This window comes from Pelotomaculum sp. FP (genome assembly GCF_004369245.1).
Lineage (GTDB): Bacteria > Bacillota > Desulfotomaculia > Desulfotomaculales > Pelotomaculaceae > Pelotomaculum_C > Pelotomaculum_C schinkii.
In genome coordinates, this window is the sequence record NZ_QFGB01000029.1 from 1 (window position 1) to 51,602 (window position 51,602).

Genomic DNA, 51,602 nt, shown 5'->3' on the forward strand with positions numbered 1-51,602 from the left:
GGAACGGTTAATTGATCCCTGGACAACATATGAACCGAAGTAAACCTCAGTTTCCACTATTGGTTAGTATAACCATATAATTATTATGACTTGTTAATTACATATTATGGTAAACCGATCACGGATGCATTATTATTGGGTGTATTTAAGCAATTTATTACTGCATGTATTATTTATGCGATACTTAGAGTTCCGTCAGGGGGAAGACATTGCTCAGCTTATTATAAATGTCTTATTGCTTCATTTTCAATATTTACTGCTATTGCATTTATTGCAAAATATTTCTCATTCGCTTTCATTTTAAGTAAAACACTGTTTTGGTTTTCTATAGGCACTATATTTATCATATTTTTGCTTAAAGCTCCAGTTGATGTCCCACAAAAACCTATTCTAAACACTTCAAAAAGAAATACTCTTAAAATTGTTTCATGTTCTATAGCCGTTCTTATCTCAGTATTATTCATTTGCCTAAAACCTAGTGACGATTTATTGCTGGCGTCTAGCCTGACAATCTTATTCCACGCTTTCACATTAACAAAACCAGGTAATAATTTTCTTTGTTGGCTTGATAATAAAATTTGAATATGAAGGGAGGGAAAATAGTGAAAAAGCATATCTTGGGTTTGATTGTATCGTTAGCAAGTATAGTGACTTTTATCGGTATCTATCCAACAAGCTGGGGACATTTATACCAGCCAGAATTCCCCAAAGAACTATTAAAATAGGTTTCTCAAGAAAAGACAGGGTACCGCTAAGGTACTCTGTTGAACTAAAGGGAGAGGGTTGTATGCGAGTAATAATAGCCGAAGACAATCCTGTCGAATTGAGGTATATTAAAAATCTACTATCTAAAGATAGCGATATTGCACTTGTTGGTGAAGCAAACAATGGAATTGAAGCAATAAATCTAATTTCAAAAACAAAGCCTGATGTAGCTTTTCTTGATATTTCCATGCCTGTTAAATCGGGATTGGAAGTTGCGAAAGAGTTAAATGAAAATATATCTGTCGTATTTATAACTGCTCACAATGACTTTGCTTTAGAAGCATTTAGTGTTGGTTCAATAGATTACATTCTAAAGCCTATAGATCCAGAAAGAATAAAAAAAACAATAACCAGGATAAAGAGGATTACATATAATAAAAATACAACTCAAAAAATCGCTGTTAATATAAAGAGACAAATATTATTTCTTGATGTTAATAAAATAATATATCTTGAAAAATTACCTCTGGTAAAAAAGATATTATTTGCATTGGAAAACAACCAAGAAATCAATGTTTCGGGAACCTTGGAAGGATTTGATGAACAACTAAAATATTATGGGTTTGTTCGATCTCATAAAAGTTATATTATAAATTTAAATAAAATAAGTAGAATTATTCCATGGGGGGATAATACTTATTTAGTAAAGTTCAATGGTACAGAAAAGGAAGTTATGATTAGTAGATCTTACTTACCAGCTATAAAATCGATATTAAGAATTCGCAAATAACTTTTATTGAAAAGAAGCCACAGAAGCCATGGACAGTTGGTCGACTTAAAATGAAATTAGTGGGCGGCGATTCCGATGGAATATGCAATCAGATCACTCAGAAGGGCATCAATAGTTGTTGGACGATTTGTCAAATGCGGATCGATTTTTAGAAAACTGCCGTAGCATTTATATCTTAACCGGCCGCGATTATCCCTGGTCTACCTTTGAGGCTGCCTTTTATATACGCGCTTGTGACGCTCTCCAGAAAAAAATAACAGCAGGCTTCGATTAAGTTATAAGGATACATTAAAAGCCTGTAGGCTCAATTGTTCTGTTTTTCGCAACCCTAATCAGTTGTCGCTATCATCTTGCACCGGTAAGTCCGCAAGCAGCCGAGTATAATTCGCTCTGCCGTCCACGATATGATAAACAAAAACAGTTTTGCCCAACAATCGATAGATGCACAGATAATGGCTGCAAATGAGTATCCGATAGCCTTCCAGTCCAAGTATTTTATCCACGCACGCCACACCCATATTCGGATGGCTTCGCAAATGATCCAGCGCGCCATAGATGTGGTCAGTGATTTTGCGTGCCGATTCTACGCCCACGATTCCCTATGTACGAGAGCAATTTCCTCCAGTTCACGCTGGGCGGGTGTTAGAAGCGCCAGTCTATACTTTGGCTTGCTCATAGATTGCTTCTAACCGCTGTTTTGATTGCTTCAATGTAAAAGTCGGCTCGCCGGCAAGACGGGATTGTTCTGCCAGTTCCAGCTTTGCCCGCAGCCTTATGATTTCTTCGCGCTTTTCAAACGCCTCAATGCTCATAACCACGAGATCGCCCTCGCCGTTTTTAGTAATGTAGATAGGCTCTTGTTTTTCATGCGCAAGGTTTGAAATGCTGCCGTAATCGTTGCGCAAGCTGGTAGAAGATTTGATAATCATAAACTCGCCCCCTGCAAAGAATTATTCTGCCATTATTATACGATAATTCTACGAGGTTTTCAATCTGTTTAAGTTTGGTCAGTTGATGAGGGGTCCCCAGTTCCTGGCTTACCTGATCCAGGTGGACACCTGGCTTAGAAAGGTTATTTGCTGATTGTTTAGGATACCCGTATTACTCTTAATTAAGGTAATGACAAAAACCACCCATAAGGTGGTTTTAATACATATGAAAAACATACTATATGAAACCAAGACTACTTTTTATCTATAAGGCTTTGGAGCATCATCTTTAATTCTTCTACCATGTTTTCCAGGATAACCAGCTTCTGTACAGCCTGGCTTGGGCTGCAGGTTCCAAATTGATCGCATTCTGAACAGGGGTCGGTATAGGCCAGCGGACATTGCGTCATGGTTTTTCTCCCCTCTTTTCTTAATTTTAGCTATCCGTAATAGGATAGCGTTTACACTATCCCTTGGGCCATCATGGCGTCGGCCACCTTGAGGAAGCCGGCGATGTTTGCTCCCGCCACCAGGTTGTCTTCACAACCGTATTCCCTGGCTACCCGGCTGGTCTCGCGGTAAATATTGATCATAATGCCCTTTAATTTGGCGTCCACCTCTTCAAAGGTCCAAGAACATCTCATGCTGTTCTGGGACATTTCCAGTGCCGAGGTAGCTACGCCCCCGGCGTTCGAGGCTTTTGCCGGACCGAAAGGAATACGGTTGTCCTGGAACACTTTTATCGCTTCCGGGGTGGAGGGCATATTGGCGCCCTCGGCGACAAATTTAACTCCGTTGGCTACCAACTGCGAGGCTGATTCTTCGTCGATTTCATTTTGGGTAGCGCAGGGAAGGGCTATATCACACTTGATTGACCAGATGCCCTTTGGCCCTTCGTGATACTCGGCTGATGGATGGCGCTCAACATAAGCTTTAATTCTTTGTCTTTCAATTTCTTTTAACTGCTTGATAGTTGCCAGGTTAATCCCATCGGCATCGAAAATATAACCGTTGGAGTCGCTCATGGCTACCACGCGGGCGCCAAGCTGCCGGGCCTTTTCCGCAGCGTAAATGGCCACATTGCCGGAACCGGACACGACCACCGTCTTGTTGGCCAGGTCCTGGCCGTTTTCCTTTAGCATTTCTTCAAGAAAGTAGACCAGCCCATAGCCGGTAGCCTCGGTTCTGGTCAAGCTTCCGCCGTAGGACAGCCCCTTGCCGGTAAGCACGCCATGGTACACTCCTGTAAGCCTTTTGTACTGGCCGTATAAATATCCGATTTCCCGGCCACCAACCCCTATATCACCGGCCGGGACATCGACATCAGCCCCGATGTGCCGGAAAAGCTCTGTCATAAAACTCTGGCAGAAACGCATGACCTCAGCGTCTGATTTGCCTTTGGGATCAAAATCACTCCCGCCTTTGCCGCCGCCAATGGGCAAACCGGTCAGGGAGTTTTTAAATATTTGTTCAAATCCCAGGAATTTGATAATGCCGACGTTTACGGAAGGATGAAAACGCAAGCCCCCCTTGTAAGGTCCAATGGCGCTGTTGAACTGGACCCGGAACCCCCGGTTGACCTGGAGCCTACCGTTGTCATCAACCCACGGCACCCGGAAAATAATCTGCCGTTCCGGTTCTACTATTCTGTGTAGAATATCCGCATATTCAGGGTGTTTTTCAATTACCGGTTCTAAAGATTCAAGTACTTCCATAACTGCCTGGTGAAACGTTGGTTCGCCGGGGTTTCTTTTCGTCACCCCGTCCATTATTTCGCTGATTACCTGTTGAGAAAAACTCACTTAAAAAGCCCCCTTAATCCAATGTGTCAATTTATTTATTGAAAATTTTGCTCTATCGCTTTATTGATTTAAATGTATTGATTAGCCAATCACCCCCCCATCAAAAGTAAGAACAATTGCTAGTAGTTAGTGAGATATTCTTCCAGTTCCCAGGGGTGCACAAATAACTGAAAACGTTCCCATTCCTCACCCTTGGTCCTGGCGAATGTCCGGTAAATATATTCACCCAGGGTGGACCTGGCCAAGGGATCAGAGGCCAGTTCCCGCAGCGCTTCTTCCAGGGTGAAGGGCAGGCGGGCAATTCGCAGCTCAGGATTTTGTTGCGCAAGTATTTGAGATGTGTTTTCTAAAAGAGGGGCAGGAAGTGGGAGCTGCTGCCGGATGCCATTTAAACCTGCTTTAAGGATTAAGGCTAAAGCCAGGTATGGGTTGCAAGCCGGATCGGGGTTGCGTACTTCCACCATGGAGCCCGGCCCGTCGTGCGCGACGATGCGGAGCACTGAATTGCGGCTTTCTTCCGACCAGGCTACATAAGTAGGGGTGCGTTCGCTGGGTACCAGCCGTTTATAAGAGTTAATCAGTGGATTGGTAATGGCGGTATTGGCACGGGTATGAGCCAGGATACCCCCGATAAAGTGCCCGACCTCCTGGTCCAGTTGTAAATTTTGCCCCGGTTCCAAAAAAGTCCCGGACTCTTTGCGGCGCAGCAAAATGTGAAAGTATAGCGCCGAACCAGGCATGCCGTTCAGTGGTTTAGGCATCAGGGAAGCGTGCAAACCGTGCCGCTGGGCAATGGTACGTACGATAAACTTGAAAGTTACCAGCTTATCAGCTATAGACAGGGCGTTATCAAGTTTTAAAGCGATACCATGCTGGCCCGGCCCCATTTCATGATGGCTGAAGCCGATGTCCAGTCCCATTTCCTCCATGGTCAGCACCATGTCACGCCTGGCGTTTTCACCCAGGTCGACCGGGGTTAAGTCGCAAAAACCGGCACGATCATGGGTATTGGTGGTTGGGTTGCCGTTGTCGTCTATATTTAATAGATAGAACTCCACCTCTGCGCCAACCCAAATTTCAAGACCCATCCGGGCGGCTTCATCCAGTACCTGTTTCAAGACGCTACGTGAGCAGCCAGGGTAGGGAGTCCCGTTTGGATTCTCCACATCACAAATGAAGCGGGCCACAGCTTCATTCCGGGGCCGCCAGGGGAACACTACGAAAGTGGAAATATCTGGACGGAATATGATATCCTGTTCATGGTTGCTGACCACTCCATCCACCACAGAGCTGTCAAAGGTGATTTTGCCGGCCATGGCCCGTTCCATATCCTCGGTCGTCACAGCGATGTTTTTCAATGTGCCGAAAGTATCGGTAAACTGCAAACGAAGAAATTTTACATGCTCTTCCTTAGCCTTTTCCAGAACTTCTTCCCGTGTAAGCATTGGCGCCTCCAAATGACTCAGGGCATTCGTAATTATTGTTACAAACGCGCTGATGATTAACTAACAACTATAATCTAGTTGATATTCCATAAATAAATCATAATAAAGAGTGCTATAAATATAAGAATTTCATAAAAAAAAATACTCTGCCTTGCTTGGCAGAGTATCAAAAGGACTATTATTTTATAATTCAGTTGCCAGCTGGTAGCCTATTCCGTGTTTACCAAGAATATATTTCGGATTGCCCGGGTCATCCTCAATTTTTTTTCGTAAACTGCTGATATAATTTCTCAGGTAGTGCAGCTCATTACGGTATTCTGATCCCCACACCCGGGTCAGCAGATCCTCATGCGTAATTACTTTTCCAGCATGACTGCCCAGCTGGTAAAGGATCTGATATTCTGTAGCGGTTAACCTCACTTCTCTCCCCCTGAGATAGACCCGCTTTTGGGCAAAATTAATTACCAGGTCGCCAAATGAATAAGCAGGGCAATTTAGATAATCCTCTGATGGCTGTGTTCTCCGTAAGACTGCTTTTACGCGACGCAGTAATTCCTCAACGCTAAAAGGCTTGGTTAAATAATCGTCGGCGCCCGCGTCAAAACCACGTATCCGGTCCTGCTCACGAGTCCGTCCCGTTAACATGATAATGGGGATATCGGAGAATTCACGGATCCTTTTACATGCTTCAAAGCCGTTGAAAGGGCCGGGAAGCATAATATCGAGGATCAGTAAATCATAGTTGGAGGATTCTAATAAATTTATTGCAGTTTTTCCATCAGCGGCTGTCGCCACCTCGTAACCGCTGGCCAATAAGTTAACTTTAACCAGTCTTACCAGGCGAGGTTCGTCATCCACTATTAAGATCGTTTTACGCCTCATATCAAGCACCTCTAGTTGCCTCTCGTGGATGGCAATTCACTGTTTGCGGATCCGGTAGGCAGCGAGAAGAAAAGGGTCGTTCCCTGGTTTAACTTGCTTTTGGCCCAGATCCGGCCACCGTGATTGATTATGATTTGACGGGCCAGAGGTAATCCCAGCCCCATTCCCTTTTGATGCTCCTGCAGGTTGCTGTTTACCCGGAAAAATTTTTCGAACAACTGGTTTAAATGCTCGTCACCAATACCGATGCCCTGATCAGCTACCGAAACAATTACTTCCTCAGGGGCCAGTTCGCCTTTGATAACGATTTGGGTGTTTTCGTTTGAATACTTTACCGCGTTGTCTACAAGGTTTCGAAGCACCTGCTCAATCCTGGTCAGGTCTGCTTTCACAATTGGAAAATCTTCCGGAAACATTACAATAAACTCATGGTTCTTTTTGCGGTACGACTGGTCCCGGAGGACTTTTTGGGCTATCTGAAGGAGCGATATGGGTTCTTTTTTGAGCTCGATTTCACCTTTCCAGCTCAAGGTGGAAGAATCCAGCAAATTGTTGATCAGGCTTTCAATATAATCTGTTTCTTCTACAATAATGTTTAAGAATTCTTTTTGGGTTTGCGGATCCCAGGCCACGTCATCCCGCAGCAAGGTGGTGACGTATCCCTTGATACAGGCCAGAGGGGTCCTCAAATCATGGGACAAGCCTGCCAGCATTTCCGACCACATCTGCGCCATATCTTCGGATGGAAGGAAGCAGGTGGGGTCTTTCCCCGTGCCTTTAATGGTATCCAGGCTGCATTCGATCACGTGCGTTACCGCTCTTAAGAGTTCCGTAACGGGGAAAGAATTCAACAGCAGGCCTTCTCCGCAAGACATTAAAAAGCCGTTCCTGCAGGCCATGGGGAAACAGGTTACCTCGTAATCCGGTTGACCGCACCTTTCTATAACCTTTTGTCTTACCGGACAGTCTAAAATAGGGCAGGGAATGTTCCTATTGGCACAAGCATTCTGTTGAAAACACTGCAGGACGTCCAGATCTACTTCCGTATAGTCCGCAGTGCTTTTTTGGGCATTAAAATAGACAATACACCGCTTGGTCATATTAATGCCGACAGCGCACCCGTTAATACCCAGGGTGCTGACGAGCCAGCCCGGAACCCAGTCCAAATTGCAATGCTCTTTTAATAACCTGCCGGAAAAATATAGAATTTTAATTGATATATCAAACAGATAATCAATTTTCAGGCGGTTCTTTGCGCTCATGGGCTTAACTCCTTAAGGAATATAAGTCATCCTTCCGGGGGAAAACTTTCTCATTTCAATTCCCCGTCCGGTTATAAAAATTACACCGTAAAAGGTTCTAGCAATTATCTTGATTTCCTCCCTTTTTCTGTGTAAATGTAAATATTAGAAAATAGGGCCGAATTCCGAATAATCTGTTTTATGTTAAGATTTCATGGTTTTGTTCCGGGTTTTACCGGTCAATATGTTTTTATCTGCCAAACAATAAGAAGCCGCCCGTGAGTAGTTAGTTACACCCGGAGGCTTCTTCAAAGGCAATTATGTTTTTGTTACGGCGATAGGCTTGATTCTGGTTTCAATCGCGGGCCGTGCCGGCGCTGCCCTCAAGCAGTTCCAGAATACGCTGCAGGGTCTTTTCTCTCATGGCATTGACACCGTCAAAGTTCATATAAGGAACATAGTACTTCTCCATCTCGTCATGCTTCTTTTTCGCCCGGCTGATAAACGACACAGCCTGTTCCATGCACTGCCGGTACAGCCCCCGCGCCGTATCCCTCTCGGCTAAATAGTCTTCATTCGTTACAGGCGCCACGCAGGTCATGGTATTGATAACTGTGTCACCGTCTTTAGGCTGGTAAAAATGCGGTTCGACGCTATTGATAACGGCCAGGCTCAGGTCGTGAATAACCAAATGCTCAATTTTGTTGGGGTTTAGTGCACAATGGAAGGCGGTTACATTGTAGCCCCTGGTTAAAGCTGTATCCATTATACGTTGAACCAGGACGGTTTTCCCTGTTCCATCATCACCGTTAATGATATAACGTTTGTTCAGGCGTCCTACAACAGTTTCCAGATGGCTGACCGGACCGTCCGGGGTATTGGCGGTTGCGAAAAGGTGGCGGGCTTTGGGATTGTCGGTTAACCTGGGTTTGCCTTCGAAAATTTCGAGGGTCAGGTCCAGGACCAGTTTATCGAAAGCGCCTGCATTGAAAGCGCCGCTTTCAAGGTAGAAGGATTCAACCTCATCCAGAAAGGTTTTAGCGCCGGCAAGGTAGGTGTAAGCATGTTTAAACAGACGGCCGACTTCCTTGTTAACGGCTAGTATTTGCTCCCTGTTTTCACGGATTCCTTTCTCGTTCCAGTATTCTCCCAAATTTATTATTTCATCGACCGCTCCCGGGTTCTTCGGGTCAACAATATGTGGACTGGTACCGTCCAGAAGGGCTACCTGGATTGCGGGAATAACCAAGCCGTCTAACGAACCGTTATCCGAAGAGCAGCAATGGAATTCAATATCGTAACCCATATCCAGTACGGTTTCGCCGATTTTACGCATGAAGGTTGATTTGCCTACGCCGGGACCTCCCTTTAAAATATAGATTCGGTTTGCGTCTGTTTTAATAATATTGTCGTAAAATGAATGAAAACCAAAGGCCGTATTGCCACCCGGAAAAACTTTCACCAGTTGCCCCTTCATTTTTCAAAAACCCCCTTGTTTTTGAGATATTTGGTTTTTAAGGTCTATAAAAATAACCCGTCTAATTACAATATGTTAAACTTTTGAGATTAATGAGATAAAAAAAGCAGGACTCAAAACACCATATAATGCTATTGTGGATAATACCCGGCCAGCATTATGCTTGATTATACCGGGCGATGTCCGACACTTTAAGCGGCTTCTATCATTTTTGAAGTGATCATGTTAAAATACTCCTACATACGGACCGAGCAGGAGTGGTCCGTAGCATGGAAGCAAGAGAAGATTTCACCGGTATTATGTTGGGAATTTTTCTTGGAAAGGTGCGCCATATGTTTGGAACCCGGGTAGTTATCGCTGACGGCGATCCCGAAAATCGACAAAAATTCAAGGAAATTCTTACTCATGCCGGCTACATGGTGGTAGGTCTTGTTGAAGATGGGAGAAGCGCCCTTAAAGTGATTTTTCAGAACGAACCGGATGTTGTCATCATGGATGCCAGGCTGCCCGGCGCGGAAGGTTTGGAAATCGCCCGGATTATTGAGGAACACCGGGCCGCGCCGGTGATTTTACTAACCGAGGCTCATGAGCAGGAGCTGGTGTCGGAAGCGGCCACCACCTGGATTTTTGGTTACCTGATTAAACCCGTTGAAGAAAAACAACTGTTTATGGCTATAGAAATAGCCATAGCCAGCTATAAAAAGATTATTAAGCTGGAAGAGGAAAACAAAAGGCTCAGGCAAACGCTGGAGGAAAGAAAGCTGGTTGAAAGGGCGAAAGGCCTTTTGATGGAAGCCAAAAACATGTCTGAAAGGGAAGCCTACAAATATATGCAAAGAAAAAGCATGGATAACTGTGTGCCGATAGCAAGGATTGCCCGCCGGATTATCATATCTTTAAAAAAATAGATTTAAGCCTATGCAATAATTGTATACAATATTCTTGCAATGAGGCCATTGATTTTCAGATCTATTATGCTATACTAATGAGCAATAAGGATTTTGAGGGCAAAGACGTCCTTAAAAGACCAGTTTCCAATATGGTCTTTTGGGGCGTTTTTTATTTTTCTTTGGGGGGATGCATCCTGGACATATTGGGTAAAGAAGGGGTTTTGGAAAAAGCCAGGGAGTATAATGTAAAATTTATTCGCCTGCAGTTTACCGATGTATTCGGTGTTTTCAAAAACATCGCTGTCACGGTTGAAGAGTTGGATAGAGCGCTGAATGGGCAGGTCATGTTTGACAGTTCTGCAGTCGAGGGCTTTGTACGCAACAGGGAGAACGATATTTACCTGTATCCCGACCCAACCACCTTTGAAGTATTTCCCTGGCGTCCCCGGGATGGAGCGGTAGCCCGGCTGATATGCGATGCCACATCCCCCGGAGGCGGAGCATACCCGGCCTGTTCGCGATCTGCATTGAAAAAGGTACTGCAAAAAGCATCTGAATCAGGATTTCAGTTCCGAGTGGGCGCACAAATAGAGTTTTTCCTGTTTCACACTGACAGTCAGGGCAAGCCCACGACCGCTACCCATGACCAGGCTGGGTTCTGCGACCTGTCTCCGGTGGATCTGGGGGAAAATGCCAGGCGGGATATGGTGCTGACACTGGAAGAAATGGGTTTTGAAATATCCTCTTCCCACCACGAAAACGCTCCCGGCCAACATGAGATCTTTATTAAAGAAGATGTGGCCCCTGCCATTGCCGATAAAATAGCTACCTTCAAGTTTGTAGTCCGCAACATAGCCCAGCGGCACGGTCTGCATGCCTCTTTTATGCCGAAACCAATGCGTCAGGTGAACGGTTCGGGAATGCATCTGCATCTTTCCCTCTGGTGTGACGGCGAAAATATTTTTGATGATCCAACCGGTGATTTGGGCTTAAGTAAAAACGCGCAGCACTTTATTGGAGGTATCTTGCAGCATGCCCGTTCGATTACCGCCCTGGCCAATCCCTTGGTGAACTCTTATAAGCGCATCTTGCCGAACCGGCTTTACCCGGCCCGGGTGGCCTGGTCGGAACGCAACCGCAATACCATGATCCGTGTACCGGTCCAGCGTGGTGATGATACCAGGATTATCTTACGCAGCCCTGATCCAACCTGCAATCCATACCTGGCCCTTGCTGCTGTTTTGCAGGCAGGATTGCATGGTATTACAGATAAAATAGCGCCTGTTCCATTTTTGCCGGAAGATAGCCCTGATCCCAACGGGTTTGTTGAAATCGCCAAGGAAGATTGGCTGCCGCGCAGCTTGGGAGATGCGTTGCGAGCTTTGGCTGCGGATAAAATCATTCATGAGGCATTGGGTGAACATATTTTACGGCGTTTCTTGGAGGTGAAAGGCAGCGAATGGGACCGGTTCCAGTCTGAAGTGCACCCGTGGGAAGTAGAGCAGTATTTAGCTAACTATTGAGATTAGCGTTTCATCAAATTTAAATAGGATATTAACTGACTAAAGAGGTGAGGAGCCGGAAATTATTGAGAAGCCCTGGAGTAGGGATTTGATTGGGAGCAGATGATTTAAGCGGTATGTATAACAAAGCTAATTAAATGAAGCAATAATATATTCTAAGAAGGGTGTGTTTATTTATGAGTATCGGTCAGCAGAGGTCTAATGATGTTTTGGGTACGGTGAATCGCGGCAACCCGGCCGAATCCGGGTTGTGTACATTATGCCGGGCAGATTGCCAGGGGAAATGTGAAACCTTCATGTCCTGTATGCAAGGACGTAAAATGCTTTATCCCCGAAATTTCGGAGCCGTCACTGCGGGAAGTGACAATATCACTCACGTGGGAGTTTCCTATAATTCCCTTCGCATTCAAGGTTATAACTATGGCGCCTATGGTCTCCCGCAAGGTCTTTCCAGCGATGCGGATGATTGTATCTTCCCCAATGTTAAAATTGAAACAGAGTTTGGAAATGAGATTAAGACAAAATCCAGGATCCCCATCCTGTCCGGCGCATTGGGCTCCACCTTCGTTGCCGCAAAGTACTGGGAGTCTTTTGCGGTCGGCGCAGCTCTCGTCGGTTATCCGATTGTCATCGGTGAAAACGTCGTAGGGGTTGACAAGGAGTCGGTTATCGAAAACGGTAAGATTCTGAAATCGCCTGAACTCGACCGCAGAATCGAAACCTATCTTCGTTATCATGATGGTTACGGAGCCATCATTGTTCAGATGAACGTTGAGGATACCCGCAACGGCGTTGCTGATTATGTCCTCGAAAAATACGGTGACAAGGTGATCATCGAACTGAAGTGGGGGCAAGGCGCTAAAGATATTGGCGGCGAAATCCAGGTAAGAGATCTTGATTACGCTATTTTTTTGAAAAACAGAGGTTATATCGTAGATCCGGATCCGACCCTGTCTGAAGTGCAGCAAGCTTTTAAATCCGGCGCCATCCGTTCTTTCGCCCGTCATAGCCGCCTGGGCTATACGGATCTTGCAAATTATGATCAGGTCAGAGATTCTTTCATGACGGCAATTGCTGATTTAAGGAGCAAAGGGTATAAAAGAATTACCTTGAAGACCGGTTCCTATGGTATGGAAGCGCTGGCAATGGCAATCAAATTTGCCACGGACGCCAAATTGGACCTTTTGACAATTGACGGCTCCGGTGGTGGTACCGGAATGAGCCCGTGGAATATGATGGAGAGCTGGGGCGTACCTTCGCTGCTGCTCCATGCCAAGTCCTATGAATATGCAAGTATCCTGGCTCAAAAAGGTCAAAGAGTTGTCGACCTGGCTTTTGGCGGCGGAATTGCCAGAGAAGATCAGATCTTTAAGGCCTTGGCCCTGGGCGCTCCATTTACAAAAATGATTTGTATCGGCAGAGCGACTATGATTCCCGGTTTCCTGGGAGCAAATATTGAAGGCATACTCAAGCCTGAGCGAAAAGCGGCTGTGCATGGAAACTGGAGTGAATTGCCGAAGTCTGTATCAGACGTTGGTACGAGGGCTGACGAAATCTTTGCGGGCTACTATGATGTTCAGAAAAAAGTGGGCGCTGACGCAATGAAGGATATTCCGCTGGGAGCAATTGCTGTTTGGACGCTCGCTGATAAATTGGCTGCCGGCTTGCAGCAGCTTCTTGCTGGAGCGCGTAAGTTCTCCGTCCCGGAAATATCCAGATATGATCTGGCGTCCGGCAACAGGGAGACTGAGAAAGAAACAGGCATTCCTTTCATTACGGAAATCCAGGATGAAGCCGCAAAGAGAATGTTAAATAGCTAGGCGTAAAGAAGTGGAACAAATTTTAGACCAAATTATTTAAAACAAGGTTGCCTTCCTGGAAGGGATCAGATATAATGACACTGTAATGTTGATATTTTAGGTACGAGGAAGTGCCTATAACATTCTGGCAATGATGCCCTTATCAGGTCTTGATTTACCTGTAGAGGGCATTTTTTCTCTTCCCGGTTTAATTTTACAGGTATGACCACATGATATATGGTATGGCAGAGTGCTTGAGACAGGAGGCATATACCGTGGGTGAACAAAGAGTTATCGTAATTGAAAACGATGCCACCTGGAGAAAAAACATCAAGGGTATTCTGGCAAAAATGGGTTATTGGGTAATCGGGGAGGCCGAGGACGGCCAATCCGGCTTGAAGATGGTTAGATCCAGACAACCCGACCTGGTGATTATCGAAGCTTTTTTACCTGGCCTGGACGGGCATGAAGTTGCCCAGATCATTAACGAGGATAAGCTGGCGCCGGTTATTATGGTATCTTCATCCACAAAGCAAAATATTATAGAAAAAGCCAAGGCAGCCAAGGTATTTGCTTTCCTCATGAAACCGGAGCTTGAATCCAACCTCATCCCGGCGGTTGAGCTGGCTTTGACCAACTATCAGGAAATCATCAGGCTGGAAAATGAGGTCAAAGAATTGAAAGAAACCCTGGAAACCAGGAAGGTAATTGAAAGGGCTAAAGGCATTTTAATGGAGACCATGGGTATCACTGAAACCGACGCTTTTAAACGTATCCAGAAACAGAGCATGAACAAGCGAATTTCTATGAGGGCTGTGGCTGAAGCGATTATACTCGCTCATAACTTATAGACCGGCGCCAACCATAACAGCGTGCCATGTCAGAATAGGCTGCGGGTATGCCGGGTGTAGTTATAATAATACACAGTACAGACGCTGTAATTCAAAAGCATAAAAGTGGTACACTGTTGTATCACACGGGCAAGGGCGCCCTTAAAAGTTGGCATTGCATTTTAATGCCGCTTTTAAGGGTTTTCTTTTTGTCCTGGGGAGGGGTGAATTTGGATAATCAGGTTTAGCGGATACTCTGCCACTGAGCTTAGCATAAGAGTATTAATTGTGTGCGGTGTGATCAGATAATATTTTTTTGAAAGGTGGTTTACCATGGGAACTTCTGAAAAAACACAGCTTATTGAAAAAGCCAGAAACCTTGGAGTTAAGTTTATCCGTCTCCAGTTCACCGACATTTTCGGCGTGATGAAAAATGTTGCCATTACTGTTGAACAATTAGATAAGGCGCTTGATAATGAATTGATGTTTGACGGATCCTCCATTCATGGTTTTGCCAGAATTGAAGAATCGGATATGTACCTGCGTCCCGATATTAAGAGTTTCTCGGTGTTTCCCTGGCGGCCGCGGGAGGGCGGCGTAGCCCGGTTAATCTGTGATGTGTATAACCCTGATGGGTCGCCATTTGAAGGAGATCCCCGCTATGTCTTGAAAAAGGTGCTGACCGAAGCTGCGGAAATGGGTTACACCATGCAGGTCGGTCCGGAAATGGAATTCTTTTTGTTCAACGTGGATAAAGACGGCAGGCCAACCCTGGAAACTCATGACAGCGCCGGTTATTTCGACCTTGCCCCGGTAGACCTGGGCGAAAATGCCCGCCGCGCCATGGTGCTGACCCTGGAAGAAATGGGTTTTGAAATCGAGGCTTCCCACCACGAGGTGGCGCCCGGCCAACACGAGATCGACTTCAAGTATTCTGAAGCTCTGGATGTCGCCGACAAGATCATGACCTTCAAAATGGTTGTACGTACTACCGCCCAGCGCCATGGATTGCACGCTACCTTTATGCCAAAACCTATTTTCGGGATCAACGGCTCCGGTATGCATATGAACCAGTCGTTGTTTAAGGATGGGAAAAATGCCTTCTATGACCCCTCAACTCCTGATCAGTTAAGTGAAACGGCAAAATACTATATTGGCGGTCTGGTAAAACACGCCCGTGCTATTGCGGCTTTAACCAACCCCACGATTAACTCATATAAGCGATTGGTACCAGGATATGAGGCGCCGGTATACGTCGCCTGGTCCGGACGCAATAGAAGTCCGTTGATCCGTATCCCCGCCAAACGTGGCAGTTCAACCCGGATAGAGCTGAGGAACCCGGATCCGGCCTGCAACCCGTACCTGGCAATCGCCGCTGCTTTAAAAGCCGGCCTTGACGGGATTAAGAACAAAATTCAGGCGCCGCCGCCGACCAACCAGAATATTTATCATATGACTGCGGCAGAGCGCAAAGAGTTGAATATTGACAGCCTGCCGGGCAGTCTGGCGGAAGCCTTGCAGGAACTGGCCAAGGATGACGTTATTAAGAGCGCCCTGGGCGACCACGTTTATGAGAAATTTGTTGAAGCTAAAACGCTTGAGTGGGATAATTACCGCGTCCAGATTCACACGTGGGAAGTTGATGAGTACCTGACAAAGTTCTAGAATTATTTTAGTATAAGTCCCCTGCTCTGACCGGGTAGGGGACTTTTTTAGGCTTAGGATGAGTGCCCGGCGAGTTTACGTTAGTCGGGAACTCACCTCCAGCATAGTGGAGTACAATCCGGATCTCTAAACGGAGGCTTCTCGAATCTTTTGAAAGGGCAGGGAAGCACAACGGCAACAGGGCGAATTTGTTTCGTCAAAAGTGTCAAAAAACTATGGTTATTTTTAAATTTTATGATATACTAATGGTTAATTAAAAAAGAAACGGGTACAGCGTGGTACTCCGACTATGGGCAATGAGGCCGGTTTATGGGTATGATTAATTATGCCTTTAATGCGGCTTTTTTTACTTATCGCCCATGGCAACATCGTTTAAGAAGGGTGCTGATAGTAATTGGCTAAGCTTACTAACGAAGATGTACGTAAACTTGCCAAGGAATTAGGGGTTAAGTTTGTACGACTGCAGTTCACGGACATTTTTGGAGTTTTGAAAAATGTCGCCATTACTGTGGAACAGCTGGAGAAAGCCCTGGCTGGAGAGTTGATGTTTGATGGTTCATCTATCGAGGGCTTTGTACGGATCGAAGAATCGGATATGTACCTGAGGCCGGATCCTTCAACGTTTGCGGTGTTTCCCTGGCGGCCCATGGACGGAGCCGTTGCCAGGCTGATATGCGATATTTACAATTCGGATGGCACTCCCTTCCTGGGTGACCCGCGCAACGTTTTACGCAGGGCGATTAAGGAAGCAGAAGAAATGGGTTATAGCATGAATGCGGGACCCGAACTGGAGTTTTTCCTTTTCCACCTGGATAATGAAGGTCGCCCCACTACCGTTACCCAGGACAAGGCGGGGTATTTTGATCTCGCTCCAGTAGATTTAGGGGAGAACGCCCGGCGTGATATGGTTTTAATTATGGAGGATATGGGCTTTGAAATAGAGGCTTCACATCACGAGGTGGCTCCGGGGCAGCACGAAATAGACTTTAAATATTCGGATGCTTTAAGTACGGCAGACAAGATTGTAACCTTTAAGTTTATAGTGCGAACCACGGCACAGCGGCATGGCCTGCACGCCAGCTTTATGCCCAAACCTGTTTTTGGCATTGCCGGTTCCGGGATGCATATGAACCAATCACTCACCCGTAACGGGGAAAATGCCTTTTATGACCCTTCATCCAGTGATGGTTTAAGCGAGGTGTGTCTCTACTATGTTGGAGGTCTGCTCAAACATGCCGGCGCCATTACGGCTGTTGCCAACCAGAGTGTGAATTCTTATAAACGGCTTGTTTCAGGCTATGAGGCCCCCGTGTATGTCGCCTGGTCCGCGCAAAACCGGAGCCCGCTGATCCGGATTCCCGCCAAGCGCGGTTCGTCGACCCGGCTTGAGTTGCGCAGCCCCGATCCTGCCTGCAACCCTTACCTGGCTCTGGCGGTAAGCCTTAAAGCAGGTTTGGACGGCATCAAAAATAAGATTACGCCACCCGCTCCCTGTAACCGGAATATTTATGAAATGACCCCGGGTGAAAGAGCAGCGCTTGGTATCGGCAGCCTGCCGGAAAATCTTTATCAGGCCCTGCAGGAGCTGGAAAAAGATACAGTTATCCGTGAAGCTCTAGGGGAACACGTGTTTAACCGGTATATGGAAGCCAAGCGGATTGAATGGGACCGCTACCGGATCCAGGTTCACCCCTGGGAGTTGGAGGAATACCTGACCAAATTTTAAACTTTAATATACTGATGCTCCCAGAAAACAGCAATTTAATACCCGGGTACACCGTTGTATCCATATAAGGTTTGGCAATGAAGCCTATACTACAGTCGCAGTGTTTTGACACGCCTGTAGTTAGGCTTTTTTCTTTTTATACTTAAATTTATAGTTTTATGCAAGCGACACAGGAGGGGAAAATTTTGCAACAAAATGGAAGCCATGGACTACCCCCGAAACAGGGTCTTTACGACCCGCAATTTGAGCATGACGCATGTGGTATGGGGTTTGTCGCCGATATCAAAGGAAGAAAGTCACACAAAATTATCAAAATGGCGATACAAGTCCTGATCAACCTGGACCACCGGGGGGCTAGGGGCGCTGAGCTCAACTCCGGCGACGGCGCCGGTATCCTGATGCAAATCCCGCATGGCTTCTTCGCAAAGGAATGCGCCAAGCAGGGAATCAGCCTGCCCCCTGCGGGCAGTTATGGTATCGGCATGCTTTTCCTGTCCCACGACCAGGGTAAAAGGGAAAAAAGCCAGCAGTTTCTTGAAAATATAATTGGTCAAGAGGGGCAGACCCTTTTAGGTTGGCGGCATGTTCCAACCGACGACTCTGCGCTTGGTAAGACGGCGCGGCTGGCCCAACCATACATTTGCCAGGCGATAGTTGCCGGGAACCCGGCAATAAATGATCAGCTGGCCTTTGAACGCAAGCTGTACGTGATTCGCAAAAGGGCCGAAAAAGAGGTGCGTTTAAACTGCCTGGAGGAAGGGGATACCTTCTACTTCGCCAGCTTCTCTTGCAGGACGGTTGTCTACAAAGGTATGCTTGTTCCGGATCAGGTTACCGGGTATTACCTTGACCTCAATGATCCATCCATGGAAACAGCCCTGGCTCTGATCCACTCCCGGTTTAGCACGAATACCTTCCCGAGCTGGGAACGTGCCCACCCTTATCGCTATATCATCCACAACGGAGAGATCAACACCCTGCGCGGCAACATCAACTGGATGCACACCCGTCAGTCCATGTGCGAGTCGGAGCTTTTCGGCGAGGATATGGCCAAGATTTTTCCGGTTATTGATACCGACGGCAGTGACTCGGCCATGTTTGACAACTGCCTGGAATTTCTGTCTCTTTCCGGGCGGACACTGCCCCATGCCGTCATGATGATGATCCCGGAGCCATGGAGCAATCATGAAAGCATGAGTGATGAGAAAAAGGCTTTCTATGAATACCACAGCTGTATGATGGAGCCATGGGACGGTCCGGCTTCCATCGGCTTCACAGACGGTACTATTATTGGCGCGGTCCTTGACCGTAACGGCCTGAGACCGTCCCGCTACTATGTCACCAGGGACGACTTGATTGTACTGTCCTCGGAAGTAGGGGTGCTGGATATCCCGCCTGAAGACGTGGTGCTCAAGGAGCGTCTTCGCCCCGGCCGTATGCTGCTGGTGGATACCGGTGAAGGACGCATTATCAGCGACAACGAACTGAAGCAGCGCATGGTGACGGAACATCCTTACCGCCAGTGGCTGGACCAATACTTAGTCGGCCTGGAGGACCTGCCGGAGGCAGCAGTGCCTGAATCTGAGCCCGAAACATTACTGCAGAGGCAGCAGGCTTTTGGTTATACCTTTGAGGATCTGGTTAAAATTTTGGAGCGTATGGCCCGGGATGAGGTAGAACCGGTAGGCTCCATGGGTAACGACGCTTCGCTGGCGGTGCTGTCGGAAAAACCCCAGCTTTTATACCATTATTTTAAACAGCTCTTCGCCCAGGTGACCAACCCGCCCATCGACTCTATCCGTGAAGAAATTATTTTCGCGGTTGAAACCACCATAGGTTCAGAAAAGAACCTGGTCAAACCTGAACCGGATAACTGTCATAAAATCAGGTTAAAGAAACCCATCCTGACCAACGGTGAACTGGCAAAAATCCGGCATCTCAAGCTCGACGGCTTTAAAACGGTAACTCTGCCGATCCTGTTCAAAGTGGGAGAAGAGGGCCGCAATTTGGAAAAGGCCATGGATGAGCTGTGTTCGGCAGCCGACCGGGCTATTGAAGACGGCGCCAACTTACTTGTTTTATCTGACCGCGGCGTAGATGCGCAGCACGTTCCCATACCGGCCCTGCTGGCGGTGTCGGGCCTGCACCATCACCTGATCCGGGAAAAAACCCGTACCAGGGTCAGCCTTCTTTTAGAATCCGGTGAACCGCGTGAAGTTCACCACCTCGCAGTTTTGTTAGGCTTTGGCGCCAGCGCCGTCAATCCCTACCTGGCTTTTGAAACCCTGGAAAACATGACCGAGCAGGGGTTGCTAGAGGGTCTTACCGCCCGGGAAGCCATCAAAAATTACATCAAAGCTGCCGTCAAAGGCGTAGTCAAAGTAGCATCCAAGATGGGTATATCCACTATTCAAAGCTACTGCGGCGCCCAGGTCTTTGAGGCGGTCGGCATTCATCAGTCAGTTATTGGCAAGTACTTTACCTGGACTGCATCAAGGGTAGGAGGGGTTGGTACGGCTGAGATTGCCCGGGAGGCTGAACTGCGCCACCAGAGGGCCTTTGCAAACAATATCGATCCTACTCTCGATTCCGGTTCCAATTATCAGTGGCGTCATGACGGGGAGGAGCACCTGTTTAACCCGCAGACCATTACAACCCTGCAGCAGGCCTGCCGCAGAGGCGACTATGCTCTGTTTAAAAAGTACTCAAGCCAGGTCAATTCCCTGGACACCAATTTGAGAAGATACCTGGAATTTAAAACAGACCGGACACCGGTCCCGCTGGATGAGGTGGAACCTGTAGAAGCAATCGTCCGGCGTTTTAAAACCGGAGCTATGTCCTTTGGCGCCCTCAGCAAGGAAGCCAGTGAAACCCTGGCTATCGCTATGAACCGCATCGGCGGTAAAAGCAATACCGGTGAGGGCGGGGAAGACCCGGCTCGTTATAAGCCCCTGCCCAATCGAGATTCCGCCTGCAGCGCAATCAAGCAGGTGGCTTCCGGCAGGTTTGGCGTGACCAGCGAGTACCTGACCAACGCCAAAGAAATCCAGATCAAGATGGCGCAGGGAGCCAAGCCTGGCGATGGCGGCCAACTGCCGGGACAAAAAGTCTATCCCTGGGTAGCCAAAGTCAGAGGCACTACGGCCGGGGTAGGGTTAATTTCGCCCCCGCCGCACCACGATATATATTCTATTGAGGACCTGGCCGAATTAATCCACGACCTGAAAAATTCCAATCCCGGCGCCAGGATTAACGTCAAGCTCGTTTCTGAGGTCGGTGTCGGTACTATCGCCGCCGGAGTAGCCAAGGGAAGAGCCGACGTCGTTTTAATAAGCGGCTATGACGGTGGTACGGGAGCGTCACCCCGCACCAGCACCAACCATGCCGGTCTTCCCTGGGAGCTGGGTGTGGCGGAAACCCACCAGACCCTGGTGATGAACAACCTGCGCGACAGGATTGTAATAGAGACGGACAGCAAGTTGATGACCGGGCGTGATGTGGCTATGGCCGCGCTTTTGGGCGCGGAAGAATACGGTTTTGGAACAGCAGCTCTGGTCGTGCTGGGTTGTGTGATGATGCGCGTGTGTTCCCTGGATACCTGCCCGGTCGGAGTCTGTACCCAGAACCCGGAACTGCGCAAGAATTTTAAGGGTAAGCCGGAGCATTTGATAAACTATATGCATTTTATTGCCCAGGAGCTGCGGGAAATAATGGCCCAGTTGGGTTTCCGCACCGTCAACGAAATGATCGGACGTACCGACGTACTGGAGCAGAGAGCAGGCATCGAGCACTGGAAGGCGAAAGGGTTGGATCTGTCAAGCCTGCTTTACCAGCCCGATGTTCCCGATAGTGTCGGCAGGTACTGCCGTACCGAGCAGTATCATGCGCTGGAAAAATCCCTGGACAGACAGTTTCTCCTGGAACTGTGCCGGGATGCTTTAAAACTTGGTAAGCCGGTGGAAGCCAAATTCCCGATCAAAAATACCAATCGAGTGGTCGGCACCATCCTGGGTCATGAGGTCACCAAACGCTACGGCGGCGAAGGATTGCCGGAAGACACAATCCGGTTATCTTTTGAGGGTTCGGCCGGTCAGAGCTTTGGTGCTTTTATCCCCCGGGGGATCACTATGACCGTAGAGGGTGACACCAACGACTATTTTGGTAAAGGCCTTTCCGGCGGCAAGCTGATTGTCTTTCCGCCGGCAAGCGCGGCGTTTGTGCCTGAGGAAAATATTATTACCGGCAACGTGGCTTTATACGGCGCCACTTCCGGTGAGGCTTACATTCGCGGTGTGGCAGGAGAACGCTTCTGTGTCCGTAACAGCGGCGCCAACGCGGTGGTGGAAGGGGTCGGCGATCACGGCTGCGAATACATGACCGGCGGCCGTGTGGTTGTGCTGGGTACTACCGGCCGTAACTTCGCCGCCGGCATGTCCGGTGGGATTGCCTATGTTCTGGATGAGGATGGTACGTTCCCCGGACGCTGCAACTTGGGGATGGTTGATTTAGAAAAGCTTGATGATGCCGGCGAGAGCGAGGAAGTATGGAATATGATTCACCGGCACTGGAAATATACCGGGAGCCAAAAAGCCGAGTCGGTCCTTGACAACTGGCAGAAGATGGCGCCAAAATTTGTCAAGGTGATCCCCTTGGATTACAGGCGTATGCTTGGGGCCATCAAGCGAGCTTATCAGAAGGGCTTAAGTGGAGAAGAAGCGATTATGGTTGCCTTTGAAGAAAACGCCAAAGACGAGTCCAGAGTCAGCGGTAATTAGCTACGATACAGGGTTAGGGGGAAACGTCATGGGTAAATTGAACGGATTTTTAGAATATGACCGGATACTTCCGGAGGACCGCGCTCCCTTGGAACGCGTCAACGACTGGAACGAGTTCCATTATAAAATGTCTGAAGAAACCCTTCAGGAACAGGGTGCGCGCTGTATGAACTGCGGCACACCGTTTTGTCACAGCGGGATCATGATCAACGGGATGGTTTCCGGGTGTCCCAACCACAACCTCAATCCGGAATGGAACGACCTGGTCTACCGTGGGTTGTGGCAGGAAGCGCTGAAACGACTTTTAAAGACCAATAATTTCCCTGAGTTCACCGGGCGGGTCTGCCCTGCCCCCTGCGAGGGAGCCTGCGCCGCCGGACTGGCCGTTAAACCCGTGGCATCAAAAACAATCGAATGCGCCATTATCGACAGGGCTTTCGAAGAAGGCTGGATTGTACCCAAACCGCCCGCCAGGCGAACCGGCAAAAAAGTCGCCGTGATTGGTTCCGGTCCCTCAGGCCTGGCCTGTGCGGACCAGCTCAATAAAGCCGGCCACTGGGTAACAGTTTTTGAGCGTGCCGACCGCGCGGGCGGACTCCTGATGTACGGCATCCCCAATATGAAACTGGATAAGAGGGTGGTACAGCGGCGGGTTGACCTGATGGCCGAAGAGGGCGTAATGTTTATAACCGGCACGGAAGTTGGCAAGGACTACCCTGTTTCAAAGCTAAAAGAAGACTTCGATGCGGTTGTCCTGTGCGGAGGCGCCACCAAACCACGGGATTTACCATTGGAAGGGAGAAACCTGAAGGGTATACACTTTGCGGTGGAGTTTCTTAAAGCCAATACCAAAAGTTTACTGGACTCCAACCACACCGACGGCAACTTTATATCTGCGGCAGGTAAGGACGTGATTGTTATCGGCGGTGGTGATACCGGCACTGACTGCGTGGGCACGGCTATACGCCATAAGTGCCGCAGTATCAACCAGTTGGAAATCATGCCCATGTTGCCTGTGGAACGTGCCGACAATAACCCCTGGCCTGAATTCCCCAGAGTGTACAAAGTGGACTACGGTCAGGAAGAGGCAGTGGGCCTGTATGGGGAGGATCCCCGGCATTACTGCATTACCTCCAAAAAATTTGTTGGGGATGAAAACGGTCGGGTCAAAGAATTGCACACTGTCGAAGTGGAGTGGGTTAAAGATGACCTTGGCCGCATCATTCCCCGTGATATTCCAGGCACCGAAAAGGTATGGCCGGCTCAATTGGTGCTGTTGGCCATGGGCTTTACCGGTCCGGAAGACAGTCTTTTAAGCCGGCTTGGCGTGGAGCGTGACGGGCGCTCCAACGCCAGTGCCGAATACGGCAAATTCACTACCAACGTGGAAGGAGTCTTTGCCGCCGGTGACATGCGCCGTGGTCAGAGCCTGGTGGCCTGGAGCATAAACGAAGGACGCGGGGCGGCCAGGGAATGCGACCGCTTCCTGATGGGTACGACCGGCCTGGCCTGAAATTAGTTTGCCTAGAAGAAAATTTGAGCCGGCAAAATGACTTTTACCGGCTCAAAGCCGCAATAGCGGCGCCACCGGACTTGCGGCGGTTAATTTAACATTTTTGCGAATGAATCCGCACCTGCATTTTTGGGGATTCGCTCTGTGAGCTGGGTAGTTGTACAATTATTTAAGGAAGCAAAAGAACCGTCCCCCTGCTTCCTTTGTTTTCACGGAGTTGCTTACGGGTAGGCGGGGTGCGAAATTTATGGTAGAATTTAAAAAAGTTCGCCCCTGCCGGGGCGTTAGCGGGGGGTTTGATTTTGAAGAGCACACTTGCCGTTCTTGTTGTCAACAAACCGGGTGTACTGGCACGCATATCCGGTCTCCTCAGCAGGAGGGTCTTTAATATTGAAAGCATTACCGCCGGTTATACCGAACAGCCGGATGTAACACGTATAACCCTGGATGTTAACGGTGACACGCAAATCCTGGACCAGGTCATGAAGCAATTGTCCAAGCTGATTGATGTGATCAAAATCGTTGAAATCAAGTCGGAGGTTTCGGTAGACCGCGAACTGGCTCTGATTAAGGTAAGGGCGGAGTCAAACCGCCGCTCCGAAATCGTCAACCTGGTCTCCGTTTTCAGGGCCAACATTATAGATGTCAGCAGGGAAACCATGGTTATTGAGATCCTTGGGGACGAAAAGAAAATCAACGCTTTCTGTGAAGTGCTGCAGGATTTTGGCGTTGTAGAAATCGTCCGGACCGGCAAAGTCGTTCTCTCGCGGGGTCCGGGCGCGGTAAAGGATTAGCTTGTGATATTGACATAATTGAAGCCATAGTGTATATAATATGGTATACATGTTCTATGCAGCTTCGTGGGGGAGGACCGCCTGTGTCCCAGGTAAAGAGAGTCATGATTAGCTTGCCCGACTCACTTCTGGAAGAAGTTGACGGGATTGCTGCCGCTGAGCAATTAAACCGCAGTGAATTTATCCGTGAGGCCATGAAGCTTTATATTTCGGAGCGCAAAAGGCGACTTTTAAGGGAACAGATGAAAAGAGGATACCTGGAAATGGCAAAAATTAACCTGGCCCTGGCGCTGGAGCACTACCGCCTTGAAGCAGAGGTATCACGTATTTACGAACTCCCTTTTCCGGGGGTAAAATAAACATGCTGATCCGGAGGGGAGATATTTATTTCGCGGATTTAAGCCCGGTTGTAGGCTCCGAACAAGGAGGGACCAGGCCGGTGCTTATTATTCAGAATGATATTGGTAATCAGTACAGCCCCACTACAATTGTGGCGGCCATAACCTCCAGTATAGAAAAGCCCAAACTGCCGACTCACGTCGAGATGCCGGCAGGGCCAGGGGGGCTTGAAAAGAATTCAGTCATTCTCCTCGAGCAAATCAGGACCATCGACAAAAGCAGGTTGATGGAGAAGGTGAGCGCTCTGGATGGTGAGATGATGGCCAGGGTCAACCAAGCCGTTGAAATCAGTCTCGGGCTGGTTGACTTATAAGCCTAAAGCGCCGTATGGGGATGACATCAATAAAACCTTTGCCGGACCCGGCAAGGGTGTTTTAGTTTTTTGGCCGGGCTGTCCACGGCTTATATATTATGGAAGGGAAGTAGATAAAGTGCTGGCCCTAGTAGGCGGAAGAGTTATAACGATGGCGGGGCCTGTCATTGACAGGGGCACAGTCCTGATCGACGGGGATAAAATAACCGCTGTGATGGAAGGAGTGATTGTTCCTTCCGGCGCTGAGCCCGTAGATGTTTCAGGCAAGGTTGTTATGCCGGGTTTAATTGACGCCCACAACCACGTGGGCATCGTGGAGGAGATCTACCGGGAGGAAGGCGATGACTGCAATGAAAACACAGATCCGGTGACCCCCCACCTGAGGGCTATAGACGCCGTTAATCCCTCCGATCTGGGTTTTCGTGACGCCTTGGCGGGTGGTGTCACCACTGTAGTTACGGGGCCGGGCAGCGCTAATATCATCGGCGGGGAAATGGTGGCTATGAAAACACACGGGACTGTGATAGATGAGATGATAGTCCGCTTCCCGGCCGGACTGAAAGCGGCGCTGGGGGAGAACCCCAAGCGCAGCTACGGGCCTGATAAAAAAATGCCCGCCACCCGTATGGCCTCAGCAGCTCTCTTAAGGGAGGCGCTGACCAAGGGCCAAAATTATTTAAAAAAAGAGAACCCCGAAAAGGACCTGAAAATGGAGTCGCTGTCCAGGGTGCTGAAAAGGGAGGCGCCGCTGCGCGTGCACGCTCACCGGGCTGATGATATCATGACCGCTGTCCGGATTGCTGGTGAGTTCGGGGTCAAGCTGGTGATTGAGCACTGCACGGAAGGTCATCTGGTGGCTAAGCAGTTAGCTGCCAAAGGGATACCTGCAGTGGTTGGACCGCTCATTACCAACAGGGTGAAGGTGGAAATGCAGGGTATTACCCTGAAGACGGCAGCGGTCCTGGCCGGCGCGGGAGTTACCTTCGCCATTATGACCGACCACCCGGCGGTCCCTATTCAGTACCTGGCAGCTTCAGCCGCCCTGGCCAAAAAGGGGGGCTTGTCCGATGAGCAGGCGCTGCAGGCTGTAACTATTAACGCTGCCGTCATCCTCGGACTGGAAGGTCGCCTGGGGAGTATCGAGCCGGGCAAAGACGCGGATATTGTTATCTGGGACGGCTATCCCCTGGATATTTCATCACGGGTTGAGCAAGTTTTTATCAATGGTCAAAGGTGTTTTCCGTTTGATGGAGAAATATAGAATTAAAAGATTTTAATGGATTTATAAAAGGAATTTGCAAACGCATGTCGTATAATAATGTTGGTATTATTATACTGTAATGTTATTAGATGTAACGCAGTGTTGAGAGGTGATGTAATAATGTCAGAACCCCTAAAAATTTTGATTGTTGATGACCAGCCCGGGGTGCGTTACCTTCTCGATATTGTAATCAGGGAAGTGGGGCACCAAGTATATACCGCCAGGAACGGGCTGGAAGCTGTAGATATTGCTAAAGCCAGCCATCCTGACCTGGTTTTTATGGATGTACGGATGCCCCTGATGGGAGGCCTTGAAGCGCTTGGTAAAATTAAAGCGATGCTCCCCGAAACCGAGGTGATTATCATGACAGCATACGGTTCAGAGGAAACCGTCACCAGGGCCATGGAAGGGGGGGCGCTGTGTTGCATTGCCAAGCCCTTTGACGTAGAGAAAATCAAGGAACTCCTGGAGAACCTGGAATGGAAGCATTCATGCTATAAAAAAACTTTAATTAGAGATTATGCTTAAGCGGTCCCCAGGTTCGACCATACTTTCTCCCTCCCGGTGGAGGGTTTTGTTTTTTCATGGTGAATTATAGTAATTGGGGGGATTGCCCCATGGCGGCAAAGGTTATAATATTAATACTATCATGCAAAAGGCGTCATATACTGGAGTGAAAAGATTGTTTTACACAAACACGAAGTCGCCGGAAGAAACGGCCCGGATCGGAATGATGCTGGGATCGTTTCTAACAGCCGGCGACATAGTCTGCCTGCAAGGGGAGCTTGGCGCCGGAAAAACCTGTTTTGCCCAAGGGGTGGCCCGCGGTATGGGTATTGAAGACCCGGTGACCAGTCCCACTTTTAACCTGGTTAATGAATACCACGGGGAGCTGACGCTTTATCACCTGGATGTCTACCGGCTTAACGGCCCCGGTGATTTGGATGACCTTGGTTATGAAGATATTTTTTACGGAGATGGCGTAACTCTGATAGAATGGGCGGAACGGGTGCGGGAAGCTCTTCCTGCGGAAAGGTTGGAAATTCTTATAAACAGGGGTACCCAAGACGAATTCAGGGAGATCAGGATGCTCCCGCGGGGTGATAGGTACCGGCTGGTGGTTGAGGGGTTGATGTCTGTTGTTTGTTCTGGGAGTTGAGTCCGCCACACCGGTGGCCTCGGTCGCGGTAGCCGGCCAGGGGGGGATCTTGGCTGAACGCATGGTGTTGAACCGGCGGACACATTCCGTAAACCTCCTTCCAATGCTCAAGGCTGTGCTGGAGGAGTCGGAGATAGACCGCCGTAAGCTGACCGGTATAGCGGTTTCAGGTGGCCCTGGTTCTTTCACCGGCCTGCGTATCGGCATGAGCACCGCCAAGGCGCTGGCCTGGGTCTGGGGACTTCCGGTGGTGGGTATTTCAACCCTGACGGCGCTGGCGCATCCCCTGGCCGGGAGCGGCGGCCTGGTTTGCCCCATACTGAACGCCCGCAAGAACGAGGTTTATACCGCCATCTATGATTGCCAGGGTGAGGTTGCTAATTGTATACAGGGTCCTGCGGCCGTTGGCCCGTCGCGGCTGGCTGAAATTATTTTGGAATTCAAGCGGCCGGTGACCCTTTTGGGTGACGGGGTCCCTGTTTATGGAGCCCAGCTGCGGGATGCCCTTGGCAGCATGGCAAGACTCGCGCCTCAGGCCGCGAGCTTTCCCAGGGGGGCGGCCGTAGCTGAACTGGGTCTGGCAGCTTTGCGGGAAGGCCGTGGTATTGCCCCGTCTGCCCTGCAGCCTGAGTACATCAGGCCTTCCGAGGCAGAGTTGACCTGGCTGCGAAAAAATTGTCCGGGGGGGTAGAATGTTTGAAGCTCGTTTTTACAAGTATGCGCCTGGAGCACTTAAACCAGGTACTGGATATAGAAGAAGTTTCCTATCCTGCGCCCTGGTCCTACTATGCTTTTGCTTACGAGCTTCTGCAGAATAACCTGGCCCATTACATCGTGGCCTTGAGCGGGCATAAGGTGGTGGGTTACAGCGGGATGTGGCTGATTCTGGACGAGGCTCATATAACCAACGTGGCGGTCCACCCGGACTACCGGCAGAGAAATATCGGCAAGTCGTTGATGCTGGAAATGATCAGACTGGCGATAGAAAAAGGCTCCACCGGAATGACCCTGGAGGTCCGCCCCACCAATACAGCAGCCAGGCGGCTTTACGAGGCGCTGGGTTTTGTGGAAAAAGGCCGCCGCAAGAAATACTATACGGATAACAACGAGGACGCCATCATCATGTGGAAAAGCAACCTGTCCGGTAAAGGAGAATGTTCAACCGGCCAATAGTAAAAAATCATCTGTCATCCGGCTTAACAGCCGGTTATTTATTTTATGATATAATTTATAAGGCTAACCTGTCACAAATAGCCCTTTGTCTCTGTTTAATAAATGAAAGCCAAAACACCAGGGGGTACCGGGGAATGGCCCTGCAGTCGACAGCCGACAAGCCCATAAGCAGCCATAACGGCTTTAGAGAGCTTTTTGACCGCCACTACCCGGCCATTTGCCGCCATCTCACCTGCCTTCTGGGTAATCGCGCCGCCGCGGAGGACATTGCCCAGGAAACGTTTATTCGGCTTTACCAGGCGCCTCCCCCTGAACCGTCAAATATGGGCGGTTGGCTGGCCAGAGTTGCGACCAACCTCGCTTACAACCACCTGCGCAGTGAGAATAGCAGGTCTCGTCGCGAGGTGAGCGCCGGTCTGGCTGAGGTACTGGCCGGGGACGGACCGGAGGAATTACTGGTGCGGGGAGAAGAAATTGCCTTGACCAGACAGGTCTTGGAGCAGCTCCCGGAAAGGGACCGGGCCTGCCTTCTACTCAGGTTTTCCGGGATGGATTATGCCGGGATCGCCCGCGCCACCGGTATCAAACAATCCTCTGTAGGTACTGTGTTGGCCCGTGCTCGCGCCAAATTCAGGGTAGAATACACCAAGTTCAAGGGAAGTGATTGAGGTGCGCTGTTATGATATCGGTACCCTGCAGGCTTACCTGGACGGGGAATTAAATGAATCTGACAGGAAGCGGCTGGAAGAACACCTGTTGGGCTGCGATGCATGTTGCGCTGCAGCGGAGCGTCTAAAGGATAATCAAAACTATACCAACGCCAAGCTAACCGGTTATTACCACGCGCTGACCAGTGACTCTGTTGACACAGGCCTGGCCTGGAGCAGGTTCAACAGGGGCAAGTTACAGGACCGGATCGCCTCGCGCCGTGGGAAAGGAGTGTTTAGCATGTTTGCAAAATATCGTTCAGCTGCCGTTTCGGCAGTGGTTGTACTGGCCATAGCTACAATCTTCAGTTTTGGTTCCGTCCGTTCAGCGGCAAGTGAACTACTGAGCATTTTCCGAGTTGAGAAGGTAACAACCATAAGTATTACGCCTGAGGATATGGCTAATATTGAAAGAAGTATACGCGAGGGCGCCGGGCAGGTAAATATTGAAAATTTCGGTAAGCTTGAGTTCAGCGGCAAGATAGAGTCTTTCAGGGTAACGCAGGCTGAAGCGGGTGAAGCCCTGGATTTTCAGCTCAAGTTGCCCGCTGTTATACCCGAGGGTTTTGAGGTTCAGGAATTTAATAAAACTACCGGTGGCACCATGGACCTCACTCTGGATACCGTGAGAACCAACGAGGTGCTAAAATCACTTGGCAGCAGCAAGTTATTGCCTGACGAGCTCAACGGCAAGATGTTCACGGTCAAATTTCCGGTCACCGTACAGGCTTTATATGCCGGGGCCAACGATAACCGGGTCATGGTGCTGCAGGGGCGGAGTCCCGAACTTGTGGCCCCGGGTTCGGATGTGGCGGCTATAAGGGACGCGCTTTTAGCCCTGCCTTTTCTGCCGGAAAACCTGCGCAGGCAGTTGGCCGCAGTTGACGACTGGCAGCACACCATCCTGGTGCCTGATATAGATGGTTCTTCGCAAGAAGTCAGCGTGGCCGGACAGCAGGGTGTATTTGTAACGCCAAGCGCCGCCGGGAATCACAATGGGCGTGGCAACATCAACAGCCTGATCTGGCAGGAAAATGGCGTTGTTTATGCCATAGCCGGCAACCTGGACCTGGAGCAGGCTCAACAAATGGCCGCCTCAATGAAGTAGTGCGGCAGACCGGAAAACAATCCTTGCATATGTCCGGGGAGTGGCTTCAAGTTTTCAATGGCCATTCCCCGGCTTTATGGTGTTCTGGATAGCCTTTTCGAAAACATTTTTAGAGACAGGAGACGGTTCTCATTGCTAACCTAAATGTCATTTTGAAAGGAGTGTTGGCCATTTGATCCTGGAGACTAGCAACTTGACCAAGATGTACGGCAGTAAAACCGGTTGTAGCGATATCTGCCTGGCGATTGATAAGGGACAAATCTTTGGTTTTCTGGGTCCCAACGGAGCGGGTAAAAGCACTCTGGTCAAGATGCTGGTGGGGCTTCTTTTCCCCACCTCCGGTACAGCCTCGGTCCTGGGGCGGCCTCTGGGAGACCTGGAGGCCAGGCGCAAGACGGGCTTTTTGCCGGAGAATTTCCGCTACCAGGAGTGGCTGACCGGTGAAGAGCTGCTTTCCTTCCATGCCTCCCTCTACAAGCTGACCGGCGAGGAAAAGATGAGGCGCATACCGGCTGTCCTGGATCAGGTGGGGCTGGGCGGCAAGGGAAAGCAAAAAATAGGCTCCTACAGCAAAGGCATGCAGCAGCGGGTCGGCTTGGCCTGCGCCCTGCTGCCCGACCCCGACCTGGTATTCCTGGACGAGCCCACATCAGCCCTGGATCCTCTGGGAAGGCGCGAGGTGCGCGAAATTATGATGGAACTGCGCAGTCGCGGTAAAACGGTATTCTTAAACAGTCACCTGCTCAGCGAGGTAGAAATGGTCTGCGACCAAGTGGCTATTATCAACCAGGGCAGAATCATGGCCGCGGGTACCATGAAAGAGCTGCTGGTGGAGACAGTGGAGGTGGAAATGCAGGTAGAAGGCCTAACCCCACAGCTGGTTAACGAACTTGCCACCTTGGGCAGGTCATGCTTTGTCAACGAAAGTCTGGTCAGGTTAAGGCTGGGCTCACGGGAACAGATACCATCTCTCGCCGCAGCAGTGGTCCGGTCAGGCGCTAACCTGTTCAGTCTGCAGACAAGGCACAATTCTCTGGAGGAACTGTTTGTTAATTTAATTCAGGGAGGTGGTGAAGGGTATGCCGGCAGTGGCCCTGCTAACTGTTAAAGAAGTGATACGGCGGCGCATACTCCTGGTAACCCTTGTTTTAGCGGTGGTCTTCCTGGCCCTTTACGCCACCGGGGTCCACTATGGCTACCGGGATATGGCGGCTCACGCCGGACCGCTGCAAGGGCTGATGGCTGCCCAGTTTCTAGCTCTGGGCCTTTATTTCGGCAGCTTCATTATCGCCTTTCTGGCTGTAATGGCGGCCGTGGGGGCGATATCGGGGGATATTGAAAACGGCGCCATTTTCGCTATAGTGCCCAGGCCGGTCAGACGCTCCGAAATTATACTGGGCAAGTTTCTGGGCTACGGGCTAGTCCTGTCGGCTTTTGCCATCCTTTTTTATATTGCGGTGCTGGTTATCATACGCGTAAATACCGGTATGAGCGTGCCGGTCCGGCCGGGCGCGTTGGGGCTTTTTTGTCTCCAGCCGCTGGTCCTGCTGGCGGTTACCCTGCTCGGGACCACCTTTCTGTCCACCCTGGCCAACGGGGTGGCAGCCTTCATGCTTTACAGCGTCGGATTTGTGGGCGGGATGCTGGAGCAAATCGGCCACCTGGCGGGGAGCCAGGTGCTTGTTAAAATCGGCATATTTTCCAGCCTGGTGATGCCGGTCGACGCCATTTACAGAAAAATCGTCTATAGCTTGTTGTCGGCGTCCGGGGCGTCTTACTCCGCTTACATGTTGGGTCCCTTTGGGGCCGGTTCCGAACCAAGTGTATGGATGCTGGTCTATACCGGGCTTTATATGCTGTTTTTTCTAGCTATGGCCGTACGCGTGTTTTCCCGGAGAGACATCTAGTCAAGATAATTTATTAAAAAAATTTCATGATTAACAAAGCACAAACGAGGTAGCAAAGCAACTGCTCCACATGAGCATTCGTTCGGCCCTATTCGCAATTGGAGGTTGGATATTACAAACATATCCTCTGGCAAGATACATCCTCGCGTAGTACAATTTAAATATTGTTACAGTGAAATGACCCGGAAGAAAAGATTACTTGCGGGTATTTTTACGCCTTAATTCCCATCTGAATCCCTGCCGACGCCCATCCTGATAGCTTCCAAGCGCTGCAATAATACAGATTTGATTTCATTGATACAAACATGAATCAATTTTACCCGGATCGTTAATCCGGCTCCCGGCGGCTTCCTACGTCAGATCCCCGGAATACCTGGTTTATTCCCGCTTTGAGATTTGATTTCCCACTGTATTCATTTTTAAAGACCCCGGCACAGCTGTTGCATATTTAGATAATAGCAAAATTTCTGTAGTTTTATTTGGGACAGGCATAAGAAACAGTAACATTTCGCCATGCTTTTAAAAGGAAGGAAGCGAAGTGTTCTTGGCATGATATTTTGGAGTATGGTGGCGGCAGATATAAATTTTTTTTATGGCAATTGTTCTATTTTAAGGGGGGATGCCTGATTCATTGCCGCATTGTTAAAAAAAGGAGGGAGGATCTGCAAGTAACGGTAAAATGAAATTTGTAGCAAATCAAAAGGAGGGGATTTGTAACAAATGAGTTCAAATTTAGCAGCCCTGGATGTTGATGCAGCAACACCTGCCAAGCCAGCCTCTAATTATCGCTATATGGCGATTTTTCTAATCGCTATGGCAATTACGGTCAATTATATTGACCGCGTTAATATCGCTGTGGCAACACCAACCCTAATGACAGTTCTTGGTCTGTCAGCTTCTCAGATGGGTGTGTTGATGTCGGCATTCTTCTGGTCCTACACTTTAATGATGATACCTGTCGGCGCTCTTTTAAATAAGTTTGGTCCCAAAATGTTGATGTTCTACTCCTGCCTGGGTTGGGGCCTGGTGACGGTAATGACCTCCCTGGTAAATAGTTTCGGTTCTTTTTTGGCGGTCCGGATCGGGCTTGGCATCACGGAAGCTCCCAGTTATCCTGCCGCTCCCCGGGTGGTGTCGGTATGGGTGCCGAAACGTGAGCGCACCATGGCTTCCGCCTGCTTTGACTGCTGTGCCAGGGTGGGGAACGCCTTTGCGCCGCCTCTGGTGGCCTTTATCATTGTTGCCTGGGGCTGGAAGGCATCATTTGTTGTATCCGGCATGATCGCGGTAGTTTACAGCTTCGTCTGGCTATACTTATATAAGGACCCCGACGAGCATCCGAAAGTTACTGATTCCGAGCTGGCCTACATCCGCCAGGACGAGGTCTTAACAGAGGAAGGCCAGGTTGTGGTGAAACCGATCCCGCTTGCAAAGCTGTTTACTTACCGGGTGATCCTCCAACTCTGCGGCGGCTACGCTCTTTATATGTACTTCTGGACAACCTTTAATTCCTGGATACCTGCGTACATGATGAAAGTATGCGGGCTTAGCCTGAAATCAATGGGGTTTGCAGCAATGTTTCCCTATATCGCCGGTGTGTCGATGGAGTTGCTCGGAGGTTTTGTTTTCGACCGTTGGTTCAGAAGGGGCGCAACGATTACTGCCATCCGGCGTACCGGGATGGGCGTGGGAATGATCGGCGGAGCCATAGCCCTCTATTTGGCGACACACGCTGCCGCCAGCTCGCCGGCAATGGCCATATTCTGGTTGACCTGCTCTATGGGTATTTTCTCCTTCGGCGCCTCCAACGTCTGGGCGATTCCTACCGACGTGGCTCCTTACGGCCAGGCCGGGGGTGTCGGTGGAGTCTACAGTTTTGTCGGCAACTTTGGTTCCTTGCTGGGTCCGATAGTGACCGGAATCATTGTCGATACCGCTTTTGGCTACAACGGGGCCTTGATTGTTATGTGCATTCTTTCAGCATTGGGCGCCCTTCTCTATATGACCTGCAAATACGAAAGATTGGAACCAAAATATTAGGTCTTGATATTGCTTACACCTCTTAAGGAACTGGGGGTGAGCCCGAAGGCTTTCCCCAGTCCCTTTTCTCATGTTAATCATGCTGGGAGGGGCGTAAATGAAAGTGATACTGATCGGAGCTGCGGTACTGGTATTGTTGACCATCAGCTACCTAAAGGGACGCTCTAAGATGAGAGAGGCGGAGCGTATGGACCAGCTTGTCACCGAGAAATATCAGATCGGAGAACTGCTGGGAACTGTCTCCTACCACGGTGGGTTCCCCCCGATTCCCCGGCCGGAGCCCCTCAAAGTTGGATTGGCCGGCGGCTCTCTGGTGCTTTATTCCCTAAAGGGGGAGGCCGGTACCATACCCTTTCAGCGCATCAAGAAGATTGAGCATTTTACAACACGCACCAAGGCTAACTTGAAGAATAAAAGCGTGGTCTTGTGGGGGCCTATCGCCCCGATGGTCTTTAAAGACAAATACAGACATTTTACCTTGATTAAATACACCGATATCAATAATGATGAGAACAATCTCCTGCTGGAATTAAAAGACAGCGGGGCATGCCGGGAGTTTTCCGGCCAGCTTAGCGGCAGTTGGCGCAGTTTTAAAAAGAATTCACAGTAAGGAACAGCAAGAGGTTAAGTTGCAGCCCGGAAATCTGCTGCTATTGATACAGCAATGAATCATGTTGATTCATTGCTGTATCAAAACCTGGCATGATTACGATCCTATGAGAGCTATTTGGCTTGAGGTAATTGAGGTTAGTTTCCATAAACCGTGCTGTTAACCGGGTTTCAACGAAAACTAATCAGTTTTTTAAATTTTAATGTCACACTGGTATGCTTCTTGCTCTTATCCATGAGTAAGCAATTAATATGGAGGGATTGGGGGAGTAATAAGTCTATCAGCTTCACGGAATTACCCAATAACAAATCAAAAGGGGGATTTTCTAAATGGGTGTCATCAATGATTTTACTTACCAACATCCTATCAAAACGATCTTGGAGACTGGAGGCCTCAAAAACAGACTGGCTGATGAAGTTAAAGCCCTTGGTACGGACAGGATTTTACTGGTAACAGACCCTGGCGTACTGAATGCCGGTCTGCTGAATGATGCGGAAGCTGCTCTGAAAAACGCAGGCATCACTTACAAGATCTTTTCCGGAGTAGAGCCCAACCCGAGAACCGAAAGCTGTTACAAGGGCTACGAGATGGCTCAAGGAATTGAAGCAGGCGCAGTTGTCGCTGTTGGCGGTGGCAGTCCGATAGATGTTTCCAAAGCTATAGCATTGCTGATGACCAACGGCGGGGACCTGGAGAGCTATGAAGGTCCTGAAAAGTATAAAAATGCTCCCCTGCCAACCATTTGCGTGCCGACTACGGCAGGTACCGGCAGTGAAACCACAGCCATGACCGTTATTACTGTTAAATCCAGGAATTATAAGATGACCATCCTGGGCAAGAGCATGCTCCCGAACGTAGCACTGCTTGACCCGTCGATTTTCTCCAAAATGCCTCCGTTTATCGCGGCTTCCACAGGTATGGACGCCCTTACCCATGCGATCGAGTCATATATCAACCGTGCTGCTAACCCCTTTACTAATTCCTTTGCAGTAGAAGCGATCAGGTTGATCGGCAAATACCTCAGGCATTTTGTAGGCCAACCGGCTGATTTGGAAGCGGCGACCGGAATGTTGGTAGCCAGCAACCTGGCCGGTATTGCCTTTAACATCTCCAGACTTGGCGACTGCCATGCCATGGCTCACCCGCTGGGCGGTTTCTTCGACGTCCCCCACGGTGTCGCCAACTCCGTTCTGCTCCCGATCACTATGGATTTCAATTTGCTTGCTGACCACGGAAAATATAAGATCATCGCTGAATTATTAGGCGAAGATGTCAGCAGGATGACAGATCTGGAAGCAGCTCCCTACGCAGTTGAAGCTGTGAAAAAATTATCCAAGGATGTAGGGATCCCGGAAAACCTTGTAGCGTATGGTGTCACTGAAGATAAAATTCCTCAGATGTCAAAAGACGCCATGCTCAGCGGCAACATCGCGGTTAACCCCAGGGTAACGAAACTTGCTGATATAGAAAATATGTACAGGTTAGCGCTGAAATAAAAATATTGAGGTTACGGAAGTTGTCATTAAAAACAGACTTTGGCGAGGCGCAGTTCGTGGACTGAAAGCCTGAACTGCCCTCCCGCTCCAATAAAACATGGGTTTCGTTAAGAAGAGGAGGTTTTTGTTTATGGCGCTTATGCTGCCGACCGCCAGAAGAAAAGATGGCGACGAGGTACCATATATTCCGCTTAAGATTTTCAATTTCAAACTGAGGTTACCGTTTGTTCACTGGGGGATTGAAGGCTCTGAGATCCTTCAGGCGATGGTTATGTTTGTCACCGCCATGGGGATCATCCAGGTGATGAAGGACGTCTTTGACATGCCCTTCGAACTGGCCATGACCATTGTTGTCTTCCACGAGTTGATGTACTGTTTGCACCAGTTGCTGGGCGATCCCATTGTTCCCGGCTGGATCACGCCGGCGCTGCCGCTGGTTATCGCCTATTTGAACAAGATTACCGTTGGTACCGACCGTATTGAAGGATTGATTGCACTGCAGGTAATGCTGGGCCTTATCTATTTCGTCCTAGGTGTCACCGGACTGGCCAAGAAACTGATCGAATACACGCCCAAGGCGATTCAATCAGGTATTTTGCTGGGAGCGGGTGTCTCGGGGCTTATTGGAACATATGTATTCGCCCCGACCGGAACCGGTCTCATGAAATATCCATTAAGCATCACTGTCGGCGGGATATTCGCGCTCTACCTGATATATTCCAAAGGCTTTACTGAAAAAGTTCGCAGCGGTCAAATGGACGGCAAAAAATTCCTGATGACAGTTGCCAATCTAGGTATTGCGCCTGGTATTGCTGCCGGGATTATCGTCGGTTGGATTTCAGGCGAGCTTCCCTTGCCGGTTATGCAACCGGGGCTGTTCTTTATCCCTCAATTTAGCGAAGTATTAAATAATTATTCAGTTGTCGGATTAGGCATGCCGCCAGCCCAGGTTTGGCTCGCTGCCATACCGATGGCCCTGGTTGCCTATATCATCGCTTTCGGCAACATGATCCTTGGTGAAACGGTCATGAGAACTGCCAACGAACAATACAGGCCCGACGAAAAGGTCGATTCGGACCCCAACCGTATGAACGTAGTTTGCGCGATCAGAAACTTCGCTGAAGGTTTCTTCTTCCCGCATGCCGGTCTGGGCGGCCCGACATGGACGGCGATGCAGGTTACTATCTGCGAGCGTTACAAGGGCGGCCGCAAGGCTATGGACTCCATCTTCTCTGGTATGGGCACCTTCAACTATATGAAATTTGCCAGTTGCTTGATCCTGCCGCTGGTGTTGATCTTCCAGCCGGCGCTCCCCATCGCGCTCTCGTTGACCATGATGATCCAGGGTTTTGCCTGTGTCTACATTGCCATGAACATGGTTTCAAATAACACCGAGCGTGGTATTGCCGGTATCTGCGGCGCTGCTCTGGCGGTTCAGGGCGCAGCCTGGGGACTGGGAGTCGGCATCTTGCTTTGCGCATTATTACTCGGCAAAGAGGCCTTTATTCAAAAAACTGAGGAGAAAAAGCCTGCAGAGCCAGCAACTGCTCCAGTATCATAAAAAACTTGATAGGAGTGGTGGGTGTAAAAAATGGCAAAATTATTACAGGTTAATCTTGCAAAGGGTCAAGTCCATTACGAGGATGTGCCCGAAAAGTATCGGTTGCTGGCTGGTCGCAGTTTAACATCTCAAATCGTTTTGGACGAGGTGGAACCTATCTGCGAGCCCTTGGGGGAACTCAATAAACTGGTTATCGCTCCCGGTCTTTTCGCAGGTACACGCTGCCCTAACAGCAACAGGATCTTTATAGGGGCGAAAAGTCCGCTTACCGGAACGATCAAGGAGAGTAACGCCGGCGGCACTGTTGCTCGTAAACTGGCCAAACTGGGTATAAAGGGTATCATTATTGAAGGTAAGCCTGCTTCAGATGCCTGGAATGTCCTGGTGATCAAGAAGGATGAAGCCATACTGGTACCGTCACAGGAACTGGTGGGCTTAGGCAACTACAAGACCATGGAGAGCCTGCATGAATCCTATGGCGCTAAAGTCGGGATCATGTCTATTGGTCAAGCGGGTGAAATGATGCTTTCTGCTGCTTCAGTAGCGGTCAGCGACCCGGACGGGCTTCCTAACAGGCACTGCGGACGGGGTGGAATGGGCGCCGTGTTGGGTTCCAAGAGGATTAAGGCGATTGTGGTGGATGACACCGGCGCCGACGATGCCATAGCCGAGATCGCCGATCCGGAAGGTTTCAATGAAGTCTGCAAGGAATGGACCAAGACACTGGCCGCAAACACCGTTGGTCTGAAGAATTTCGGAACCACCAACCTGGTCAACCCGATTAATGCGGTGGGCGGACTACCTGTCAAAAACTTTAGCCAGGGCTCCTATGACAGGTTTGAAAAAATCAATGGACAGGCTCTAGCTGCGGCATGTATAGCAAACGGCGGTAGAGTGGGACATGCCTGCTCCCCTGGTTGTGTCGTCAGGTGTTCCAATGTTTACCATGATAAAGACGGCAAGTACGTTGTTTCGGCGATTGAGTTCGAGACCGTTGCACTATTTGGATCCAATCTTGATATCGATAACCTGGAAACTATTGCCAGGTTGAATAGGCTTTGCAACGACTACGGTGTCGACACGATGGACGTCGGCGGGGCTGTGGGCGTTGCTATGGAAGCAGGAATTGCCAGTTTTGGCGATGAAGAAGCAGCCTTGGATATGGTGGAACAGATTGGTAAAGGCACTATTCTCGGCAGGCTTCTCGGTAATGGTTCTACCATTACCGGCAAGGTCCTGGGCGTAACCCGTGTACCGGCCTCCAAGGGACAGAATATGTCGGCATATGACCCGAGAGCCTTGAAAGGGACCGGCGTTACCTACGCTACCGGGACGCAGGGTGCCGACCACACTCTAGGCAACGGCTTGCCGGGACGCTTCGGTGTTGATACCAACAGTAAGGATCAACAGGTGGAAATCTCCCGCAAACTGCAGATCATGACCGCCGTTGTGGACGGACTTGGGTTGTGCCTCTTTATAGGACCGATGCCGCCGACCATGGATACACTGGTCAAGGTGTTTTCAAAGTATGTGGGTAAGGATATCACTCTAGATGAGCTTCTGGAAAGGGGCAAAGATCTCCTCAGGGTAGAAATGTCCTTTAATAAGCTAGCAGGCTTCACCAATGCTGATAACAGGCTGCCTGAATTTTTCAGCAATGAACCGCTTGAACCAAAGGGAGTCGTTTTCGATATAACACCTGAAGAGCTTGATGCTGTTCTCAATTTCTAATTCGTTAGTAGAAACACTATTCAAAGGAGGCGTTAGTCATGGCGCTTCCTTTGAATTTTTTTTTTAGTAGAAGGGAGTATGAAATATTAGTCGAATAATTATATAAACTCACTTTATGTCGTTTGATGTCATAATTTCTTTAACCATAAACAGAATTTGTAAATAAAATACAAAACACTTACTAACAATATAATTAATTTTCCATTAGCGCGTAATTATCACTTAATTATCATATTGCTGTCCTATGTTGGCACAATTCTCCGGTCACAGGCCCATTTTTAGTTGCATCAGTGGTCATTATAGGGGGTGTAAAATTGAGCAAAATCAATTACAGCCGGGACAAGATGCTCAAGCTGATGTTATCCAGGATGCTAAAGGCCAGTAATGACATGGTACTTATCATCGACAGCAGAGGAATAGTTACCCTGGTCAATCAGAAAGCTGCCAAATGGCTGGGGCGCAAAAAGAATGAGCTTGCTGGTTCCAGGATAGAAGAATTGATCAACGATATTGATGAAATTGTGGATGCTTTGGCCGGTAAACGAAGCCTGGAAAAAGAGATAATAGTAGATAAAACCCACTATCTGGTTAAGTTCGAACCCATCATACTGGGGAGAAAAAGAAACCTCGGTGGAATATTGGTTTGCCGGGATATCTCTGTCCGGAAAAAGATGGAAGAAGCTTACAAGGAACTTGATGCAGTTCTTGACACCTCTTCTGACAGTATGTATATCACAGACGGCGAAGGTAAAACCTTGCGGATCAATGCTGCTTGCAACAGGACCACCGGCCTTGAGAAAGATGTAGTGGTCGGATTGAATGTTAAGGATATTGTTGCCAAGGGGTTATTTAATAAATCGAGCACCCTGGAGGTATTGAAAACGAAATCAAAGGTTACGATCCTGCAGAATGTTACAGATCGAGTCGTGATCGTAACCGGGACGCCACTTTTCGACGAGCAAGGCAATATCTGGCGGGTGGTGAGTAGCGCCAGGGATATCACTGAACTGAACCGGTGGAAAAATCAGACCGAAGAGGAGCGTCGCTTAAAGGACCAGTACTATTCGGAACTGGTAGAGATGCGGGTTAGACAGATGACCCGTGGAGAGGGTGATTTCATAGCCAGCTCGGCGGCGATGCAGCAGGTAGTAGAACTGGCCATGAGAGTGGCCCGTACCGATTCCACCGTACTTGTGAGGGGCGAATCGGGGGTCGGCAAGGAAGTGGTAACCAAGTTCATCCACCGGAACAGCACCAGAAAAAAGAGTGCTTTCATGAAGATCAACTGTGCCGCCATCCCTGAAAATCTGCTGGAATCCGAACTTTTCGGCTACGAGCCGGGGGCCTTTACCGGGGCCATGAAAAAGGGCAAGGTCGGCTTGATCGAACTGGCCAACCACGGGACACTTTTCCTGGATGAGATTGGAGAGATGCCGCTAGCATTACAGGCCAAGCTGCTTCAGGTGATCCAGGAGAGGACCTTCTACCGGGTGGGCGGCACCAAAGCCATTGAGGTCGATATCAGGATCATCGCCGCCACCAATAGAGATCTGGAGAAGCTGGTGGAGGAGAAGAAGTTCCGGGAGGACCTTTTCTACCGGCTCAATGTTATTCCGATTACGATACCGCCGCTGCGGGAACGTAAAGACGATATCGTGCCCTTGTTGGGATGTTTCCTTGACAAGTTCAACAAGAAACACCAGATGGATAAGAAGATCAGCAACGACGCTTTTAGTTATCTGCTCAGGTATCGTTGGCCGGGGAACATCAGGGAATTGGAAAACATGGTTGAGCAGCTGGTAGTGATTACTCCGGCCGATCTGATTGAGCCACAACATCTCCCGGGTTATATTCATAATCTGCCTAACCCGCTGAACAAGCAGGATAAAGTTACCGTGCCAGGCGTGGTCTCATTGCCGGAGGCGATAGAGGAGGTCGAGAAACAGCTCTTCCTCTCGGCTTACGAGAACTGCAAGAACACCTACCAGACCGCCAAAATGCTCGGTGTAAGCCAGCCTACGGTGGTCAGGAAATTGAAAAAATATAAGCAGAACATCGGTTAGAGGTGAGGTTCGATGAGAGTAAGGATCCAGGTTTTCGGAGAACTGGTTGAATACCTTAAGAGCCCTGCCGGCGGCAAGATGGTTTTGGATGTTCCCGAAGGAACTGATATCGAAAAAATGCTGGCAAAGCTGGGTCTCTCTTCCGGGTATGTGGGCGTGGTGCTGGTGAACGGAAAGTTCAGCAGTAGGAATGCTATGCTGAACCACGATGATCAGGTCCAGATCATACCGCAGCTGGAGGGGGGCTAAGAAAAGGGAGTGCAATTTAACAATCATGCCGCTATGGGCGCCGGCAGAAGTTGGAAACTTGACAATGCGGGTGCGATTTCAACCGCATACGGCGCGCCGGCGCCGGACTTGTAGGCGGTAACGCTTTTATTAGAACGAGAAGCAGTATAAGGAAGTCTACAGACACTGTTGCTGCATTTCTATGGGGCCATGTGCAAATGAGAAGTGCTCTTAAGGATTAGAAATACTCTCATAAGCGATCAAAAAAACCTGCCGCTTTCGTCCTGTTACGGAAGCGGCAGGTTTTTTTAGATTTTTTTGATACTTTCATTAATATCCGTAAGAAATATCGGGACGACTATTTATTTTTCAAACGTTCCGCCTGCCGTCTGGCAGCTCTGTTTTCATTTTCCTGGATCGCCTTTTGGCGGTCTTTATTTCTTAAATGGATTATCTTATAGTTTGCATAGGTAAAAACAGCATAATCCAGAATAGCCAGCCAGAGTCTATATTTGTCCGGTACCAATTGTGATGTAAGAATAAATGCGCCTAAGGCGATGGTGGCTATTATCAGCAACAACCACTTGATAATCTCAGGATTCTTATACCATTTAGTCAATATTTTATCACCTGCCGTCTATTTGTGTCCACGAGGACTGATAACCGTGCACAATAATACATATAAGACTATAGATCCAGATAGTTTTTGTCAAGGTATTTTGCCGGTCTGGAATAATCAATCTGTTATCGGGATAATATAGCTGATATTATACGGACGGGGCTGATGGCATTGAGTATCAAAAACCGTAAAATAGCCGTGGTGGGGGTGGGGGCAGTGGGGGCTTCGACTGCTTTTGCCCTGGCCGTGAGCGGGTTGGCCACAGAACTGGCGCTGGTGGACGTTCACAAGGCCAAGGCTGAGGGAGAGGCCATGGACCTTGCCCATGCCGCGGCTTTTATCAAACCAATTCAGATTTATGCCGGGAACTTTGAGGACTGCCGCGACGCGGGCATTATTATCTTTACCGCCGGGGCGGGCCAAAAACCCGGCGAAACCAGAATGGACCTTTTAAAAACAAATTATCGCATTTTAAAGGATTGTCTAACCCAAATGGCCCTGACAGATGAAAATATTCTTATCATCGCCAGCAACCCGTTGGATGTACTGACTTACGCCGCCCTGAAAGCAACAGGCCTGTCCCCCGAGAGAGTCTTCGGGTCGGGGACGGTGCTGGACAGTTCACGCTTCAGGCATATCTTAAGCGAACATTGCGGTGTCGCGCCCAGGAACGTCCACGCCACTGTGGTCGGGGAGCACGGCGACAGTGAGGTAATGCTCTGGAGCCTGGCTGACATTGCCGGGACCCGCATAGACCATTTCTGTGAGCTGGTGGGTGTTCCACCCATCAAACGTGAGGAAGTGGACAAACAGGTGAGGAACGCAGGCTACGAGATTATATCCAGAAAGGGCGCCACTTACTATGCCGTCAGCCTGGCCATAAAGCGAATTTGTGAAAGCGTCATCCGTGATGAAAACACCATCCTTTCTGTTTCCGGCCTGGCCGACGGCCATTATGGTATTGATGGCTGCTGTCTCAGCCTCCCCTCAATAGTCAACTCCAGGGGGCGGGGTTACCCTCTGGAGCTGCCGTTAGCAGCAGAAGAAGAGGCCGCTCTGCGTCGCTCGGCGGAAGTATTAAGGAAAGCAATTGCCAGTCTGAATCTATAATAAGAGCTTGATAGCAGCAACTGTTTGCTTTCCACGACGGAACGGTGATTTATTGCCATTTAGCAGACACTTGCAATTAAACTGAAATAAGATATAATATATAGGTGACCTTGAATAAGGTTTAAGCATATGCGCCTGTAGCTCAGGGGATAGAGCGCCGGCCTCCGGAGCCGGGTGCGCAGGTTCGATTCCTGCCAGGCGCACCAGTATTAACAACAAAACCCTTGATATCAAGGGTTTTTTCTTTTTGAAATCAAGAAAGCCAGGCAGATAGTTCCGAAGGAACCCTTCATTTTTATTTAGCCATCTTTTCTAGTCTAGCAACCCTGGAAACGAGATAGCCTGTGTCTATCTCAATACTATCAAGCCGTTGAGCAAGGTGTTTTTGTAGATTTTCAATCTGGTCACCCTTTAAGCTGTACCGTCAAACAGGGCGCCGATCTTGTTAAAGGCTTCGTTTTCCAGGCGGGTTTCAAGCCGGCGTTGGCCTTTTTCAAGTGAATCCATACGAAACCATAGGTGCTGCGCCAGCGAAATATACATGGGATAATTTGGACGGTGGGTTCAATCCCCCCCCGCCTCCACCATCAATTTAGGTGAAAATAGATGCCATGCGGTCAAAGCCGCATGGCATCAGCCTTTTCGGGGGTTTTTACCCTCGTTTTTTTACTCCTCAATTTTATAGATGACATCGGGCTTTTTCGGCAAACTGGAGGGAATCGAACCAACGTTTAATCCTACGGCAATATAATTGATATGTTTCTATGCATACCCCACGTTGAGACAGTCACGGTGATAGAGCGAAAATAGCCTGAAATCAAGCGGTTTCGGCGATTTTAATTAAATATTTGAGTGTGTTGTATGTTCCCGTGGATGAGAGTTTCATGGGAATTTTTACTTAGGGGGGCCTAACTTTTACGCGAATCCAAACAAAAGCGCGAATTGGAGAGGGATTTTGCGATTTGTATAAGGAAAATGTATTGACAGAGAATATAAGATATTTTAGAATTAAGTAAACAGATAGTTTACTTGATAACACGCAAGTGAAATGAAAGCGGTGGATCTTTTGGGAATCAATGAGCGCAAGGAAAAAGAAAAGGAAATCCGCAGAAATGATATTATTGATGCTGCGGAAAGAATCTTTTTTACAAAAGGATATGATAATGCCACGATGGATGATGTGGCGAAAGAGGCGGAGTTCAGCAAAAGAACGGTATATGTCTATTTCAATAGCAAGGAGCAGATCTATTTTGAAATTATGATCAGGGGATACAAGCTGTTAATCGGTATACTGAAGGATGATTTACAAAAGGAAAAAGCCTGTAATGCGATAGAGGAAATAAGACAGATTGCTTTGACACTCTACCGGTTCAGCAAGGATTATCCGGAATATTTTAAAGCAATTATGGAGTATGAAAATGGTGAACTTGATTTTCAAAAAGGGGTTCCGGATCAAGCAAGAGAGGAGTGCTATGCCCTTGGAGAGGAAATACTGGGGCATCTGATCGGTGTGTTGGAAAAGGGCATGAAAGAAGATTCCATCCGCAGTGATTTGGATGTTGTAAAAACAGCTCTTGTTTTATGGGCCTGTATGATAGGTGTGTTTAATATCGCCAAGAGAAAAGCAAATTATCTTAAAAACTATCACATGACGACACCGGAGGAATTGATATCAGCAGCTTTTCAACTTATCTTCAGATCAATGCAAACTGAAAATAGAGGAAATGAAAGATGAGCAAGAGGACGGTGAAAAAAACTATGACCATTATTCTTTCAAGCATTGGCGCAGTATTCATCATAGCTTTGGCATCCCTATTGGTCATAAGCGGGATTTTTGAGTCGGCAAAGTATTTGGAACCTTGGCAAAAAACGTATTCGCAAAAATTTGATGATCCAAGAATCCAACTCGCGGCTCACGGACTGTTGGCTGCAAACGGCCATAACATGCAGCCTTGGAAAATCCGGCTCGACAAAGATGATCCCATGGTATTTTACTTATACGCCGATAATGACCGACTGCCCAATGAGGTAGACCCATTCGCTCGGCAAATGATAATTACGCAAGGTACATTTTTGGAGTATGTCAAAATTGCCGGAGATGAACTAGGGTATAAAGCTGCAGTGGAGTTATTTCCAAATGGCGGCTATGATGAACAAATACTGCAGGCGAGCATGAAAATCAAACCGGTGGCCAAAATCAGGCTTACAAAAGACCAACCTCAAAACAACCCTCTCTATGATTCCCTGTTTTTGCCTGATACTAACAGGGCGGCATATCAGTCAGACAAGTTAACCTCTGAACAGATAGATCAGTTGGAAGCCACCAATACTGATGTCAATATGTCGATAAAGATTTTTCAGGACAAAGAAAACATAGAAAAACAGGGAAGTTATGCAATGAAGAGCGCAACCATCGAAGCAGGCGTGAGCCGAGTGATGCAGGAAACGGATACTATTTTTCGTGCCAACGAGTACCAAAAAAACAAATATCGTTACGGTTTTTCTGTTGAAGGACAGGGTACTTCAGGCATCATGCAGCATATCTTGCAGGGCTTGGTCACGGTCTTTCCTTCGCTGAACAGCGGGAAAGCAGCATCGGAGATGTTTATTCAGTCTACCCGGACATCGGTGGACAATACACCGGCCTATGCCATGATTATAACGAATGATAATAGTCGTTCAAGCCAGGTTAAAAGCGGTATGCTTTACAGCAGATTGGTACTGACAGCGCATCGTTTGGGTTTAGTTATGCAGCCCCTTAGCCAGGTTTTGGAAGAATACCCCGAAATGAAAGAGCCATACAGCGGCATTCACCGCGACTACGCTTCAGACGGAGGTACCATTCAAATGCTCGTTCGTTTGGGGAAGCCCACAAAAGAAGTCCCACAGAGCATGCGAGGCGATGTGATGGATTTGATAATCAGAGAATAAAAATCAAGAAATAAGTCTTGCTTGTAATCTCAGCACTATCCGATTAGCGACCTAAGCTTATCTACTTTCCTATAATCCATTATGATACTACATATATTATACAGATCGGAATGTAACATTCATATCCATGAAAGCCAATAATCGCAATGCAAGGCTATAAGCTGCTTAAAATGTTGACAGATCTTTAAAGTATTAAATGCTATTATAGACTGTTGTTAAAATAGTGATAAAACAATAGGGGAATTTAGGATTAAGAATTATCCGAATCATCGCAACAACGCACGTTGAGACGGTGGTGCGGCTGGAGAAAGTGACCAGAAAAGAACGTCAATATTGATATAATGTTGACTCACGAAAGAGCCCAGTATTGCTGGGCTCTTTCGCATCTTATATGAAAAAACTGGCCGCAGGGGTGTAAAACATAACGCGACTCTATTCTGGGAACACGAAAATATCCTCAATCGGTGCTTTTACAGCTCGTGAGATGTCTACCGCCAATTTCAAAGATGGGTTGTACTTTGCGGACTCAAGCCTGATAATTGTTTCACGCCTGACCCCGACCCTATTTGCCAATTCTTCTTGAGTTAGTTCGGCAAGCTGACGGTACTTTTTCAAATGGCTGATGTATTGTTCCATATTCGACCTCCGTCAGTGCTTCTCGTAATACCAGAATGCAACGGCGTAGGTGATGAACGTCGCCGCCCACCCGATCGCCGCTATTAAAACTGCGCCCGTGAGTCCGATAATTCCGGTCGTCAAACCGATACCGACCGCAAAGAGCACGGTGGCGGGTACAAACATCGTCGCGGCTTTCGCCTTAAGCCGATTTTCCTCATAACGTTCGTCAGGCATTTCGGCGGCGAGCTTTGACGTGAAAAAATAGCTGAAAAACGCGAAAAAACTGAACATAAAAAGGCTAGCGGGGTCGTGGTCTACAAAATACCTGAAACCAAGAAAGCCCAAAAACCCCAGTAACCACGTAAAGCGATGATATTTTCTCGGCGGTTTTCTGCTTTTGACCATTATTGAATCCTCCTAACCAGTAATAGCAACAAACGGAAGGGCAAGAATCACAAGAATTCCCGCAACGATGTACTTGCGCGGGTGATGCCACAGGTCGCTCTCCACCTTCCAATTCAGCAACGGAAAGCGTAACTCTAACAGGACGGTCAGAAACGCACCTATTGCCGAAAAACAACCCGCCACAATAATCATATGGATGGGAACTATGCCGACCGTCAAACGCCATGAAGCTAGATAAAAACCACAAGCAATAAGGTTGGCGGTCATCATAAATGCCGCATAAGGGAATAATACTGTGCGAAACTGACCGGGGAGCGTCTGAACCTTCTGATACAGTGTCTTGTCGCTTGAAAGTAATATCCCGAGCGGAGTATTAAGGCACGACACCGCGAAACCGAGCGGCATAGCGGCGACAAAGCCTGATTTGCCTATTACGGGAGCGAGAACACAGGCAAACGCCCAAAGCACCGCTGTGTTGGTCAGGTAGATCTTTTTGCTCCATAAATATCTGAATAAGTACAGCAAGATGTTATGACTGTTATGGTTAATTCGGCTGTATACCGCGTCTTTTCTTTCCGTGCGGAAAGCAAGCGCATATGCGACAACGCTACTCACGACAAAGCAAGTTGCGAATATGGCTACGCCGATGCCTGACCATTCGCTTACGGTCAAATAAACGAGCAGTAACAAGCCCGTCTTCGTAAGAAACGTATGCGCCGCAATCGTGGCGAAAAAAGCGATATGGAAATCCAACGGTTGCTCCGGCAGCATAAGCTGTCCTCTGATACTGCTGATTGTATCGTCCGACCGCAAAACCACGACAAACGACATCATTGTAACAAACAAGGTGGTTAATGCTAAAACGGACGAGGCAATGTTAATGTGGATTTCTGCGAAACGCAAAGCAAAAAAGACAATGCCCCATATGAGAACGCTTCTCGGTATACGCTCGTATTTCGCACCGAAGAACTTTTTCATATTGACGTTAAGTATCCTGCTCATTCAGTACCTCCCGAATTACTGCGGTGTCTATTTGCCCCGCAGAGAATTCGCGGCTAATACAGCCGTTTTCGAGGACAAGCACGCGGTCGGAAGTCAGACATATGCTGTCCAAAACGTGCGAGGAAAACAATACGGTTCCATATTTGCGGTATCCATTTATCTGCTCATATAGGTATTCCGTGCTTTTGAAGTCAAGCCCGTTCACTGGCTCGTCAAGCAGGAGGAGGGGCAGACCGAGCGCTAGCCCCGTGATTAGGTAGACTTTTCTCCGATTGCCTGTAGATAAATCCCTTATCAGGACGCTTCTGTAGTCCTCAAACCGGAAACCGCTGACCAGTTCTACCACCCGCTTCGCATCGGGGGTTCGGTTGTACGCGGAAAAAACGTGCGAGAGGTATTCATTGAAAGTGTATTATTGGAAGGAAGTATCCTCGGCAAAGACAGTATATCGGCGTTTGAATGAGCGGTCTTTGAAGTCGATGCAACTGTTGAAGTTCTTATGCACACCCGAAATAGTGTTAATGAGCGTAGTTTTTCCCGCGCCATTCAGCCCGATAAGCCCAACGATTTCATTCTCGGCGAGAGCAAGGGAAAGGTCCCGTATGACAGGGGCGTCTCTACGATACCATACACTTAAGCTGGATAATTCAAGCAACATGAACCTCCTCCTTTTTGCCGTCCTTGCCGATTTTTAAACCCGAATAAAAGAAAGCTGTTCCGACAAGTAGGAAAAACCCTCCCTGCCATAAGTTGCCCTTTGCAAACGAGACGATGCTAACAACAACCCAAACAACCCCGAGTATAAGGCGGATAACCTTGTGCCTCACTAATAACACCCCTCGACTAGTGATGTATTTATCTCTTAATGTTACAATTATATCACGTTTATTCTTTCTGTCAAAAGTAAAAAACGGCCTGCCCGAATGCGAGCCATGTGGTTTAAGTCTATGCCTTTATCTCAACGTCTTTCTTGAATGTGACCGCACGTCGTTTACCAAGGTTGAGGAGAAGACGCAGCCGTTAAATGCACCCAAACATATGGAAAATATACTGCTGCAATGCGTGTGGCTCAATATCGTAAAAACCCTAAAGCATGTATTTATTTTTGCGACAAACGGTTTTTTCGAGGGGTTATGCTGAAAGGCCTTATGGAATTAATGGAGAACGCCGGAAGTAAGGAAATGATTTGGCAGGATCGCGATATAATGTATTACCTCAAAGGAGTTACCGATCCCAATTATTGTGTTTTGAAATTTACCGCTCAATCAGGCCGATATTATTCGAACTTTCATTCCGAGGACTTTATTGAATAGTCTGTAAATTAAGCATGAAAGACGATGGCATCTTTTATTACCTAACTTCTCAAAGACAAATTTGATGAACAATATAGATGCAGGACCTTTAAGTCCAGTATACATGCGCGTTTACGAGCCTTCCAGGGTAGTTTTGGGAGGCTCGTAGATATTTAAATAAAAAATACAATTGCGATTGACGGAAAATATGGTTATGTTATAATTTGAATGAATAAAAAAATATTCATTCAAATTGGAGGTTAGCTAAATTGGGAGATAAGAAAGAGGATATCTTTAATGCCGGTAAGGAATTATTTTCTGCAAGAGGATTTAAAGACACGAATGTTTCCGACATAACAAAAATGGCTGGGGTAGGGGTAGGCACTTTTTATAACTATTACTCCTCGAAAGAGAAGCTTTTTTTAGAGATTTATTTAGAAGAAAACGTGAAACTTAAAAAGAGCATGATGGAATCGATTGACCTGGATGCTGATCCATTAAAGGTGGTTAAGGAATTAATGGCATTCAACATCCGTGGTATGAAGTCAAATCCGATACTGCGGGAATGGTATAACAGGGATGTTTTTAGCAAATTGGAACAACATTACCGTGAAGAAAACGGAATTAAATATGTTGATTTCTTATATCACAATTTTGCGGAGGTAATAAAAAAATGGCAGGTTGAAGGAAAAATAAGGGACAATATCGATGTTAAGCTTATTATGGCCTTTTTTACCGCGCTAATCAATATTGATACGCATAAGGAGGAAATTGGGATTGAATATTTTCCACAGATTTTAGATTACTTAGCTGAATTTGTAATGAAAGGCCTGACTGAGTGCAGGAGGGTTCAAAAATGAAAAATGTAATCATAATCGGTTCTGGAATCGGCGGCCTGATTGCCGGCAACCTTCTTGCAAAGAAGGGACATAAAGTAACCATATTTGAAGCCCACGGCATGCCTGGCGGCTATACCGCCGGATTTTACAGGAAGGGTTATTATTTTGAGAGCGGCACTCTTGCCTTTGAAGCCTCGGCATCGGTATTCAAGGCAATGAAGGACATCGGAGTGTTTGATAAGAT

51 protein-coding genes, 1 tRNA gene and 1 pseudogene are annotated in these 51,602 nt (G+C 48.3%); 36 read left to right on the forward strand and 17 right to left on the reverse strand.

All coding sequences use genetic code 11. From position 1 onward, the window contains the following. Nucleotides 1-221: 221 nt before the first annotated feature. Complete coding sequence (locus tag Psfp_RS22260) at nt 222-464, reverse strand: hypothetical protein (RefSeq protein ID WP_243120611.1); 243 nt, start codon at nt 462-464, stop codon at nt 222-224. Between the two features lie 120 nt (nt 465-584). Here Psfp_RS22260 and Psfp_RS12250 point away from each other — a divergent pair, with 120 nt between their 5' ends. Together Psfp_RS12250 and Psfp_RS12255 are read left to right on the forward strand one after the other, a co-directional pair. Further along, entirely contained in the window at nt 585-725 is a 141-nt protein-coding gene (locus Psfp_RS12250) for a cyclic lactone autoinducer peptide (RefSeq protein WP_243120619.1), read from the forward strand. A gap of 62 nt (nt 726-787) precedes the next feature. Beyond that, nucleotides 788-1,495 (forward strand): LytTR family DNA-binding domain-containing protein, encoded by a 708-nt coding sequence (locus Psfp_RS12255; protein WP_134218832.1) that lies wholly within the window; start codon nt 788-790, stop codon nt 1,493-1,495. 332 nt (nt 1,496-1,827) lie between these two features. On the opposite strand, the gene Psfp_RS12260 is transcribed toward Psfp_RS12255, so the two are convergent. The 8 genes from Psfp_RS12260 to Psfp_RS12290 form a co-directional block, all read right to left on the reverse strand. Further along, complete coding sequence (locus tag Psfp_RS12260; protein WP_243120612.1) at nt 1,828-2,088, reverse strand: type II toxin-antitoxin system RelE/ParE family toxin; 261 nt, start codon at nt 2,086-2,088, stop codon at nt 1,828-1,830. 63 nt (nt 2,089-2,151) lie between these two features. Beyond that, nucleotides 2,152-2,424: a type II toxin-antitoxin system Phd/YefM family antitoxin gene (locus Psfp_RS12265; RefSeq protein ID WP_134218833.1), complete on the reverse strand. Its 273-nt coding sequence runs from the start codon at nt 2,422-2,424 to the stop codon at nt 2,152-2,154. A 254-nt stretch (nt 2,425-2,678) separates the two neighbouring features. Next, nucleotides 2,679-2,834: a hypothetical protein gene (locus Psfp_RS21720; RefSeq protein ID WP_192895416.1), complete on the reverse strand. Its 156-nt coding sequence runs from the start codon at nt 2,832-2,834 to the stop codon at nt 2,679-2,681. Between the two features lie 51 nt (nt 2,835-2,885). Next, nucleotides 2,886-4,226: an NADP-specific glutamate dehydrogenase gene (gene gdhA, locus Psfp_RS12270; protein WP_134218834.1), complete on the reverse strand. Its 1,341-nt coding sequence runs from the start codon at nt 4,224-4,226 to the stop codon at nt 2,886-2,888. A gap of 119 nt (nt 4,227-4,345) precedes the next feature. Next, entirely contained in the window at nt 4,346-5,671 is a 1,326-nt protein-coding gene (locus tag Psfp_RS12275) for a glutamine synthetase family protein (RefSeq protein ID WP_134218835.1), read from the reverse strand. Between the two features lie 183 nt (nt 5,672-5,854). Next, nucleotides 5,855-6,553 carry a response regulator transcription factor gene (locus tag Psfp_RS12280; RefSeq protein ID WP_134218836.1) on the reverse strand — a complete coding sequence of 233 codons (699 nt, stop codon included), beginning with the start codon at nt 6,551-6,553 and terminating at the stop codon, nt 5,855-5,857. 11 nt (nt 6,554-6,564) lie between these two features. Next, complete coding sequence (locus Psfp_RS12285; RefSeq protein WP_134218837.1) at nt 6,565-7,815, reverse strand: ATP-binding protein; 1,251 nt, start codon at nt 7,813-7,815, stop codon at nt 6,565-6,567. A gap of 334 nt (nt 7,816-8,149) precedes the next feature. Then, a complete protein-coding gene (locus tag Psfp_RS12290) occupies nt 8,150-9,271 on the reverse strand; it encodes a PRK06851 family protein (protein ID WP_243120613.1) in 1,122 nt (373 codons plus the stop codon). A 269-nt stretch (nt 9,272-9,540) separates the two neighbouring features. On the opposite strand from Psfp_RS12290, the gene Psfp_RS12295 reads away from it, so the two are divergent. From Psfp_RS12295 to Psfp_RS12425, 27 genes are all read left to right on the forward strand, one after another. Continuing rightward, nucleotides 9,541-10,179, forward strand: a complete 639-nt coding sequence (locus tag Psfp_RS12295; RefSeq protein WP_243120614.1) for a response regulator — start codon at nt 9,541-9,543, stop codon at nt 10,177-10,179. A gap of 176 nt (nt 10,180-10,355) precedes the next feature. After that, nucleotides 10,356-11,684, forward strand: a complete 1,329-nt coding sequence (gene glnA / locus Psfp_RS12300) for a type I glutamate--ammonia ligase (RefSeq protein ID WP_243120621.1) — start codon at nt 10,356-10,358, stop codon at nt 11,682-11,684. A 176-nt stretch (nt 11,685-11,860) separates the two neighbouring features. Then, nucleotides 11,861-13,504, forward strand: coding sequence for a glutamate synthase-related protein (locus Psfp_RS12305; protein ID WP_134218838.1), 1,644 nt, complete (start codon nt 11,861-11,863; stop codon nt 13,502-13,504). A 254-nt stretch (nt 13,505-13,758) separates the two neighbouring features. Beyond that, nucleotides 13,759-14,334 (forward strand): ANTAR domain-containing protein, encoded by a 576-nt coding sequence (locus Psfp_RS12310; RefSeq protein ID WP_134218839.1) that lies wholly within the window; start codon nt 13,759-13,761, stop codon nt 14,332-14,334. 312 nt (nt 14,335-14,646) lie between these two features. Further along, nucleotides 14,647-15,978: a type I glutamate--ammonia ligase gene (glnA, locus tag Psfp_RS12315; RefSeq protein WP_134218840.1), complete on the forward strand. Its 1,332-nt coding sequence runs from the start codon at nt 14,647-14,649 to the stop codon at nt 15,976-15,978. Nucleotides 15,979-16,372: 394 nt separating this feature from the next. Beyond that, entirely contained in the window at nt 16,373-17,704 is a 1,332-nt protein-coding gene (gene glnA / locus Psfp_RS12320; protein ID WP_134218841.1) for a type I glutamate--ammonia ligase, read from the forward strand. A gap of 185 nt (nt 17,705-17,889) precedes the next feature. Continuing rightward, on the forward strand, nt 17,890-22,479 hold the full coding sequence (gltB, locus tag Psfp_RS12325) for a glutamate synthase large subunit (RefSeq protein WP_243120615.1): 4,590 nt from the start codon (nt 17,890-17,892) through the stop codon (nt 22,477-22,479). A gap of 28 nt (nt 22,480-22,507) precedes the next feature. Next, nucleotides 22,508-23,992: a glutamate synthase subunit beta gene (locus Psfp_RS12330; protein ID WP_134218843.1), complete on the forward strand. Its 1,485-nt coding sequence runs from the start codon at nt 22,508-22,510 to the stop codon at nt 23,990-23,992. Between the two features lie 302 nt (nt 23,993-24,294). Then, nucleotides 24,295-24,786: an acetolactate synthase small subunit gene (gene ilvN / locus Psfp_RS12335; protein ID WP_134218844.1), complete on the forward strand. Its 492-nt coding sequence runs from the start codon at nt 24,295-24,297 to the stop codon at nt 24,784-24,786. A gap of 83 nt (nt 24,787-24,869) precedes the next feature. Beyond that, on the forward strand, nt 24,870-25,145 hold the full coding sequence (locus tag Psfp_RS12340; protein WP_243120616.1) for a ribbon-helix-helix protein, CopG family: 276 nt from the start codon (nt 24,870-24,872) through the stop codon (nt 25,143-25,145). Between the two features lie 2 nt (nt 25,146-25,147). After that, nucleotides 25,148-25,498, forward strand: a complete 351-nt coding sequence (locus Psfp_RS12345) for a type II toxin-antitoxin system PemK/MazF family toxin (protein ID WP_134218846.1) — start codon at nt 25,148-25,150, stop codon at nt 25,496-25,498. 118 nt (nt 25,499-25,616) lie between these two features. Then, nucleotides 25,617-26,759, forward strand: a complete 1,143-nt coding sequence (locus tag Psfp_RS12350; RefSeq protein WP_134218874.1) for an amidohydrolase — start codon at nt 25,617-25,619, stop codon at nt 26,757-26,759. Nucleotides 26,760-26,879: 120 nt separating this feature from the next. Further along, nucleotides 26,880-27,287 carry a response regulator gene (locus Psfp_RS12355; protein ID WP_134218847.1) on the forward strand — a complete coding sequence of 136 codons (408 nt, stop codon included), beginning with the start codon at nt 26,880-26,882 and terminating at the stop codon, nt 27,285-27,287. Between the two features lie 154 nt (nt 27,288-27,441). Next, complete coding sequence (tsaE, locus tag Psfp_RS12360; protein WP_243120617.1) at nt 27,442-27,918, forward strand: tRNA (adenosine(37)-N6)-threonylcarbamoyltransferase complex ATPase subunit type 1 TsaE; 477 nt, start codon at nt 27,442-27,444, stop codon at nt 27,916-27,918. Continuing rightward, nucleotides 27,899-28,609, forward strand: coding sequence for a tRNA (adenosine(37)-N6)-threonylcarbamoyltransferase complex dimerization subunit type 1 TsaB (gene tsaB / locus Psfp_RS12365; RefSeq protein WP_134218848.1), 711 nt, complete (start codon nt 27,899-27,901; stop codon nt 28,607-28,609). The genes tsaE and tsaB overlap by 20 nt, the downstream gene beginning before the upstream one ends. 26 nt (nt 28,610-28,635) lie before the next feature. Beyond that, on the forward strand, nt 28,636-29,091 hold the full coding sequence (gene rimI, locus Psfp_RS12370) for a ribosomal protein S18-alanine N-acetyltransferase (protein WP_134218876.1): 456 nt from the start codon (nt 28,636-28,638) through the stop codon (nt 29,089-29,091). A 134-nt stretch (nt 29,092-29,225) separates the two neighbouring features. After that, nucleotides 29,226-29,759, forward strand: coding sequence for an RNA polymerase sigma factor SigX (locus tag Psfp_RS12375; RefSeq protein WP_134218849.1), 534 nt, complete (start codon nt 29,226-29,228; stop codon nt 29,757-29,759). Between the two features lies 1 nt (nt 29,760). Continuing rightward, nucleotides 29,761-30,906: a zf-HC2 domain-containing protein gene (locus Psfp_RS12380; RefSeq protein ID WP_192895417.1), complete on the forward strand. Its 1,146-nt coding sequence runs from the start codon at nt 29,761-29,763 to the stop codon at nt 30,904-30,906. A 172-nt stretch (nt 30,907-31,078) separates the two neighbouring features. After that, on the forward strand, nt 31,079-32,014 hold the full coding sequence (locus Psfp_RS12385; RefSeq protein ID WP_134218851.1) for an ABC transporter ATP-binding protein: 936 nt from the start codon (nt 31,079-31,081) through the stop codon (nt 32,012-32,014). Then, the gene (locus Psfp_RS12390; protein ID WP_134218852.1) at nt 31,986-32,813 is read left to right on the forward strand and encodes an ABC transporter permease subunit; all 828 of its coding nucleotides are present in this window, start codon (nt 31,986-31,988) and stop codon (nt 32,811-32,813) included. Before Psfp_RS12385 ends, Psfp_RS12390 begins: the two co-directional genes overlap by 29 nt. A 720-nt stretch (nt 32,814-33,533) precedes the next feature. Further along, nucleotides 33,534-34,853, forward strand: coding sequence for an MFS transporter (locus Psfp_RS12395; RefSeq protein WP_134218853.1), 1,320 nt, complete (start codon nt 33,534-33,536; stop codon nt 34,851-34,853). Between the two features lie 97 nt (nt 34,854-34,950). Further along, entirely contained in the window at nt 34,951-35,463 is a 513-nt protein-coding gene (locus Psfp_RS12400) for a hypothetical protein (protein ID WP_134218854.1), read from the forward strand. Between the two features lie 329 nt (nt 35,464-35,792). Continuing rightward, nucleotides 35,793-36,959 (forward strand): iron-containing alcohol dehydrogenase, encoded by a 1,167-nt coding sequence (locus tag Psfp_RS12405; RefSeq protein ID WP_134218855.1) that lies wholly within the window; start codon nt 35,793-35,795, stop codon nt 36,957-36,959. A 130-nt stretch (nt 36,960-37,089) separates the two neighbouring features. Further along, the gene (locus Psfp_RS12410; RefSeq protein ID WP_134218856.1) at nt 37,090-38,520 is read left to right on the forward strand and encodes a hypothetical protein; all 1,431 of its coding nucleotides are present in this window, start codon (nt 37,090-37,092) and stop codon (nt 38,518-38,520) included. A gap of 30 nt (nt 38,521-38,550) precedes the next feature. Then, the gene (locus Psfp_RS12415; RefSeq protein WP_134218857.1) at nt 38,551-40,251 is read left to right on the forward strand and encodes an aldehyde ferredoxin oxidoreductase C-terminal domain-containing protein; all 1,701 of its coding nucleotides are present in this window, start codon (nt 38,551-38,553) and stop codon (nt 40,249-40,251) included. Between the two features lie 314 nt (nt 40,252-40,565). Further along, entirely contained in the window at nt 40,566-42,314 is a 1,749-nt protein-coding gene (locus Psfp_RS12420; protein ID WP_134218858.1) for a sigma 54-interacting transcriptional regulator, read from the forward strand. 12 nt (nt 42,315-42,326) lie between these two features. Continuing rightward, entirely contained in the window at nt 42,327-42,563 is a 237-nt protein-coding gene (locus tag Psfp_RS12425; RefSeq protein WP_134218859.1) for a MoaD/ThiS family protein, read from the forward strand. Nucleotides 42,564-42,900: 337 nt separating this feature from the next. On the opposite strand, the gene Psfp_RS12430 is transcribed toward Psfp_RS12425, so the two are convergent. Further along, nucleotides 42,901-43,161: a hypothetical protein gene (locus Psfp_RS12430; RefSeq protein WP_134218860.1), complete on the reverse strand. Its 261-nt coding sequence runs from the start codon at nt 43,159-43,161 to the stop codon at nt 42,901-42,903. 165 nt (nt 43,162-43,326) lie between these two features. Between Psfp_RS12430 and Psfp_RS12435 the strand changes: the two genes are divergently transcribed. Both Psfp_RS12435 and Psfp_RS12440 read left to right on the forward strand, forming a co-directional pair. Beyond that, nucleotides 43,327-44,271, forward strand: coding sequence for an L-lactate dehydrogenase (locus Psfp_RS12435; protein ID WP_134218861.1), 945 nt, complete (start codon nt 43,327-43,329; stop codon nt 44,269-44,271). Nucleotides 44,272-44,402: 131 nt separating this feature from the next. Then, nucleotides 44,403-44,477, forward strand: a tRNA-Arg gene (locus Psfp_RS12440). A 205-nt stretch (nt 44,478-44,682) separates the two neighbouring features. Here Psfp_RS12440 and Psfp_RS22525 read toward each other — a convergent pair. Continuing rightward, nucleotides 44,683-44,814, reverse strand: a complete 132-nt coding sequence (locus tag Psfp_RS22525) for a hypothetical protein (RefSeq protein WP_282434342.1) — start codon at nt 44,812-44,814, stop codon at nt 44,683-44,685. Nucleotides 44,815-45,319: 505 nt separating this feature from the next. On the opposite strand from Psfp_RS22525, the gene Psfp_RS12445 reads away from it, so the two are divergent. Together Psfp_RS12445 and Psfp_RS12450 are read left to right on the forward strand one after the other, a co-directional pair. Then, nucleotides 45,320-46,006 carry a TetR/AcrR family transcriptional regulator gene (locus Psfp_RS12445; protein WP_243120618.1) on the forward strand — a complete coding sequence of 229 codons (687 nt, stop codon included), beginning with the start codon at nt 45,320-45,322 and terminating at the stop codon, nt 46,004-46,006. Further along, nucleotides 46,003-47,202: a hypothetical protein gene (locus Psfp_RS12450; RefSeq protein WP_134218863.1), complete on the forward strand. Its 1,200-nt coding sequence runs from the start codon at nt 46,003-46,005 to the stop codon at nt 47,200-47,202. The genes Psfp_RS12445 and Psfp_RS12450 overlap by 4 nt, the downstream gene beginning before the upstream one ends. 432 nt (nt 47,203-47,634) lie before the next feature. Here Psfp_RS12450 and Psfp_RS12455 read toward each other — a convergent pair whose 3' ends face one another. From Psfp_RS12455 to Psfp_RS12475, 6 genes are all read right to left on the reverse strand, one after another. Beyond that, nucleotides 47,635-47,838 carry a helix-turn-helix transcriptional regulator gene (locus Psfp_RS12455; protein WP_134218864.1) on the reverse strand — a complete coding sequence of 68 codons (204 nt, stop codon included), beginning with the start codon at nt 47,836-47,838 and terminating at the stop codon, nt 47,635-47,637. A gap of 12 nt (nt 47,839-47,850) precedes the next feature. Beyond that, nucleotides 47,851-48,225 carry a DUF3796 domain-containing protein gene (locus Psfp_RS12460; protein ID WP_134218865.1) on the reverse strand — a complete coding sequence of 125 codons (375 nt, stop codon included), beginning with the start codon at nt 48,223-48,225 and terminating at the stop codon, nt 47,851-47,853. 12 nt (nt 48,226-48,237) lie between these two features. Then, nucleotides 48,238-49,227: a hypothetical protein gene (locus Psfp_RS12465; protein WP_134218866.1), complete on the reverse strand. Its 990-nt coding sequence runs from the start codon at nt 49,225-49,227 to the stop codon at nt 48,238-48,240. Beyond that, a complete protein-coding gene (locus Psfp_RS22655; protein WP_348981142.1) occupies nt 49,211-49,573 on the reverse strand; it encodes an AAA family ATPase in 363 nt (120 codons plus the stop codon). The genes Psfp_RS12465 and Psfp_RS22655 overlap by 17 nt, the downstream gene beginning before the upstream one ends. 66 nt (nt 49,574-49,639) lie before the next feature. Continuing rightward, nucleotides 49,640-49,885, reverse strand: a complete 246-nt coding sequence (locus Psfp_RS22660) for an ATP-binding cassette domain-containing protein (protein WP_348981143.1) — start codon at nt 49,883-49,885, stop codon at nt 49,640-49,642. Beyond that, nucleotides 49,875-50,054: a hypothetical protein gene (locus Psfp_RS12475; RefSeq protein ID WP_134218867.1), complete on the reverse strand. Its 180-nt coding sequence runs from the start codon at nt 50,052-50,054 to the stop codon at nt 49,875-49,877. Before Psfp_RS12475 ends, Psfp_RS22660 begins: the two co-directional genes overlap by 11 nt. A 222-nt stretch (nt 50,055-50,276) precedes the next feature. On the opposite strand from Psfp_RS12475, the pseudogene Psfp_RS12480 reads away from it, so the two are divergent. The 3 genes and pseudogenes from Psfp_RS12480 to Psfp_RS12490 form a co-directional block, all read left to right on the forward strand. Beyond that, nucleotides 50,277-50,540: pseudogene (locus Psfp_RS12480) on the forward strand (pyridoxamine 5'-phosphate oxidase family protein); the annotation flags it as partial. Between the two features lie 248 nt (nt 50,541-50,788). Then, nucleotides 50,789-51,379, forward strand: coding sequence for a TetR/AcrR family transcriptional regulator (locus Psfp_RS12485; RefSeq protein ID WP_134218869.1), 591 nt, complete (start codon nt 50,789-50,791; stop codon nt 51,377-51,379). Then, on the forward strand, nt 51,376-51,602 hold a 227-nt coding region (locus Psfp_RS12490), incomplete at its 3' end, for an FAD-dependent oxidoreductase (RefSeq protein ID WP_134218870.1). The genes Psfp_RS12485 and Psfp_RS12490, both read left to right, overlap by 4 nt.

What these genes read in the sequence shown, in the direction of transcription:
- Psfp_RS22260 (WP_243120611.1), bottom strand. Translation starts at nt 464, where the DNA reads ATGAATAATACTGAGATAAGAACGGCTATAGAACATGAAACAATTTTA.
- Psfp_RS12250 (WP_243120619.1), top strand. Translation starts at nt 585, where the DNA reads ATGAAGGGAGGGAAAATAGTGAAAAAGCATATCTTGGGTTTGATTGTA.
- Psfp_RS12255 (WP_134218832.1), top strand. Translation starts at nt 788, where the DNA reads ATGCGAGTAATAATAGCCGAAGACAATCCTGTCGAATTGAGGTATATT.
- Psfp_RS12265 (WP_134218833.1), bottom strand. Translation starts at nt 2,424, where the DNA reads ATGATTATCAAATCTTCTACCAGCTTGCGCAACGATTACGGCAGCATT.
- Psfp_RS21720 (WP_192895416.1), bottom strand. Translation starts at nt 2,834, where the DNA reads ATGACGCAATGTCCGCTGGCCTATACCGACCCCTGTTCAGAATGCGAT.
- Psfp_RS12275 (WP_134218835.1), bottom strand. Translation starts at nt 5,671, where the DNA reads ATGCTTACACGGGAAGAAGTTCTGGAAAAGGCTAAGGAAGAGCATGTA.
- Psfp_RS12280 (WP_134218836.1), bottom strand. Translation starts at nt 6,553, where the DNA reads ATGAGGCGTAAAACGATCTTAATAGTGGATGACGAACCTCGCCTGGTA.
- Psfp_RS12285 (WP_134218837.1), bottom strand. Translation starts at nt 7,815, where the DNA reads ATGAGCGCAAAGAACCGCCTGAAAATTGATTATCTGTTTGATATATCA.
- Psfp_RS12290 (WP_243120613.1), bottom strand. Translation starts at nt 9,271, where the DNA reads ATGAAGGGGCAACTGGTGAAAGTTTTTCCGGGTGGCAATACGGCCTTT.
- Psfp_RS12295 (WP_243120614.1), top strand. Translation starts at nt 9,541, where the DNA reads ATGGAAGCAAGAGAAGATTTCACCGGTATTATGTTGGGAATTTTTCTT.
- Psfp_RS12305 (WP_134218838.1), top strand. Translation starts at nt 11,861, where the DNA reads ATGAGTATCGGTCAGCAGAGGTCTAATGATGTTTTGGGTACGGTGAAT.
- glnA (WP_134218840.1), top strand. Translation starts at nt 14,647, where the DNA reads ATGGGAACTTCTGAAAAAACACAGCTTATTGAAAAAGCCAGAAACCTT.
- Psfp_RS12330 (WP_134218843.1), top strand. Translation starts at nt 22,508, where the DNA reads ATGGGTAAATTGAACGGATTTTTAGAATATGACCGGATACTTCCGGAG.
- Psfp_RS12345 (WP_134218846.1), top strand. Translation starts at nt 25,148, where the DNA reads ATGCTGATCCGGAGGGGAGATATTTATTTCGCGGATTTAAGCCCGGTT.
- Psfp_RS12355 (WP_134218847.1), top strand. Translation starts at nt 26,880, where the DNA reads ATGTCAGAACCCCTAAAAATTTTGATTGTTGATGACCAGCCCGGGGTG.
- rimI (WP_134218876.1), top strand. Translation starts at nt 28,636, where the DNA reads ATGCGCCTGGAGCACTTAAACCAGGTACTGGATATAGAAGAAGTTTCC.
- Psfp_RS12375 (WP_134218849.1), top strand. Translation starts at nt 29,226, where the DNA reads ATGGCCCTGCAGTCGACAGCCGACAAGCCCATAAGCAGCCATAACGGC.
- Psfp_RS12390 (WP_134218852.1), top strand. Translation starts at nt 31,986, where the DNA reads ATGCCGGCAGTGGCCCTGCTAACTGTTAAAGAAGTGATACGGCGGCGC.
- Psfp_RS12395 (WP_134218853.1), top strand. Translation starts at nt 33,534, where the DNA reads ATGAGTTCAAATTTAGCAGCCCTGGATGTTGATGCAGCAACACCTGCC.
- Psfp_RS12400 (WP_134218854.1), top strand. Translation starts at nt 34,951, where the DNA reads ATGAAAGTGATACTGATCGGAGCTGCGGTACTGGTATTGTTGACCATC.
- Psfp_RS12405 (WP_134218855.1), top strand. Translation starts at nt 35,793, where the DNA reads ATGGGTGTCATCAATGATTTTACTTACCAACATCCTATCAAAACGATC.
- Psfp_RS12410 (WP_134218856.1), top strand. Translation starts at nt 37,090, where the DNA reads ATGGCGCTTATGCTGCCGACCGCCAGAAGAAAAGATGGCGACGAGGTA.
- Psfp_RS12415 (WP_134218857.1), top strand. Translation starts at nt 38,551, where the DNA reads ATGGCAAAATTATTACAGGTTAATCTTGCAAAGGGTCAAGTCCATTAC.
- Psfp_RS12425 (WP_134218859.1), top strand. Translation starts at nt 42,327, where the DNA reads ATGAGAGTAAGGATCCAGGTTTTCGGAGAACTGGTTGAATACCTTAAG.
- Psfp_RS12435 (WP_134218861.1), top strand. Translation starts at nt 43,327, where the DNA reads ATGGCATTGAGTATCAAAAACCGTAAAATAGCCGTGGTGGGGGTGGGG.
- Psfp_RS22525 (WP_282434342.1), bottom strand. Translation starts at nt 44,814, where the DNA reads ATGTATATTTCGCTGGCGCAGCACCTATGGTTTCGTATGGATTCACTT.
- Psfp_RS12445 (WP_243120618.1), top strand. Translation starts at nt 45,320, where the DNA reads ATGAAAGCGGTGGATCTTTTGGGAATCAATGAGCGCAAGGAAAAAGAA.
- Psfp_RS12450 (WP_134218863.1), top strand. Translation starts at nt 46,003, where the DNA reads ATGAGCAAGAGGACGGTGAAAAAAACTATGACCATTATTCTTTCAAGC.
- Psfp_RS12455 (WP_134218864.1), bottom strand. Translation starts at nt 47,838, where the DNA reads ATGGAACAATACATCAGCCATTTGAAAAAGTACCGTCAGCTTGCCGAA.
- Psfp_RS12460 (WP_134218865.1), bottom strand. Translation starts at nt 48,225, where the DNA reads ATGGTCAAAAGCAGAAAACCGCCGAGAAAATATCATCGCTTTACGTGG.
- Psfp_RS12465 (WP_134218866.1), bottom strand. Translation starts at nt 49,227, where the DNA reads ATGAGCAGGATACTTAACGTCAATATGAAAAAGTTCTTCGGTGCGAAA.
- Psfp_RS22660 (WP_348981143.1), bottom strand. Translation starts at nt 49,885, where the DNA reads ATGTTGCTTGAATTATCCAGCTTAAGTGTATGGTATCGTAGAGACGCC.